At 69.6% G+C, this 56260-nt stretch carries 52 protein-coding genes and 1 riboswitch (1 of these 53 cut by a window edge); of the genes, 30 read left to right on the plus strand and 22 right to left on the minus strand.

Annotated features, from left to right (window positions below; all coding sequences use genetic code 11):
• Positions 1-427 precede the first annotated feature (427 nt).
• Positions 428-814: a cell division protein SepF gene (locus tag Pph01_RS40025; RefSeq protein ID WP_204078488.1), complete on the plus strand. Its 387-nt coding sequence runs from the start codon at positions 428-430 to the stop codon at positions 812-814.
• An 86-nt stretch (positions 815-900) separates the two neighbouring features.
• On the opposite strand, the gene Pph01_RS40030 is transcribed toward Pph01_RS40025, so the two are convergent.
• From Pph01_RS40030 to Pph01_RS40045, 4 genes are all read right to left on the minus strand, one after another.
• Complete coding sequence (locus Pph01_RS40030) at positions 901-2214, minus strand: hypothetical protein (RefSeq protein WP_239117374.1); 1314 nt, start codon at positions 2212-2214, stop codon at positions 901-903.
• Positions 2215-2361: 147 nt separating this feature from the next.
• Positions 2362-4080 carry an arginine--tRNA ligase gene (argS, locus tag Pph01_RS40035; protein ID WP_204078489.1) on the minus strand — a complete coding sequence of 573 codons (1719 nt, stop codon included), beginning with the start codon at positions 4078-4080 and terminating at the stop codon, positions 2362-2364.
• Between the two features lie 41 nt (positions 4081-4121).
• Positions 4122-5108 carry a phosphate acyltransferase PlsX gene (gene plsX, locus Pph01_RS40040; protein WP_239117375.1) on the minus strand — a complete coding sequence of 329 codons (987 nt, stop codon included), beginning with the start codon at positions 5106-5108 and terminating at the stop codon, positions 4122-4124.
• A gap of 106 nt (positions 5109-5214) precedes the next feature.
• A complete protein-coding gene (locus Pph01_RS40045; protein WP_204078490.1) occupies positions 5215-5781 on the minus strand; it encodes a DUF1707 SHOCT-like domain-containing protein in 567 nt (188 codons plus the stop codon).
• Between the two features lie 180 nt (positions 5782-5961).
• Here Pph01_RS40045 and Pph01_RS40050 point away from each other — a divergent pair, with 180 nt between their 5' ends.
• Together Pph01_RS40050 and Pph01_RS40055 are read left to right on the plus strand one after the other, a co-directional pair.
• Entirely contained in the window at positions 5962-7290 is a 1329-nt protein-coding gene (locus Pph01_RS40050; protein ID WP_373315710.1) for a KamA family radical SAM protein, read from the plus strand.
• Between the two features lie 297 nt (positions 7291-7587).
• Entirely contained in the window at positions 7588-8553 is a 966-nt protein-coding gene (locus Pph01_RS40055) for a hypothetical protein (protein ID WP_204078491.1), read from the plus strand.
• 77 nt (positions 8554-8630) lie between these two features.
• Here Pph01_RS40055 and Pph01_RS40060 read toward each other — a convergent pair whose 3' ends face one another.
• The 4 genes from Pph01_RS40060 to Pph01_RS40075 all read right to left on the minus strand — a co-directional run bounded on the left by Pph01_RS40060 (position 8631) and on the right by Pph01_RS40075 (position 11107).
• Positions 8631-8792 carry a hypothetical protein gene (locus Pph01_RS40060; protein ID WP_239117366.1) on the minus strand — a complete coding sequence of 54 codons (162 nt, stop codon included), beginning with the start codon at positions 8790-8792 and terminating at the stop codon, positions 8631-8633.
• 63 nt (positions 8793-8855) lie between these two features.
• Complete coding sequence (locus Pph01_RS40065; protein ID WP_204078493.1) at positions 8856-9392, minus strand: YbhB/YbcL family Raf kinase inhibitor-like protein; 537 nt, start codon at positions 9390-9392, stop codon at positions 8856-8858.
• Positions 9393-9414: 22 nt separating this feature from the next.
• Entirely contained in the window at positions 9415-10197 is a 783-nt protein-coding gene (locus Pph01_RS40070; RefSeq protein ID WP_204078540.1) for an ABC transporter ATP-binding protein, read from the minus strand.
• A 4-nt stretch (positions 10198-10201) separates the two neighbouring features.
• Positions 10202-11107 (minus strand): ABC transporter permease, encoded by a 906-nt coding sequence (locus tag Pph01_RS40075; protein ID WP_204078494.1) that lies wholly within the window; start codon positions 11105-11107, stop codon positions 10202-10204.
• 443 nt (positions 11108-11550) lie between these two features.
• Between Pph01_RS40075 and Pph01_RS40080 the strand changes: the two genes are divergently transcribed.
• The 5 genes from Pph01_RS40080 to Pph01_RS40100 all read left to right on the plus strand — a co-directional run bounded on the left by Pph01_RS40080 (position 11551) and on the right by Pph01_RS40100 (position 17275).
• On the plus strand, positions 11551-13230 hold the full coding sequence (locus Pph01_RS40080) for a peptide ABC transporter substrate-binding protein (RefSeq protein ID WP_204078495.1): 1680 nt from the start codon (positions 11551-11553) through the stop codon (positions 13228-13230).
• A 133-nt stretch (positions 13231-13363) separates the two neighbouring features.
• Positions 13364-14290 carry an ABC transporter permease gene (locus tag Pph01_RS40085; protein WP_204078496.1) on the plus strand — a complete coding sequence of 309 codons (927 nt, stop codon included), beginning with the start codon at positions 13364-13366 and terminating at the stop codon, positions 14288-14290.
• Positions 14283-15230 (plus strand): ABC transporter permease, encoded by a 948-nt coding sequence (locus tag Pph01_RS40090; RefSeq protein ID WP_204078497.1) that lies wholly within the window; start codon positions 14283-14285, stop codon positions 15228-15230. The genes Pph01_RS40085 and Pph01_RS40090 overlap by 8 nt, the downstream gene beginning before the upstream one ends.
• Before the next feature lie 13 nt (positions 15231-15243).
• The gene (locus Pph01_RS40095) at positions 15244-16272 is read left to right on the plus strand and encodes an ABC transporter ATP-binding protein (protein WP_204078498.1); all 1029 of its coding nucleotides are present in this window, start codon (positions 15244-15246) and stop codon (positions 16270-16272) included.
• Positions 16259-17275 carry an ABC transporter ATP-binding protein gene (locus tag Pph01_RS40100; RefSeq protein ID WP_275412934.1) on the plus strand — a complete coding sequence of 339 codons (1017 nt, stop codon included), beginning with the start codon at positions 16259-16261 and terminating at the stop codon, positions 17273-17275. Before Pph01_RS40095 ends, Pph01_RS40100 begins: the two co-directional genes overlap by 14 nt.
• Before the next feature lie 37 nt (positions 17276-17312).
• On the opposite strand, the gene Pph01_RS40105 is transcribed toward Pph01_RS40100, so the two are convergent.
• Positions 17313-18128 (minus strand): SAM hydrolase/SAM-dependent halogenase family protein, encoded by an 816-nt coding sequence (locus Pph01_RS40105; protein WP_239117367.1) that lies wholly within the window; start codon positions 18126-18128, stop codon positions 17313-17315.
• 95 nt (positions 18129-18223) lie between these two features.
• On the opposite strand from Pph01_RS40105, the gene Pph01_RS40110 reads away from it, so the two are divergent.
• Both Pph01_RS40110 and otsB read left to right on the plus strand, forming a co-directional pair.
• Positions 18224-18505, plus strand: a complete 282-nt coding sequence (locus Pph01_RS40110; RefSeq protein ID WP_204078541.1) for a DUF3263 domain-containing protein — start codon at positions 18224-18226, stop codon at positions 18503-18505.
• Complete coding sequence (otsB, locus tag Pph01_RS40115) at positions 18502-19305, plus strand: trehalose-phosphatase (RefSeq protein WP_204078501.1); 804 nt, start codon at positions 18502-18504, stop codon at positions 19303-19305. Before Pph01_RS40110 ends, otsB begins: the two co-directional genes overlap by 4 nt.
• A gap of 45 nt (positions 19306-19350) precedes the next feature.
• On the opposite strand, the gene Pph01_RS40120 is transcribed toward otsB, so the two are convergent.
• Together Pph01_RS40120 and Pph01_RS40125 are read right to left on the minus strand one after the other, a co-directional pair.
• Entirely contained in the window at positions 19351-20667 is a 1317-nt protein-coding gene (locus Pph01_RS40120) for an MFS transporter (protein ID WP_308441946.1), read from the minus strand.
• Entirely contained in the window at positions 20591-22021 is a 1431-nt protein-coding gene (locus Pph01_RS40125; protein WP_204078503.1) for an alpha,alpha-trehalose-phosphate synthase (UDP-forming), read from the minus strand. Before Pph01_RS40125 ends, Pph01_RS40120 begins: the two co-directional genes overlap by 77 nt.
• A gap of 69 nt (positions 22022-22090) precedes the next feature.
• Between Pph01_RS40125 and Pph01_RS40130 the strand changes: the two genes are divergently transcribed.
• The 5 genes from Pph01_RS40130 (at position 22091) to groL (ending at position 26817) form a co-directional block, all read left to right on the plus strand.
• Positions 22091-22642, plus strand: coding sequence for an RNA polymerase sigma factor (locus Pph01_RS40130; RefSeq protein WP_204078504.1), 552 nt, complete (start codon positions 22091-22093; stop codon positions 22640-22642).
• Positions 22643-22747: 105 nt separating this feature from the next.
• A riboswitch (SAM riboswitch) is annotated at positions 22748-22886 on the plus strand.
• Between the two features lie 14 nt (positions 22887-22900).
• Positions 22901-24151, plus strand: coding sequence for a threonine synthase (gene thrC / locus Pph01_RS40135; protein WP_239117369.1), 1251 nt, complete (start codon positions 22901-22903; stop codon positions 24149-24151).
• Between the two features lie 44 nt (positions 24152-24195).
• Positions 24196-24471, plus strand: coding sequence for a MoaD/ThiS family protein (locus Pph01_RS40140; RefSeq protein ID WP_204078506.1), 276 nt, complete (start codon positions 24196-24198; stop codon positions 24469-24471).
• 253 nt (positions 24472-24724) lie between these two features.
• Positions 24725-24925 carry a cold-shock protein gene (locus Pph01_RS40145; protein ID WP_066373698.1) on the plus strand — a complete coding sequence of 67 codons (201 nt, stop codon included), beginning with the start codon at positions 24725-24727 and terminating at the stop codon, positions 24923-24925.
• A 266-nt stretch (positions 24926-25191) separates the two neighbouring features.
• Positions 25192-26817 carry a chaperonin GroEL gene (gene groL, locus Pph01_RS40150; RefSeq protein ID WP_203884639.1) on the plus strand — a complete coding sequence of 542 codons (1626 nt, stop codon included), beginning with the start codon at positions 25192-25194 and terminating at the stop codon, positions 26815-26817.
• 79 nt (positions 26818-26896) lie between these two features.
• On the opposite strand, the gene Pph01_RS40155 is transcribed toward groL, so the two are convergent.
• Both Pph01_RS40155 and Pph01_RS40160 read right to left on the minus strand, forming a co-directional pair.
• Positions 26897-27532 (minus strand): DUF4190 domain-containing protein, encoded by a 636-nt coding sequence (locus tag Pph01_RS40155; RefSeq protein ID WP_204078507.1) that lies wholly within the window; start codon positions 27530-27532, stop codon positions 26897-26899.
• Positions 27533-27650: 118 nt separating this feature from the next.
• Positions 27651-29630 (minus strand): HelD family protein, encoded by a 1980-nt coding sequence (locus Pph01_RS40160; protein WP_204078508.1) that lies wholly within the window; start codon positions 29628-29630, stop codon positions 27651-27653.
• 147 nt (positions 29631-29777) lie between these two features.
• Between Pph01_RS40160 and Pph01_RS40165 the strand changes: the two genes are divergently transcribed.
• Positions 29778-30047: a hypothetical protein gene (locus tag Pph01_RS40165; RefSeq protein ID WP_204078509.1), complete on the plus strand. Its 270-nt coding sequence runs from the start codon at positions 29778-29780 to the stop codon at positions 30045-30047.
• Positions 30048-30224: 177 nt separating this feature from the next.
• On the opposite strand, the gene Pph01_RS40170 is transcribed toward Pph01_RS40165, so the two are convergent.
• Both Pph01_RS40170 and Pph01_RS40175 read right to left on the minus strand, forming a co-directional pair.
• Positions 30225-31880 carry a DNA repair helicase XPB gene (locus Pph01_RS40170; protein WP_204078510.1) on the minus strand — a complete coding sequence of 552 codons (1656 nt, stop codon included), beginning with the start codon at positions 31878-31880 and terminating at the stop codon, positions 30225-30227.
• 49 nt (positions 31881-31929) lie between these two features.
• Positions 31930-34299 (minus strand): helicase-associated domain-containing protein, encoded by a 2370-nt coding sequence (locus Pph01_RS40175; protein WP_204078511.1) that lies wholly within the window; start codon positions 34297-34299, stop codon positions 31930-31932.
• Between the two features lie 72 nt (positions 34300-34371).
• On the opposite strand from Pph01_RS40175, the gene Pph01_RS40180 reads away from it, so the two are divergent.
• Positions 34372-35280: a hypothetical protein gene (locus Pph01_RS40180; RefSeq protein WP_204078512.1), complete on the plus strand. Its 909-nt coding sequence runs from the start codon at positions 34372-34374 to the stop codon at positions 35278-35280.
• 123 nt (positions 35281-35403) lie between these two features.
• Positions 35404-35802 (plus strand): cold-shock protein, encoded by a 399-nt coding sequence (locus Pph01_RS40185; protein ID WP_204078513.1) that lies wholly within the window; start codon positions 35404-35406, stop codon positions 35800-35802.
• Between the two features lie 17 nt (positions 35803-35819).
• Here Pph01_RS40185 and Pph01_RS40190 read toward each other — a convergent pair whose 3' ends face one another.
• On the minus strand, positions 35820-37115 hold the full coding sequence (locus Pph01_RS40190) for an MFS transporter (protein WP_239117370.1): 1296 nt from the start codon (positions 37113-37115) through the stop codon (positions 35820-35822).
• A gap of 107 nt (positions 37116-37222) precedes the next feature.
• Here Pph01_RS40190 and Pph01_RS40195 point away from each other — a divergent pair, with 107 nt between their 5' ends.
• Both Pph01_RS40195 and Pph01_RS40200 read left to right on the plus strand, forming a co-directional pair.
• On the plus strand, positions 37223-38023 hold the full coding sequence (locus Pph01_RS40195; RefSeq protein ID WP_204078515.1) for a DUF3027 domain-containing protein: 801 nt from the start codon (positions 37223-37225) through the stop codon (positions 38021-38023).
• Between the two features lies 1 nt (position 38024).
• Positions 38025-40973, plus strand: a complete 2949-nt coding sequence (locus Pph01_RS40200) for a sacsin N-terminal ATP-binding-like domain-containing protein (protein ID WP_204078516.1) — start codon at positions 38025-38027, stop codon at positions 40971-40973.
• A gap of 72 nt (positions 40974-41045) precedes the next feature.
• On the opposite strand, the gene Pph01_RS40205 is transcribed toward Pph01_RS40200, so the two are convergent.
• Positions 41046-41258 (minus strand): DUF2530 domain-containing protein, encoded by a 213-nt coding sequence (locus Pph01_RS40205; protein WP_204078517.1) that lies wholly within the window; start codon positions 41256-41258, stop codon positions 41046-41048.
• 109 nt (positions 41259-41367) lie between these two features.
• Between Pph01_RS40205 and Pph01_RS40210 the strand changes: the two genes are divergently transcribed.
• The gene (locus tag Pph01_RS40210; RefSeq protein WP_204078518.1) at positions 41368-42831 is read left to right on the plus strand and encodes an NCS2 family permease; all 1464 of its coding nucleotides are present in this window, start codon (positions 41368-41370) and stop codon (positions 42829-42831) included.
• A gap of 109 nt (positions 42832-42940) precedes the next feature.
• Here the strand turns inward: Pph01_RS40210 and Pph01_RS40215 are convergent, their stop codons facing one another.
• Positions 42941-43411, minus strand: a complete 471-nt coding sequence (locus tag Pph01_RS40215; RefSeq protein WP_204078519.1) for a hypothetical protein — start codon at positions 43409-43411, stop codon at positions 42941-42943.
• Positions 43412-43443: 32 nt separating this feature from the next.
• The gene (locus tag Pph01_RS40220; RefSeq protein ID WP_204078520.1) at positions 43444-44007 is read right to left on the minus strand and encodes a TetR/AcrR family transcriptional regulator; all 564 of its coding nucleotides are present in this window, start codon (positions 44005-44007) and stop codon (positions 43444-43446) included.
• A 200-nt stretch (positions 44008-44207) separates the two neighbouring features.
• Here Pph01_RS40220 and Pph01_RS40225 point away from each other — a divergent pair, with 200 nt between their 5' ends.
• From Pph01_RS40225 to thpR, 3 genes are read left to right on the plus strand one after another with little or no spacing between them, the layout of a single operon-like run.
• Positions 44208-44651 carry a MarR family winged helix-turn-helix transcriptional regulator gene (locus Pph01_RS40225; protein ID WP_203953264.1) on the plus strand — a complete coding sequence of 148 codons (444 nt, stop codon included), beginning with the start codon at positions 44208-44210 and terminating at the stop codon, positions 44649-44651.
• A 5-nt stretch (positions 44652-44656) separates the two neighbouring features.
• Complete coding sequence (locus tag Pph01_RS40230) at positions 44657-45907, plus strand: MFS transporter (protein ID WP_204078521.1); 1251 nt, start codon at positions 44657-44659, stop codon at positions 45905-45907.
• Positions 45873-46427, plus strand: coding sequence for an RNA 2',3'-cyclic phosphodiesterase (gene thpR / locus Pph01_RS40235; RefSeq protein ID WP_204078522.1), 555 nt, complete (start codon positions 45873-45875; stop codon positions 46425-46427). The genes Pph01_RS40230 and thpR overlap by 35 nt, the downstream gene beginning before the upstream one ends.
• Positions 46428-46541: 114 nt before the next feature.
• Here the strand turns inward: thpR and Pph01_RS40240 are convergent, their stop codons facing one another.
• Positions 46542-47513, minus strand: coding sequence for an aldo/keto reductase (locus Pph01_RS40240; protein ID WP_204078523.1), 972 nt, complete (start codon positions 47511-47513; stop codon positions 46542-46544).
• 55 nt (positions 47514-47568) lie between these two features.
• On the opposite strand from Pph01_RS40240, the gene Pph01_RS40245 reads away from it, so the two are divergent.
• Positions 47569-48660, plus strand: coding sequence for a hypothetical protein (locus Pph01_RS40245; protein WP_204078524.1), 1092 nt, complete (start codon positions 47569-47571; stop codon positions 48658-48660).
• Between the two features lie 32 nt (positions 48661-48692).
• On the opposite strand, the gene Pph01_RS40250 is transcribed toward Pph01_RS40245, so the two are convergent.
• Positions 48693-49082, minus strand: a complete 390-nt coding sequence (locus tag Pph01_RS40250; RefSeq protein ID WP_204078525.1) for a hypothetical protein — start codon at positions 49080-49082, stop codon at positions 48693-48695.
• 118 nt (positions 49083-49200) lie between these two features.
• On the opposite strand from Pph01_RS40250, the gene lhgD reads away from it, so the two are divergent.
• The 3 genes from lhgD to Pph01_RS40265 are packed head-to-tail and all read left to right on the plus strand — an operon-like array spanning position 49201 to position 52668.
• A complete protein-coding gene (gene lhgD, locus Pph01_RS40255) occupies positions 49201-50391 on the plus strand; it encodes an L-2-hydroxyglutarate dehydrogenase (protein WP_204078526.1) in 1191 nt (396 codons plus the stop codon).
• Positions 50392-50404: 13 nt separating this feature from the next.
• Positions 50405-51115: a response regulator transcription factor gene (locus Pph01_RS40260; RefSeq protein ID WP_204078527.1), complete on the plus strand. Its 711-nt coding sequence runs from the start codon at positions 50405-50407 to the stop codon at positions 51113-51115.
• Positions 51116-51120: 5 nt separating this feature from the next.
• Positions 51121-52668, plus strand: a complete 1548-nt coding sequence (locus Pph01_RS40265) for a HAMP domain-containing sensor histidine kinase (protein WP_239117372.1) — start codon at positions 51121-51123, stop codon at positions 52666-52668.
• Between the two features lie 22 nt (positions 52669-52690).
• Here the strand turns inward: Pph01_RS40265 and Pph01_RS40270 are convergent, their stop codons facing one another.
• Entirely contained in the window at positions 52691-54571 is a 1881-nt protein-coding gene (locus tag Pph01_RS40270; RefSeq protein WP_204078528.1) for an efflux RND transporter periplasmic adaptor subunit, read from the minus strand.
• A gap of 132 nt (positions 54572-54703) precedes the next feature.
• Between Pph01_RS40270 and Pph01_RS40275 the strand changes: the two genes are divergently transcribed.
• Positions 54704-55888: an efflux RND transporter periplasmic adaptor subunit gene (locus Pph01_RS40275; RefSeq protein ID WP_204078529.1), complete on the plus strand. Its 1185-nt coding sequence runs from the start codon at positions 54704-54706 to the stop codon at positions 55886-55888.
• A protein-coding gene (locus Pph01_RS40280) for an ABC transporter ATP-binding protein (RefSeq protein ID WP_204078530.1) crosses the window boundary here: on the plus strand, positions 55885-56260 show its 5' portion. Its footprint extends 365 nt past the window's final position; only the first 376 of its 741 coding nucleotides appear in the window; the start codon lies at positions 55885-55887; its stop codon lies off the right edge, out of view. The genes Pph01_RS40275 and Pph01_RS40280 overlap by 4 nt, the downstream gene beginning before the upstream one ends.

Genomic DNA, 56260 nt, shown 5'->3' on the forward strand with positions numbered 1-56260 from the left:
CTTTCAAAAAGTGGGGCTGCCCTGATCAGGGGCGGCCCCATTTTTGTTTTAACGACTTTTTGTTTTCACGACCGATTCTCGAATCACAAAGGGCTGACCCGTCGAGCCGGGCTGACGCTCGCCCGAACTCGCGAAAAGCCGGCGCCTGACGGTCGTGCTGAGCGCCCTCAGGCTCACCTGCCGGGAACAGTGATCTTGCTCGTCAGCCCCGTCTGGAGCGGCGTCGCCGCACCCGGGGATCTTCGTTCGGGTGTCCGGCGGTGATCGCCGGGGTATGCCCTTCCCTGGCTCATGCTCACTCGCGACATTCTCAAGCCAAATTCAATTAAATGCCTGGGCGTGTCGGCGGGGTGCCCCTGACCCGTCGGTTAGCGTCCCACGTATCGGGACAAGCCCGGAAAAGGACAAGCCGGAAAAGGACACGCCGATGGGGGCAGTGCGCAAGGTGGCGAGCTACCTTGGCCTGGGCAGTGCGCAGCAGTACGACGAGGCCTACGGTGGCGACGAAGACTATGGGGATGATGACTGGATGCCGGCGTCCGAGCGGGCCGCTAAGCGTTGGCAGCCGACCGGCGAGCCGGCGCGCATCGTCATGGTGCGACCACAGAAGTACGACGACGCGCTGACCATGGGTCGTCATTTCCGTGAGGGGCACACGGTCGTGATGGACGTGGCGAGCATGTCGACCACTGAGGCGACCCGGATGGTGGATTTCGCCGCCGGCCTCGCATACGGCTGTGAGGGCCGGATCGAGCGCATCGCCGACAAGGTCTTCCTGCTGACCCCCGCGAACGTCGAGGTCTCCACGGCCTGACGGGCGGCGGCATCGCGGCAGTCCACGAGCCGGTGGTGTCGAATTCTCCCTGAGAGCCCGCTCAGCGGGTTCCGCACACAGCGGCTTCAGGCGGCGCGGGGACCACGGCGGAGCACGCGGCAGAGCTCGGCCAGGTCCTCGGCGGCGGTCTCCGAGCGGGCGGCGGCCTCCTTGCCGTATTCGCGCAGCGTCCGAACCCCACGTTCCGCGGCGTCGGACAACTCGCCGACCCTGGCCTGAACACGGCGGAGGTCGGCCTGCTCTCGCATCCTGTGGCGCCAGACGAGGTATCCGCTCCAACCGCCGAGAGCGGCCCCGGCGACCGTGAGCAGGAACGAGACGACGAATCCGACGACGAACACCACTGCCGCCACGGCGCCGACCAGATAGCCGGGCCACGGCGTCGATCCCTGTGTGACGCAGTCGGTCACGATCCGCTGCTCGGCGGAGGTCATCGACAGCTGATCGGGCCCGTCGGCGCTGAGCGTGATCGGGTAACCCAGGATCGGCACGGTCACCGAGCCGGGCGGCGGCGCCTGAATGGTCTCGACGAGGGACTCGGCCGCGGCCTTCACCGCGGGAGCCGCCACGTGGAGGGCGAGCGCCGCGAGATGCGGGTCGGCCACCGGCCGGACATCGTGGAGCAGGTGCCCGCTGAGCGAACTCAACGGTCCTTCCGTGGTCTCCTGCCCGGCGAGGGATCTGAGCACGGCGAGCGGCTCGTCATCCGTCCAGACCGTGCCGGAGACGACCTTGGACACCTCGGCGGGGCGGGGTGCGGAAGTGATCTCGGAGCAGCGCTCTCGCAGCCGGCGGAGCCGGGCCACGGCCTGGGCCGAGGTGGCGATCTCGGGGACCGCCGCCAGCTCGGGGAAGCCGTCGAGGGATGTCGGCACCACCGGAGTGGGCTCGTCGGGGACGAGGGCCTTGAGCCACAGCTCGTCCTCGGGCGGGACGACCACGGCGTCGAGCTTCCGCAGGACGAAGATCTTCCCCACCGGACCGTAGGCGCCGCGAGCCGCTGCCAGCCACAGTGCCCGCTGGCCGGAGGTCACCGGCCGGTCGTTCGAGAGCTCGCCGAAGGCGGTACCGAGCCATGAGGCGTGGATCCGGTCGCCGAGGCCGCATACGGCCAGAGACAGGCAGAGGAACAGCGACGTGCGCTGCTCGTCGAGCTCGGCGGCCAGCGCGAGGGGCTCCAGCGCGTCCTGCCCGGAGATGATGAGCCCGAGAGCCTCGACGGCCGGCGCGAGCCAGTAGCCGGGCACGTCCGTGACGCCTGGCGGCAGGCTCGGTGCGTTCCCGTCGGCGCTCAGGCTGACGAGAAGCGCCTCCGCGTAACGGTGCAGCTCCGTCGCGTCGGCCTTACTTCCAGGGTCCGGACTCGTGGTCAGGTCCATGCTCACGCGTACGCTCCCCGAGGGATTGGCTGGCACTCCCTTGACCCGCGCCAGACTAGACGCCTGGTCGGGTGGGAGGGGTTGAGGCGCGCCGGACGGTGAACGGGAGTTGACCTGATCGGGCCGACCCCGTTCACCGATGTCCGGTCACATACGCTCGGGTACCTCGATGCCGAGCAGGTCGAGCCCCTGGACCAGCACCCGCAGCGTCAGCGCCGACAGGGCGAGACGCGACGTCCGAACCGGCTCCTCGGCCTTGAGCACAGGGCAGCTCTCGTAGAACGAGGTGAACGACTGAGCCAGGTCGAAGAGGTAGTTGCAGAGCCGGTGCGGTTCGGAGGTCTCGGCCACGGTCTCGACGACCGCGCCGAACCCGAGCAGTTGCAGCGCGAGCGCACGCTCCGAGGGCTCGCCGAGGGTGATGGGGCCGGGGAAGCCGGCAGGGTCGAGCTCCCCCCGGCGGAAGATCGACCGGATCCGGGCCGTGGCGTACTGCAGGTACGGGCCGGTGTTGCCGGTGAGCGCGAGCATGCGGTCGAAGTCGAAGACGTACTCGCTGTCGTGGCTGACCGACAGATCGGCATACTTCACGCCGCCGATGCCGACCTTGCGAGCGATCTCCTTACGCAGCGCCGGGTCGTCGTACCGCTCGGCGATGACCGTCTCCGCCCGGCCCACTGCCTCGTCGAGCAGCTCGGTCAGCTTGATCGAGGCGCCGCTCCGCGTCTTGAACATCTTGCCGTCGGCGCCAAGGACGCTGCCGATCTGGACGTGTTCGGCCTTCACGTCGTCGTGCAGCCACCCCGCCATGCGGGCCGCCGCGAAGACCATCTGGAAGTGCAGCGACTGGGTGGCGCCGACGACGTAGAGGATCCGGTCGGCCTTGAGGTCGCGCACCCGGTACCGGATCGCGGCCAGGTCCGTGGTGGCATAGCCGTACCCGCCGTCGCTCTTGCGGATGATGAGCGGCAGCGGCGTGCCGTCGCGGCCGGTGAAGCCGGGCGGGAAGACGCACAGCGCGCCCTCGCTGATCTGGGCCACGCCCGAGGACTCGAGCTCGTCGCAGACGTCGGCGAGCATCGTGTTGTACATGCTCTCGCCCGCGATGTGGTCGTCGGTGAGCGTGACGCCGAGCACGCTGTAGACGTGGTTGAAGTAGCGCTTGGTGTACTCGATGAACTCCCGCCACAGGCGCAGGGTGGCAGGATCACCGCCCTGAAGCTGCGGAACCCGGCTCCGCGAACGCTCCTCGAACGTGCGGTCGTCGTCGAACTTGTGCCGGGCCTCCTGGTAGAAGGCGTTGCCGTCGCCGGAGGCGAGCCGCGTGAGGGCCTCGTCCTCGCCGATGTCGATCAGATGCTCGATCAGCATTCCGAACGGCGTGCCCCAGTCACCGAGGTGGTTCTGCCGGGTGACGTCATGTCCGACGTGCTCGTGGACGCGGGCCAGCGTGTCACCGACGATCGTGGTCCGCAGGTGCCCGACGTGCATCTCCTTGGCGGCGTTGGGCGCCGAGTAGTCGACCACGATGCTCTTCGGCGCGGACTGCGGCACGCCCAGCCGGTCGTCGGCCAGCTGCCGTACGGCCTGGGCGGCGATCCAGTCGTCGCCCAGGGTCATGTTGAGGAAGCCGGGCCCGCTGATCTCGACCGTGATGTCGGTGAGGTCCATGGCGTCCACCACGGCCTGGGCGACCTCCCGCGGCGCTCGTCGGAGCCGCTTGGCCAGGCTCAGCGCGACGTTCGCCTGGTAGTCGGCGAACTGTGAGGGCCTGATCAGCGGATCTTCGGAGGCGTACTCCTGGCCGAAGGCCGTGCCCAGCGCCTGCTGGACCCGTCCGGCGAGGATGATCTGCGGGTCGGTCATGCACAAAGCTTAATGGCGGTGGTATGCGTGAACGCGAATGGTTAGCGGCGGCGGTGCGACTTGTTCGCCGCGGCGATCCGCTCCCCGATGCGGGCGACGATCCCCTGGGCGGACAGGTGCGCCGCCAGCTCGCACGCCGCCGCGATTCCCTTGGCTCTGGACGATCCGTGCGCGATGACCACGGTCCCGTTGAGCCCCAGCAGTACGGCGCCGCCGTGCGCCTCGGGGTCGAACCGGGCGGCCAGCTCTCTCAGCTTCGCCCGCTGGAGCAGGCCGCCGACCTTGGCCAGGCGGCTCTCGCTGATCGTCTCCCTGAGCTGGCCGAAGGTGTAGCGGACGCTGCCCTCGAGGGCCTTCAGTGTGACGTTGCCGGTGAAGCCGTCGGTGACGACGACGTCGACCTTCCCGGTGAGCAGGTCGTCGCCTTCGATGTTGCCGGTGAAGTCGATGCCCGAGGTGCCCGAGAGCAGCTCGTGTGCGCGTTTCACGAGCTTGCTGCCCTTCTCGGGCTCGGCGCCGATGGTGAGCAGGCCCACCCGCGGCCGGACGAGGCCGAGCGCGGTCTCGGCGTAGGCCACGCCGAGATGGGCGAACTGCACGAGCATCTCCGGCTTGGCGTCGGCGTTGGCTCCGGCGTCGAGCAGAACGGTCGGGTACGGCCTGGTGGGCAGCGGCACCGTGATCGCGGGCCGCATCACGCCCTGCTGTCCGCGCAGGCGCAACCGGCCCGTCGCGACGACCCCGGCGGTCGACCCCGCGGACACCACGGCGGCCGCGTCGCCTCGCCGTACGAGATGGCAGGCGATGGCGATGCTGGAGCGTGGGCGGCGCAGGCTCGCCAGCGCGCCCTCGTCCATCGCGAGCGCCTCCTCGGCCCGCACGACGGGGATCTCGGAGACGGCGTCGTGCGCGGCGAGGATCGGATGGAGGGCTCGCGGATGCCCGACGAGCACGACGGGAACGTCGCGCTCACGAACCGCCTGGACGGCTCCCGCGACGATCTCGTCCGGCGCGTTGTCACCGCCCATGGCGTCGAGGGCCACGGGCAGCGTATGGCTACGGGGCGAATGGGGCGTGACGCCGTTCACCCTGGTCACTTCACCCGCATCTGGAACATGCCCGAATGGTAGGCCCTCAGGGTGACGGCTTCCTGTACACCACGATCTTCCCGAATGTCGCGCGTCCCGTGACACGGATCAGCGGGCCGTCGCCGTCCTTGCCGGCGGTGACCGCGCGCTTGGAGAACACGGCGAGTCCCTCGTCGATGACGTGGGCCTCGTGGGGCACGGTCACGATCAGCTTGCCGCAGAACGAGTTGAGCTCGAGGGTGACCTCCCGGCCCGGGATGACGGCGTCCGAGAGATCGACGATCAGGGCGCCGAAGGTCGAACGCAGCTCGGTGTGGCGACCGGCGACCCAGCGGCCGCGCCGGATGACCTTGCTGAAGACCGCCATGATCTTCTGCTTGTCCGCCACGGTGCTGGCAGAGGGTGCGCTCGTGGCCGGAAGGTCGGTGGTGAGGGGAACGAGGTCGCCGACGGTGACGGCCGCGTAGGCGGCGTCGAGCCGGTCGGCGTGTTCTGCCGTGGTGAGGCGGCCGGTGGCCAGCGCCTCTCCGAGGATGCCCGCGACCCGATCGCGGTCCGCGTCGGAGGCGCGCTGAGCGGGGTCGTCGCCCGCGAACGGAGTCAAGGAAGTCACGGATTCAGCGTAGCCCTTAACGCGATATGTCGCGATAACCCGGAACTCTTCACTGTGAAGTTTCGCTGGAGTGGAACCAACTGTGGGCGGGTCGCGTCCGAATAGGTGAGAACCACCGACGCGTGGCGAGGGCGGTTGGTTTACCGGAGATCCTGAAATCTACCAAGAAAGGAAGGTCGAGTGATCTCTTCCCAGGGCACGCGCGGCTTCCGGGCCTACACGGCCAAGCATCTCGACGAGTTGCTCGGCCGCGCCGGCTTCGACGGAGATACGAGGCTGCGTGTGCGCGCCGTGGCGACGGTGCTGCCATTCCGGACGAACGCATACGTCGTGGACGAGTTGATCGATTGGTCGGCCATCCCCGACGACCCCATCTATCGCCTGGTCTTCCCCCAGGAGGACATGCTGCCGGAGGCCGACGTGTCCCGGTTGGCGGACCTCCTGCGCCAGGGCGCACCCGCGGCGCAGCTCAATGCGGCCGCCAACGAGATCCGGATGCGGCTCAATCCCCACCCCGCAGGGCAGCTGGAGCTCAACGTCCCCCGCGTCGGCCTGGAGACCGTCCAGGGGCTGCAGCACAAGTATCCGGAGACCGTGCTCTTCTTCCCGAAACAAGGGCAGACGTGCCATGCCTACTGCACCTACTGCTTCCGCTGGGCGCAGTTCATCGGCGAGCCCGACCTCAAGATGGCCTCCGACGACATCGGGCGCCTGGTCTCCTACATCGGCGACCACCCCGAGGTCACCAGCGTGCTGCTCACCGGCGGCGACCCGATGATCATGGGGGAGTCCGTGCTCCGGCGCTACGTGGAGCCGCTCCTGCAGGTCGAGCAGATCGAGTCGATCCGCATCGGCACGAAGTCCCTGGCGTACTGGCCGGCCAGGTTCGTCACCGACCCCGACGCCGACGCGACCCTCGAACTGTTCGCCGAGGTGGTGAGGGCGGGTAAGAACCTCGCCTTCATGGCGCACTTCTCGCACCCCCGCGAGCTGGAGTCGCCGATCGTCGAGGAGGCGGTCCGCCGCATCCGGGACACCGGGGCCGTGATCCGGACGCAGGCGCCGATCATCCGGTCGATCAACGACTCCGCCCAGACCTGGGCGGGCATGTGGCGGCGCCAGAGCACGCTCGGCATGATCCCCTACTACATGTTCGTCGAGCGCGACACCGGCCCCCAGGATTACTTCGCGGTTCCCCTCGTGGACGCCTACGAGATCTTCCGCGACGCCTACGCCCAGGTCTCCGGCGTGTGCCGCACCGTGAGGGGGCCGTCGATGTCCGCGACCCCCGGCAAGGTGTGCGTCGACGGCGTGACCGAGATCGCCGGGCAGCAGGTGATCATGCTCCACTTCATCCAGGCCCGCGACCCCGAACTGGTCGGGCGGCCGTTCTTCGCCCGATACGACCCCGACGCCGTCTGGCTCTCGGATCTCCGACCGGCCTTCGCCGACCGTTTCCCCTTCGAACAGGGCCTCGAGGCGACGCCTCTTGCCCGCCTGAGCGCCTGACACCACGCCCGTTAATAAAAGTGACCGGAAAAATCTGTCCCCCGGCCTGGGCGGCATGTTTACCGTGCCTTTCTCCCGGGCCGGGGTTGGCCTGACCGTAGAGTCGACGGCCACCTGCCTATGTCCGCACTTTTCTGGTCTTGTCCCTGGTCAGAGCCCCGTGGACGAGGGGAATTCCCGCAGTGCGCGGGGTGATAGAAATGCCGACGTCTTGGTCGGCAAGCACGCCGACGCACGGGGGTTCTTGGGTTCGTCATTCCCACTCTCGTGAAAAGGGATATGAACCGGGGGCAAGTAATGAAACGAGTCGTTAGGACAGCCGTAGTCGCATTCACGGTCGGCGTCGCCGGTCTGATGGCCGCGCCGGCACAGGCCGACGTCTGCAACAACGTGTGCACCTCGCGGGTCACGGCGGTGGCGAACCTCCTGGCCGACCTCCAGAGCCACGCGGTCGTCGCGGCCACCGCGGGAGTCGCCGCCCAGGCCAACGTCGTGGCGAGCCTGAGCGCCAACGTCGTCGCCGATCTCCAGGCCGACCTCGTCGCGGTCGCCAACCTGGCCGGCACCACCACCGCCGGCCTCACCGCCCAGGCGAACGCTCAGATCGACGCGGTCGCCGTCCTGGCGGCCAACGTCTCGGCCGACATCACCGCCAACCTCACGGCCAACGTCGTCGCGAACCTGCAGGCCAACCTCACGGCGGTGCTCAACGCGACCGCGAACATCACGGCCAACGTCGACGCCGCCGTCCTGGCCAACGTGAACGCCGGTGCGGTGGCGGTCGCGGAGGCGGGCAGGCCGGCTCTCGCCGCCACGGGGCAGGCTCCGGCCGTCGCCGCGGGCACCGCTCCGACCGTCGCCGCCACGGTGAACGCGGCGGCCAACCTGGGGCTCGTCGCCAACCTCACGGCCCTCCTCGACCTCGACGCCGCCGTCGGGGTGGCTGGAACGGTCTCAGGAGGGCTTCTCGCGCTGATTCCGTGCGAGACGCCGGCCACCGCCGCCCAGGTCGCGGCGACGACCACGGCGCGGACGACCGCGACCCAGGTCCGGCAGGGTGTGGGTACCACGGTCACGAAGGCCAACCACCAGACGGTGGTCCCCGCCGGCTCGACCGCCGCGACCGCCGGCACGTCGCTGGTCACGTCCACGGCCACCACGGCGGACGCGACCGGGGCCACCGCGGTGACGGGCATCCCCCGCACCGTCAGGGAGACCCTGCCCAAGCACAAGCCCGGGTACGTCCACGGCAACGGCAACTGACCGTAGACGCCCACGCGAGAATCGAACGGCCGGTGTCCCCCGAGGGGACACCGGCCGTTCCGTTCGTAGTCGAGGGGTCAGTTGACGGGAACGCGCACACACGTGCGCCGGGCGATCTGAGCTTGTAGCCGAGCCATCTGCCAGTGCAGATCGATCAGTTGCTCGGCGAGCATGCCGGCCGGCAACTCCATGGGATCCTCGGCGGCCAAATGGTCGATCGCCATCGCCAGGTCGCTCATGCCACCCCTTCCCTTAGATCGAACCTCCGTTCGAATCATAATGGAACAGGGGGCACAGCCGCATCAGGTTTCGTACACCGGTGCGATATAACCGCGCGCGAGCGTGTTGGCGGTGATGTTGAACCCGACGACCGCGGGGGAGGTGTCGCTGTCCACCCCGAGTTTCTCGACGCCGAGCGCGTGCACCGCGAACAGGTACCGGTGCGGATACCCGGGAGGCGGTGCGGCGCCGTCGTACTCCTTGGCGTTGAAGTCGTTGCGCGCGTGCACCGCCCCTTCCGGCAGGCCCTTGAAGTCGGGGGCCGTGCCGGCTCCGGTCGGAAGCTCGGTGACGCCGGCGGGGATGTCGAACAACACCCAGTGCCAGAAACCGCTTCCAGTGGGCGCGTCCGGGTCATAGCAGGTCACCGCGTAGCTCTTGGTGCCCTCGGGTGCTCCGGACCACCGGAGGTGCGGGGAGAGGTTCTGCCCCGTCATCCCCCAGTCGTTGTACACGTGGGCTTCCGACTTGCGCTCGCCGTCGCGGACGTCGTCGCTGACGACAGTCAGCGTGGCGACCTCCGGCAGGTGGTCGTAAGGAATCGGTGGCGGTGTGGGCATCGGTTCACCCTCCCATGAGTGGTCAAACCCGGTTGTAGGCCTCCAGGACCTCCTGCGGATCGCCGATCATCTTGATCTTGCCCTTGTGCAGCCAGATGACTCGGTTGCAGGTCTCCTCGATCACGTCGAGGTTGTGGGCGACGAGGAAGACGGTGCCGGCGGACTCGCGCATCTGCATGATGCGGTCCTTGCTCTTCTTCTTGAACTCGCGGTCGCCGGTGGCGAGGGCCTCGTCGATCAGCAGGACGTCGTGGGTCTTGGCGGAAGAGATCGCGAAGCGGAGTCGCGCGCCCATTCCGGAGGAGTAGGTCGACATGGGGAACTGGATGAAGTCCCCGATGCCGGAGAAGTCGACGATCTCGTCGTACTTCTCGCGCGTCTCGGCCGGAGACATGCCCATGGCGTAGCAGCCGAGCACGATGTTGCGCTCGCCCGTGAGCTCCTTCATCAGCGCCGCGTTGACGCCGAGCAGGGACGGCTGGCCGTTGGTGTAGACGGCGCCCTTGTGGGCCGGCAGGAGGCCCGCGATGGCCCGGAGCAGCGTCGACTTGCCCGAGCCGTTGCGGCCGATGATGCCGATGGCCTCACCGTGGTTGGCGACGAAGGAGACGCCGCGGACGGCGTGGACCTCCTTCATCTCCGGGCGTCCCTGGCGGCGGACGATGCGGCCCAGAGCGTTGGCGGCGTTGCCCTTGCTCTTGCTGGCCGCGCCGTAGACCTTGTAGACGATGTGCAGGTCGTCGACGATCACGGTCGGCGTTCCCACTGTCATTTTCGACAGCTCCTCGCTCAGCGGCTCCTGCATCACATCAGCCACGGCCGTATCTCTCCTCAGCTCGCCAGAAGTACCAGAAGCCTCCGATCGCCGCGAAAACGGCCCAGAAGATGCACGTGACCCATGCCCAGCGCTCCGGGAACCGCTGATAGATCAGCAGGTCGCGCATGAACTCGATATAGGCGGCCGCGGGGTTGAACTCCAGCGCCCAGCGCAGAGCGCTCGGCAGCCCTCGGGTCTTGTCGCTGATCATGTAGAACACGCCGGAGGCGTACAGCCAGGTGCGCAGGATGAACGGCAGCAGCTGGCTGATGTCGCGGACGAACGCGCCGATGCGGGCCATGAACAGGCTCGCCCCGAGGTTGAAGACGAACTGGAAGATCAGCGCGACCGGGATCAGCAGCCAGAGCCAGCTGATCGGCTCTCCGGTGATCAGCACCAGCACGATGAGCACGCCCATCGACCAGCCGAGGATCTGCAGCTCCTGGATCGCGTACGCCAGGGGAAGCGTCGCCCGGGGGAAGTGCAATGCTCGGATGAGGGACAGGTTGCCCGAGATCGACTTGGCGCCGCCTGTCACCGTCCGCTGGGTGAAGGTGAAGACCATGACCCCGGTGATGAGGAAGGCGGGGTAGTTCTCGATCGACTTGCTCTGGGCGAGGATGACGCCGAACATCAGCCAGTACACCGCCGCGTTGAGCAGCGGGGTGAGCACCTGCCACAACTGGCCGAGTGCTGACTCTGAGTAGTTGGAGACGTTCTTCGATGTGGCGTACGTCACAATGAAGTGCCGTCGGTCCCACAGTTGGCGCAGATAGGCGGGGAGTGTGGGGCGTGCGATGGCACGCCGCAACCCGTAACGCTCGGCGAGTGCGGCCAGCGACTCCTGGGCCGGGCCGCCCGCCTGGGCGTCCGCGACCGCGGACTCCGGCTGGCTCATGGCAAGGACTCTATTGGATGGTGGTCGATGAGAAGTCGGCGACGTTGGTCGGCCGAATCCTCCCTGGAGTGGGGTACATCTGTCGCGTCGGACGCCGCTGCGACTGGTCAAAGGTAGCCCAAGACGTCGTGACGCGACGACAACGCCACGGACCTTACGACATCCCCGCTCCCATGGGGAGGCGTAGAAGTGGTATATCTACCGTAGTTGAGCGCTTTATACCCGAGATACCTATTTGGGGTTGGCTCGCTGGTATGCGTGTGACGCCCTACTGACGCACGTGTGACCGAACTGCAACGCGGCAGAGACTCCTCTGCTGCGTCGGGTGAGGGATGCTCGCGGACGACTGACAGGGCGTCAGCTGGTTTGACCACGCCCGGAAAACCGGGGACCTTACCAGCGCGAACGCCCATCCTTAGAGGGAGGATCAATCCACTATGCGCGTGACTAAGGGCGCGAAGATCGCCGCAGGCTCCGCGCTGCTAGCGCTCGGGGTCGCCGCGTGCGGCGGTGGCAGCGGCAGCTCCAGTGACGGCGGGAACCCCCGCACCGCCACGGGCACCGTCTACATCCGCGGTTGTGAGCCGCAGACCGGTTTCGTGCCGGGCAACATCAACGAGACCTGCGGTGGCACGGTCAACGACTTCGTGTACAGCAAGCTCGTGAAGTACAACCCCGACACGGCCGCCCCTGAGCTCGACCAGGCCGCCTCGATCGACACGACCGACAACAAGGTCTGGACGATCAAGCTCAAGCCGGGCCTCAAGTGGAGCGACGGCACCCCGGTTACCGCGAAGAACTACGTCGACGCGTGGAACTACACGGCGTACTCGCCGAACGCGCAGATCGGCAGCTCGTGGTTCGCGGACGTCGAGGGCTTCGACAAGGTCAACAAGGCCGACCCCGACGGACCTGACGGACCCAAGCAGGCTCCCACGCCGGAGACCGACAAGCTGTCCGGCCTCGAGGTCGTCGACGACACCACCTTCAAGGTGACGCTCAACGCGCCCACCGCGGTGTTCCGCACCAAGCTGGGCTACATCACCTTCGCGCCGCTGCCCGAGGCCTTCTTCAAGGACCCCAAGGCGTTCGCGTCGAACCCGGTCACGAACGGCCCCTTCAAGTTCGTGAAGTGGGACCACAACTCGCAGATCGTGGTCTCCGCCAACCCCGACTACGCGGGCGCGGAGAAGCCGAAGGTCAAGCAGATCGTCTACAAGATGTACAAGGACGACGACGCGGCCTACGCGGACCTGGTGTCCAACAACCTCGACTTCACCGAGCTGATCCCGCCGTCGGCCCTGGCCGGCGACAAGTGGAAGACCGACCTCGGTGACCGCGCGATCGAGGGTCAGCAGGGCGTCATCCAGACGGTGTCGTTCCCGCTGTACGACAAGGAGTTCGGCGGCAACGCCGACTTCCGCAAGGCGATCTCGCTGGCGGTCGACCGGAAGACGATCACCGACAAGATCTTCAACAAGGGCCGTGTGCCGCTCGACAGCTGGGTCTCCCCGATCGTCGAGGGCTACAAGGCCGGTTCCTGCGGCGAGTGGTGCACCTACGACCCGACCAAGGCCAAGGACTACCTGAACAAGGCCAAGCAGGAGGGTTACACCCCGCCGAAGGAATTCCCGATCTGGTACAACGGCGACTCCGCGCACAAGGAGTGGGTGGACGCCATGGCCAACAGCATCAACCAGGCCCTGGGCGCCGACGCCGGCTTCACCGTGGTGGGCCGGTCCATGCCGACGTTCGACGAGTTCCGCAGCGTCATCACGGAGCACAAGATCAAGGGCATGTTCCGCACCGGCTGGCAGATGGACTACCCGCACATCGAGGACTTCCTGAACCCGCTGGTCAAGACCGGCGCGTCCTCGAACGACGGTCTGTACAGCAACAAGGCGCTGGACGAGAAGCTGCACGAGGCCGACGTCGCCACGGACCAGAACCAGTCCGTGACCCTGTACCAAGAGGCCGAGGCTATGCTGGCCAATGACCTGCCGACGATTCCGCTGTGGTCGTACGGTCTGCAGGCCGGCACTTCGAAGTGGGTGACCGGAGTCAAGGTCACGCCGTTCGGTGAGCTCGACCCGCTCTCCATCTCGATCAAGGCAGCTGCCTGAGCCTCCGGCTAGCCGCTCGTCGTCGAGGCCGGTCCCAGACCGGGGCCGGCCTCGGTCGCTGTCCCAATAACGCCCGCCCCTGTGTTGACCTACGGGGGACGCTGTACGACCTAGCGTCAGACAGGAGGTGCGCATGGGCCGATACACCATCAGGCGCCTGCTGCAACTCATACCCGTGCTGCTTGGCACGACATTCCTCATCAACTACATGGTGTGGCAGCTTCCTGGCGACCCCTTCGCCGGCCGATGCGGCCAGCGTCCCTGCCCGGACAGCTACGTCTCCGCGATGAGGTCGCAGTTCGGCCTGGATCAGCCGATCCTGGTGCAGTACTGGCAGTTCCTGAAGAACATGCTCACCGGCAATCTCGGTGTCGACTTCAACCAGGTCCCCGTGGCGACCCAGTTGGGCGACGCCTGGCCCATCACCATCCGCCTGGCGCTCCTCGCGGTCGCCATCGAGGCCGTCATCGGCATCAGCGCCGGCGTCCTGTCCGGCCTCAAGCGCGGCGGCTTCATCGACAACGTGGTCACCATCTCCACGCTGTTCCTGCTGTCGCTCCCCGTCTTCGTCACCGGCTTCCTCCTCCAGTGGCTGCTCGGCGTGCAGTTCCAGGTCATCACCCCGACGGTGTCCGACGAGGCGCCGATCATGGAGCTGATCGTCCCGGCCTTCGTGCTCGCCAGCCTCAACATGGCGTTCACCGCCCGTCTCACGCGGACGAGCATCGTGGAGAACCGCCGCTCCGACTACGTCCGCACGGCCATCGCCAAGGGTCTGACCAACCGGCGAGTGGTCGGCGTCCATCTCCTGCGCAACTCGCTGATCCCCGTGTTGACCTTCCTCGGCACCGAGGTGGGTTCGCTGATGTCCGGCGCCATCATCACCGAGGGCATCTTCAACATCCACGGCATCGGCGGTCTGCTCTACCGGGCGATCACGGGCCAGGACTACACGATCGTCGTCCCGATCGCCTCGCTGCTCGTCCTCGTGTACCTGGTCTCAAACCTGCTCGTCGACCTCCTCTACGGCGTGCTCGACCCGAGGATCCGCTATGAGTGACCCCTCTGTAACGCAGGACCTGATTCACGGCGGCGAGGGGCCCGCGGCATCGGTCGTGTCGGCTTCGAACAAGCCCCGCAGCCTGTGGCAGGACACCTGGGACATTCTGCGGCACAGGAAGATCTTCTGGATCTCCCTGATCATGCTGATCCTGTTCCTGCTCATGGCGGCCTTCCCGTCGCTGTTCACGCACAAGAACCCCGACTACGCGACTCTGGCCAAGAGCATGGAGCCGCCGAGCGGGGAGGCGTGGTTCGGCTACGACCTGCAGGGGCGCGACGTCTTCGCCCGCACGATCTACGGCGCCCGCACCTCGATCATCGTGGGTGTGCTCGCCACACTCCTGACTGTGGTCCTCGGCGGCATCGCCGGCGTGCTGGCGGCCTACTACGCGCGCTGGGTCGACTCGGTCCTGTCCCGCATCGGTGAGATCTTCCTGGGCGTGCCGTACGTGCTGGGTGCGATCATCATCCTCGGCACGGTGGCGCCCGCGCAGAGCAGCCCCGACAGGGTGACGATCATGGCCGTGGTCATCATCGTGCTCGCCGTGCTCGGGTGGCCGATCCTCATGCGCATCGCCCGCTCGTCGGTGATCCAGGCGAAGCACCAGGACTATGTCCAGGCGGCGCGCGCCCTGGGGGCCGGGCCGTTCCGGATCATCTTCAAGCACCTGCTGCCGAACTCCCTGGCGCCGATCCTCGTGTACGCCACGATCACGATCGGCAGCTACATCGGGGCCGAGGCGACGCTCTCGCTGCTCGGCATCGGCCTGCGCGAGCCGGTCATCTCCTGGGGTATCGCGATCGCCGACCACACCAGCTACATCAGGACCGGCGCGCACGCGATGTTGTTCCCCGCGGCGTTCCTGTCCCTGTGCGTGCTGACCTTCGTCATGCTGGGCGAAGCCGTGCGCGACGCCCTCGACCCCAAGCTTCGCTGAGGAGGCACAGCAAGTGGTAGAAGTGCTTTCCGAGCCCGCGGGCAGAGGCTCCTACAGCGGCGCCCTCCTGGAGGTCGAGGACCTCCACGTGGAGTTCCACACCCGGCAGGGTGTGGCGAAGGCCGTCAACGGCGTCACCTACAGCGTGAATCCCGGCGAGACCCTGGCGGTGCTGGGCGAGTCGGGGTCGGGCAAGAGCGTGACCGCTCAGACGATCATGGGCATCCTCGACATGCCGCCCGGCCGGATAGCCGGCGGGCAGATCCGGTTCCGCGGAGTCGACATCCTCAAGCTCCCCGAGGACCAGCGCAGGAGGATCCGCGGCGAGGGCATCGCCATGGTGTTCCAGGACGCACTCTCGGCCCTGAACCCCGTCTTCCCCGTGGGCTGGCAGATCGCGGAGATGTTCCGGATCCACCGGGGCAGCTCGCGGTCCGACGCCAAGAAGAAGGCCGTCGAGCTGATGGACCGGGTCCGCATCCCCGGGGCCAGGGATCGGGTCAACGACTTCCCGCACCAGTTCTCCGGCGGTATGCGCCAGCGCATCATGATCGCCATGGCGATCGCGCTCGACCCGGAGATCCTGATCGCCGACGAGCCGACGACCGCGCTCGACGTGACCGTCCAGGCCCAGATCATGGGGCTGCTCGCGGAACTCCAGCGTGACAGCAACATGGGCCTCATCCTGATCACCCATGACCTCGGCGTCGTCGCCGACGTGGCCGACAAGATCGCCGTCATGTACGGCGGCCGCATCGTCGAGACCGCGCCGGTTCACGACCTGTACGCGAACCCGGCCCACCCCTACTCCAAGGGTCTGCTCGAGTCGATCCCCCGGGTCGACCTCAAGGGCCAGGAACTGTACGCGATCAAGGGCATGCCGCCGAACCTGCTCGATATGCCGTCGGGTTGCGCCTTCCACCCCCGCTGCCCCTACCGGCGAGAGGACTGCGCCACCGCCGTCCCCCCGCTGTACCCGATCAGTGGCTCCCGTGGCAGCGCCTGCCACTACTGGAGGGAGGTTGTCGATGGCTCCCGCTGAGCCCATCCTTCAAGTCCGTGACCTGGTCAAGCACTTCCCACTGACTCAGGGCATTCTCTTCAAGCGGCAGATCGGCGCCATCAAGGCCGTCGACGGGGTGTCCTTCGACCTTCATCGCGGTGAGACGCTGGGCGTCGTGGGCGAGTCCGGCTGCGGCAAGTCCACGCTCGCCAAGGTGATGATGGCGCTGGAGCGGCCCACGTCCGGCTCGGTGATGGTCAACGGCAAGGACATCACCAAGGCCAAGGGCGCCGAGCTCAAGCGCATGCGGCGCAACATCCAGATGGTGATGCAGGACCCGTACACGTCGCTGAACCCCCGGATGACCGTCGGCGACATCATCGGCGAGCCGTTCGAGATCCACTCGGAGGTCGTCCCGAAGGGCGACCGCCGCAAGCGGGTGCAGGAACTGCTGGACGTGGTCGGCCTCAACCCCGACCACATCAACCGGTACCCGCACCAGTTCTCCGGCGGCCAGCGGCAGCGCATCGGCATCGCCCGCGGCCTGGCGCTGCAGCCCGAGATCATCATCTGTGACGAGCCGGTCTCCGCGCTCGACGTGTCGATCCAGGCCCAGGTCATGAACCTGCTGGACCGGCTCCAGAAAGAGTTCAACCTGGCGTACATCTTCATCGCCCACGACCTGTCGGTGGTGCGCCACATCTCCGACCGTGTGGCCGTGATGTACCTCGGCAAGATCGTCGAACTGGGCGGCGACAACCAGATCTACGAACGGCCGAGCCACCCTTACACGCAGGCGCTGCTCTCGGCGGTGCCGGTGCCCAACCCTGAGGGCCGCGAGGCCCGGCAGCGGATCATCCTCCAGGGCGACCCGCCGTCACCGGCGAACCCGCCCTCCGGCTGCCGGTTCCGTACCCGTTGCTGGAAGGCGCAGGACATCTGCGCCAAGGAGGAGCCCCTCCTCCAGATCCGGCCGGGCACCGACCACCCCAGCGCGTGCCACTTCGCCGAGGCTCTCGACGTGGTCCACTCCCAGTCGTAGCCCCCGCGTCAACCCCCACGTACGGCTCTCGCCCGAGTCACGCCTGCTGGCGGATCGGCGAGAGCCGTACGTGTGCTCCGGGCGGAAGTCCGAGCCGCTCCGCCGCGTCGCCGAAGTTGATCGCCATGGCCACGAGGCCGGCGGAGTCGGTGAATGCGACGAGGTCGCCGGGCGGAACGGCCGTGAACGTGTCCCGGAACGGAACGGTGATCTGTCTCCGTCCCAGCCAGACGGTCAGCATGTCGCCGGCGCGGACGCCGAGGGACGAAACGTCGCCCCCGGTGATCGACAGCTGGACGTTGCCGTGTCGGTCGACGCAGAGCACCTCGCCCTCGGCGGCGCCGTCCCGGATCCGGCACATCGGCGCGGGCAGCAGGACCAGGCTGTCGGCCGGGATCGGCGGTCCCACGTCGGCGGGGCTGCTCCCCGCGCACAGGTGCGCGGCCACGGGCGCGAAGACGTCCCGGCCGTGGAACGTGGGCGAGACCGGCCGCAGGAACAGGTCCTCGTTGGCGATCTCGTAGGCCGTCTCGGCACCGCCGGCGGCCTGGACGGCCCACGACAGGACGCCGTTGTCCGGCCCGACGAACACCCGGCCGCCGGCCTGCACCGCGACCGCGCGTCCCGCGCCGCAGGCGGTCGGGTCGACGACGGCCAGATGGACGCCGGCGGGCAGGTATGGCGTGGTCTGCGCGAGGATGGCCGCGCCGCGCCTCACGTCCCCGGTGGGGATGAGGTGGCCGACGTCGATGATCCTCGCCTCTGGCGCTATACCGATGATGACTCCGTGGCAGGCGGCGACGCAGCCGTCCTCGAGCCCGTAGTCGGTCAGAAGCGTGATTACTGAGGTCACACTTGGTGACATTACGACTGCCCTTCCGGCCTGAACACCCCGGGATTCCCTACTACGATGATGGCGGGCGCCGCGAGCCCATCGAGGAGGAGCCGATGGAAACCGAACCGGCCGACGGCGATGGGCTTGCCATCTCGGATCGAGACCGCCAGATCCTCGCGTTCGAGCGCCAGTGGTGGCGGTACGCGGGAGCGAAGGAACAGGCCATCCGCGAGGCCTTCGACATCTCGGCGACGCGCTACTACCAGCTCCTCGGTGAGCTGATCGACCGGCCGGAGGCCCTGGAGCACGACCCGATGCTGGTCAAACGTTTACGCCGGATGCGGGCCGGCCGCAGGCGTGACCGCGCGGCCCGATGTTTCGGTCTGAACCCATGACGATTCCCCGGCACGCCGGGCTCGAGGCCCTCCTGGCCGATCCGCAGGGCGCGGTGATCGGGCTCGACTACGACGGCACCCTCGCCCCCATCGTGGCGGACCCCGCAGCCGCCCGGATCCATCCCGACGCCCCGGAAGTGCTCGCCGAGCTGGCGGAGCAGGTCGGCGGCATCGTGATCGTCACCGGCCGCCCCCCTGGTACGGCTCTCGCGCTCGGGACGAGCGACTCCGGGCCGTCCCTCGCCGACGTTCCCGGCCTCGTCATCCTCGGTCATTACGGGCTGGAGCGCTGGGAGGCCGGCCGGATCACCGCTCCGCCCGCGTCCCGGGGGCTCGAGCAGGTGCGGGAGCGTCTGCCGCTCATCGTGCACGGTCTCGACGGCGTCCTGATCGAGGACAAGGGGCAGGCGATCGCCGTCCACACCCGGACGAGTCCCGATCCCGAGGCCGCGCTGGAGGCTCTGCGTGAGCCGGTCGCCGAGCTCGCGGTGGAGACGGGGCTGGTGGTCGAGCCGGGGCGGCTGGTGCTGGAGCTGCGGCCGGCGGGCGTGGACAAGGGCCGGGCGTTGTCGAGGTTCCTCGCCGAGCGGAAGGCGCGTTCCGTCATGTTCGTCGGAGACGATCTGGGCGACATCGCCGCGTTCGACGCGGTGGTGGCCGCGCCGATCCCCGGCGTCCGGGTGTGCAGCGGCTCTACCGAGGTGACCGCGCTGGCCGAGCGGGCGGACGTCGTCGTCGACGGCCCGGCAGGTGTGGTGGAGCTGCTCCGGACGATCAGCCGGCGCGTAGGCGAGAACTGACTCCGGAGGATCAGCCGGCGGGCTGGGGGGAGCTGCTCAGGACCTTCAGCCGGCGAGTGGGCGGGAGCTGAGGAGGCCGAGCGCGGCGAGCCCGATGAGCACGGGCGCGAGCAGGAACGCCGCGTGCGTGCCGAACCCGTCTCCCAGCACGCCGAGAACGAACGGCCCGCCGCCCGACCCCACCGACGCCCAGATCGACGCGGTGCCCGACGCCTGGTCGGGCCTGCCTCCCGAGGCGTCGATGATCCTGGTCAGCGCGAGCGGGAAGTGCAGGGAGATGCCGAGTCCGCTGAGGGCCAGCCCCGCGTAACCGGCCGGTTGCGACGTGCTGAGCCAGAACAGCGCCCATCCCAGCAGGGTCACGGCGAGCGCGCCGAGGAGCAGCGGGGCCGGGCGGAAGCGCAGGGCCAGCCGTGCTCCGCCGAACCGGCCGACCGCCATCCCCGCGAGCATCGCGGTCAGTCCCTTCGCCGCGGCCGCCGCCGTCAGGCCGGTCTGCTGGGCGAACAACTCGGCCGCCCACAGGTTGAAGGTGAACTCGAGCCCGACGCAGCACAGCAGCACGGCGCCCGCGATGTGGAAACGCCTGCCGTACGGGATCCTGCGGGTGGGGGACGTCTCCGGCGCCGGCGGATCCGTGGTGAGGCGCGCGGGGATCCACACCCGGCCCATGGTCACGGCGAGCAGGGCCGTGGCCAGGATCGGGACGCACAGGGCGGCCCGCCAGCCGACCGCGGAGCCCGCGACCACGCTGAACAGGTAGGAGACCGCGATCCCCGCGATGACCGCCACCGCGTTGGCCTCGCTGATGGCGGCGGGGCCTGCAGAACCCTGGTGGTCGCTGAGCGCGGCCATCACGACGTACAGCGTGACCGAGCCCGCCGTCCCGGCAACCGCGAACCCGGTCAGGGTGAGGGGAAGCGCGTGCCCGAGGAGCACGATGAGGATGCCGGCGTCCATCACGACGAGTCCGGTCCAGACCGTGGCACGGCGGCCGAGCCTGGCGCTGAGCAGCGGAAGCGTGAGACCCGCGATCACGCCGCCGACGGCCATGGCTGTGCCGTGCAACCCTCCGACGGCCTGGGAGACGCCCAGTTCGGCGCGGAGCGTGGGCAATGCGGCCGACAAACCGTAGAGATATGTCGCGAAAGTGGCAAGGACCAAATAGATGAACCAGGTGGGACGATCCCTAGTGAAATGAGCTGCCTGCACGGTCGTGGCAGAGTCCACCCAGTCCCCCGTATCACGCTTCAAATGGAGGGAAAGGCTAACATCCGTGCTGTTATCAGCCCAGAGCGGCGAGTTGGTCCTCGAACCAGCGGTGAGGCGGCATCGCCGTCGCCGCCTCGCGCAACCGGACACCGCGCTTGACCCGCTCGTCCTCGGGCAGGATCAGCGCCTCGTGGAGGGCCGCGGCCGTGCCCGACACGTCGAACGGGTTGACGAGCAGGGAGTCCGGCCCCAGTTCGGCCGCCGCCCCCGCCTCGCGGGACAACACCAGGGCGCATCGCTCGGACAGGATCGGCCCCTCCTTGGCGACCAGGTTCATGCCGTCGCGGATCGGGTTCACCAGCAGCACGTCGGCCAGGCGGTAGGCAGCGAGCGAGCGGGCGTAGTCGTCGTGGACGTTGAGGATCAGCGGATCCCAGTCGTCGGTGGCGAACTCGTCCTCGATCTCCTTGGCGCACCGCTGCACGGCGGCCGTGTACTCCCGGTATTCGGGCAGGTCGTGGCGGGACGGATAGGCGAAGGCCAGATGCACGACCTTGCCGTGCCATTCGGGATGCCGGCCGAGGAACTCCCGGTAGGCGGCGAGGCCGCGCACGATGTTCTTGGACAGCTCCGTCCGGTCGATGCGGACGATCAGCCTGCGGTCGCCGACCAGGTCCCGGATGGCCGTCATGTGCGACTCGACGTCGGGCTCGGCCGCCCGCGCCCGGAGCGCCTCTCCGTTGACGCCCAGGGCGTGGACCCCGATCCGGGTGGTCCTGCCCTCGTGGGTCACCGTACGGGCGGCTCGGTCGATCCGGGCCCCGAGGAAGGCCTCACAGCAGTCCATGAACGCGCTGGCCCATCGGGCGGTGAGGAAACCGGCGTGGTCGGCCCCCAGGATGCCCGAGAGCACCTCGGCGGCCACGTCGTCGGGGAGCAGGGAGAAGTACTCCGGAGGAGCCCACGGCGTGTGCGAGAAGTGGCTGATGCGCAGATCGGGCCGCTCGATCCGGAGCATCGCGGGCGTCAACGTCAGGTGGTAGTCCTGCACCATCACCTTGGCGTCGTGCGCCGCCTCCTCGGCCAGCGCGAGCGCGAAGGCGCCGTTGTACTCGCGGTAGGACTCCCACTCCCGCCTGAAGCGCGTGTCGAACTGCGGGGCGGTGGGGGTGTTGTAGAGCAGGTGGTTCACGAACCACAGGGTCGAGTTGGCCACCGCGTTGTAGGCCCGGTGAAAGATCGGCGGAGGGATGTCCAGCATGCGGACCGGCCCGGTGTCGTTGCCCGCCTGGTCGAGCCGCCCGCCGGGCGCCTGCCGTACGGCGCCGCGGTCGCCGTCGGACAGCGCCGCGCAGACCCACAGCACGTCGGTGTCCCTGACCACCTCCGACAGGCCGGAGACCAGGCCGCCGCCGCCCCTGCGCATGGTCAGCGCCCCGTTGTCCGACAGGGTGAAGGCCACCGGTCCCCGGTTGGAGGCGATCAAGACTGAGTGGGCACGCATGGACGAAGATTAATCAAAGCTGACAGCGATCAATAGGATGTCGGTCATTCGCGGAAAGGCTTGATCCGTATGGCACTGGACGAGGCGGTCGACGAGCTGGCCAGGACGGCCGCGCAAGGCGATCATCGATCGCTCGGCGAACTGCTCCGCAGGATCGAGCCCGACGTCATCCGGCACTGTGAGCGGCTTCTGCCGTACCGGCAGGACGCGGAGGAGGCGGCGCAGGACACGCTGCTGGCTGTCGCCCGCAACATCAGCAGGTTCGAGGGCCGCTCCCGCTTCGGTACCTGGCTGCACATCGTGACGGTGAACTGCGCCAGGACGACCTACCGGTCGCTCAAGCGCCGCTCGTCGGAGCAGGCGGAGGAACTGCCCGAGCAGCGGCCCGACCCCCGGCGGGTCAGCGTCATCGCCGGGTCGCGCCTGGACCTGCTCGACGCCATGGAGGCGCTGGAGGCCGACAAGCCCGACCTGGCGCACGCCCTGGTGTTACGCGACATCTGCGAGCTCGACTACGCGGAGATCGCCGACCAGCTCGGCATCCCCGTCGGCACCGCCAAGTCGCGCATCCACCAGGCGCGCAAGTACGTCCAGGCGGTGCTCGGCGACGCCTACCGCTGAACGGCGGCGGACGCCCGCATCCCGGATCGTGAGACGACGGAACGGACATGCGGGACGTCGGGGTACAGTGCTAGAGACCTGCTCGGCGGGTCTACAACTGAACATTGCTCATCCAGAGGGGTGGAGGGACCGGCCCTGCGAAGCCCCGGCAACCTTCCCGGCGTCCGACTCGTGACCACGAGGCCGGCCGGGACAGGTGCCAATTCCGGCTCGTGATCAGGGTGGTCGCGAGCGAAGATGAGGGAAAGGCCTCGCTTCATGGCGCTTACAGATGCTCCCCAGTTCGGCCCCGCTACCGGTCTGTCGTGTCGCGAATGCGGCACCGTCTACGACCTCGGGCCGATCTTCGCCTGTGCCGAGTGTTTCGGGCCACTCGAGGTGGCGTACGACTTCGGCGATGTCCGCCGGGAGGACATCGAATCCGGCCCGACCAACATCTGGCGCTACCGGGCGCTGCTCCCCGTCCCCGCGAACGTGGCCACCAAGCCCAACCTCCAGCCCGGCTGGACGAAGCTGGTCAAGGCCGACAACCTCGCAGCCGAGCTGGGCCTTCGCTCCCTCCACGTGAAGGACGACTCCGGCAACCCCACCCACTCGTTCAAGGACCGGGTCGTGTCCATCGCCCTCGAGGCGGCCAGGGCCTTCGGCTTCCACACGCTCTCCTGCTCCTCCACGGGCAACCTCGCCGGAGCGGTCGGCGCGGCCGCCGCCCGCGCCGGGCTCGACTCCTGCGTCTTCATCCCCGCGAACCTCGAAGAGGCCAAGATCACCATGGCCGCCGTCTACGGGGGCCGCCTGGTCGCCATCGACGGCACCTACGACGAGGTGAACCGCTTCTGCTCCGAGCTGATCGGCGACGAGCTGGGGGAGAAGTGGGGCTTCGTCAACGTCAACCTCCGGCCGTTCTACGCGGAGGGCTCCAAGACGCTGGCCTACGAGATCGCCGAGCAGCTCGGCTGGCGGCTGCCCGACCAGATCGTCATCCCGATCGCCTCGGGATCCCAGCTCACGAAGATCGACAAGGGCTTCCGCGAGCTCATCAAGCTCGGGCTCGTCGAGGACAAGCCGTACCGGATCTTCGGCGCCCAGGCCGAGGGCTGCTCGCCGGTCTCCGCGGCGTTCAAGGCGGGGCACGACGTGGTTCAGCCGGTCAGGCCGAACACGATCGCCAAGTCCCTCGCCATCGGCAACCCCGCGGACGGGCCGTACGTGCTCGACATCGCCAGGCGGACCGGCGGTGCGGTTGAGGACGTCAACGACCACGAGGTGGTCGAGGCGATCCGTCTGCTGGCCCGGACGGAGGGGGTCTTCGCGGAGACGGCGGGCGGCGTGACCGTCGGCGTCCTGCACAAGCTGGTCAGGAACGGCGTGCTCGACCCGGACGCGGAGACCGTCGTGCTCAACACGGGAGACGGGCTCAAGACGCTCGACGCGGTCGCCGCCGACGCGCGGCCCACCGCCGTCATCCGCCCCTCCCTCGACGCATTCCGTACGGCATTCGCCAACTGAAGCCGTTTCTCCAAGCCCAACTGAAGCTAGAAAGCGAGCGAAAAATGAGTGTTTCAGTGCGGATTCCGACGATTCTGCGCACATACACCAGCGGAGCCGCGGAGGTATCCAGCGACGGCGGAACGCTCCGGGAAGTCCTGCAGAAGCTGGACGCCGACTATCCGGGCATCGGAGGTCGAATCCTGGATGAAACGGGCAAGATCCGGCGTTTTGTCAACGTTTATGTGGGCGAAGAGGATGTCCGATTCACTGAGGGACTCGACACACCCACGCCCGTCGGCAGCCAGATCTCCGTCATCCCGGCCGTGGCCGGCGGCTGAACGATCCGGAAGCGCATGCGCCTGACATGCGCTTCTATCATTATCGAAGTCAAACGCCACACTAGAATGGTGTAACAATCAACTATCCGGCCCCTAACTTAATATTCGCCGTTTCCTGCTTTGAGCGAACGCCATGAAGTGGTTTGCGGATTGACTCTGTTGTGCCACGGCTTGACACGGGTATGGTCGAGGACGATCGACGTAATCGGGGGCTTCTTGGCGTGGTCCCCAGCCCAGCAAGAGGAGTCGGAAAGTGGCGCAGGGCACCGTCAAATGGTTTAACGCGGACAAGGGCTACGGCTTCATCGCGGTAGACGGTGGTAAGGACGTATTCGTCCATTACTCGGCAATCATGATGGACGGGTACAAGGCCCTCGAGCAGGGCCAGCGAGTCGAGTTCGACATCACGCAGGGCCAGAAGGGCCCGCAGGCGGAAGGCGTCCGGACCGTCTGATCTGTACAGCACCCCTACGCAAGGCCCGGTTCGTCCCACGAGCCGGGCCTTACTCGTGGCCGGACTTACCTGTACAAGCTGGTCAGGCTGGCTTCCGCTTGCACTCGCAGGGGTAGAGTGCTAAACACGTGTTTGGCACTCTGAGGTCGAGAGTGACAACTCACGGGATCGAGGCGATGGGGCCTGCGAAAGGAAAGCGGGCCCGTGCCGTCGCGGGCGTCGGCTCGGTCCGTTAAAACCACCCTGCTACTGGGAGGTCTAGCCTTATGGCAGCCAAGATGATCGCGTTTGACGAGGACGCCCGGCGCGGTCTCGAGCGCGGCATGAACCAGCTCGCCGACGCCGTCAAGGTGACCCTCGGCCCCAAGGGCCGCAACGTCGTGCTGGAGAAGAAGTGGGGCGCCCCCACCATCACCAACGACGGTGTCTCCATCGCCAAGGAGATCGAGCTCGAGGACCCGTGGGAGAAGATCGGGGCCGAGCTCGTCAAGGAAGTCGCCAAGAAGACCGACGACGTCGCGGGTGACGGCACCACCACGGCCACCGTGCTCGCCCAGGCGCTGGTGCGTGAGGGTCTGCGCAACGTCGCGGCCGGCGCCAACCCGATGTCCCTGAAGAAGGGCATCGAGGCGGCCGTCGAGCGCGTCAGCGAGGAGCTGTCCAAGCTCGCCAAGGACGTCGAGACCAAGGCGCAGATCGCCTCCACGGCGTCGATCTCCGCCGGCGACCCCCAGATCGGCGAGATGATCGCCGAGGCGATGGACAAGGTCGGCAAGGAAGGCGTCATCACCGTCGAGGAGAGCAACACCTTCGGCCTCGAGCTCGAGCTCACCGAGGGCATGCGCTTCGACAAGGGCCTCATCTCGATGTACTTCGTGACGGACCCGGAGCGCATGGAGGCCGTCCTCGAGGACCCGTACATCCTGATCGCGAACCAGAAGATCTCCGCGAACAAGGACCTGCTGCCCCTGCTCGACAAGGTCGTCCAGGCCGGCAAGCCGCTGCTGATCATCGCTGAGGACGTCGAGGGCGAGGCCCTGGCGACCCTGGTGGTCAACAAGATCCGTGGCCTGTTCCGCTCGGTGGCCGTCAAGGCTCCGGGCTTCGGCGACCGCCGCAAGGCCATGCTGGGCGACATCGCGACCCTCGCCGGTGGCCAGGTCATCAGCGAGGAGCTGGGCCTCAAGCTGGAGAACGCGGGCCTCGAACTGCTGGGCCGCGCCCGCAAGGTCGTCGTGACCAAGGACGAGACCACCATCGTCGACGGCGCCGGTGACGCCGAGCAGATCGCGGGCCGGGTCAACCAGATCCGCGCCGAGATCGACAGCACCGACTCCGACTACGACCGTGAGAAGCTCCAGGAGCGTCTGGCCAAGCTGGCCGGCGGCGTGGCGGTCATCAAGGCCGGCGCGGCGACCGAGGTCGAGCTCAAGGAGCGCAAGCACCGCATCGAGGACGCCGTCCGCAACGCGAAGGCGGCCGTCGAGGAGGGCATCGTCCCCGGCGGTGGCGTGGCCCTGCTGCAGGCCGGCGCCAACGCGTTCGACAAGCTCGAGGTCAACGGTGACGAGGCCACCGGCGCGTCGATCGTCCGCAAGGCGCTCGAGGAGCCGCTGAAGCAGATCGCCGTGAACGCCGGCCTCGAGGGCGGCGTCGTGGTGGAGAAGGTCCGCAACCTGCCCGCGGGTGAGGGCCTCAACGCCGCCACCGGCGAGTACGTCAACATGTTCGAGTCGGGCATCATCGACCCGGCCAAGGTGACGCGCTCCGCTCTGCAGAACGCGTCGTCGATCGCGGCCCTGTTCCTCACGACCGAGGCCGTCATCGCCGAGAAGCCCGAGAAGACCCCGGCCGCTCCCGCCATGCCCGGCGGCGGCGACATGGACTTCTAAGTCTTCGCTGCACGCGAGAAGGGGCGGTTCCCGACCGGGAACCGCCCCTTTTTCGTGTCTCGGTCCGCCGCCTCGGTGATCAGGGACGCGCCGAGCCGGTCAGCTTGCCCGCCTGTCCGTCGACCACCAGGCAGGTGACCGCACGGCCCTGGTGAGCCGGAAGGGTGATCTTGACGATGACCTCGGCGTCGTGCGGTTGGGCGCAGGGCAGAGCGGTCAGCCGGGTGACCACCTTGCCGTCGGCCACGCCGTTCACGCAGTCGCCCTCATGCAGGCTGGTGCTCGACACCTGGCCGCCCCCGGTGACGGCGCCCGTCTCGTCGCGTTGTGCGACGCTCAGGCTTGCGATGGCCATGAGCAGAGCGAACATGGCGATCCACAACCCCGAGACGATCAGGCCCGCGATCGCGAGGCCCTTGCCCTTGTCGCCCCGCTTCCTGATCTGCACCAGCGCCACGATGCCGAAGATGATCGAGAACAGGACGCCGCCGAGAATCGCCAGGACGAGGGTCGCGATCGCGAAGCCGTTCGTCCGCGCGGCGGGCGGCGGCGGGGGCGGATATCCGTACGGCGGGGGATACGGGGCTCCGAGCGGGCCTGGCGGCGGGATGGTCGGCGCCCCATGGATGCCGGGCGGTGGGGGGTAGGGGGATCCGTAGGAGCCGGGCGGCGGTGGCGCCGCCGGCTGGGTGCCCCCGGAATAAGGTTCACTCACGGCACCAAATAATGCCGTGTCATGATTTATTACGACAAATAGGTAAAAGTAATTTCCGGGCGCCCGAAGTCGACGCCCAAAGTCGACGGCCGAAGAGGTCATCGCCTCGCGGGCCGTTTCAGAGCAGTTCGGCGGGAAGCTCCGCGCTGTGGAGCACGCTCAGGGTCGTGACGGCACGGGTCAGCACGACGTAGAGCCGGGCCAGGCCGCGCTTTTCCGCCGCCACGATGTCGGCGGGCTCCACCACGACGACGTGGTCGTACTCGAGGCCCTTGGCGAGGCCGGCGGGCACGACGAGCACCCGTTCCTCGCCGGTGGAGTCGGCGCCGAGCACGCCGTGCGCGATGCCGTCCAGAGCCGCGGAGACGGCCTGGACCGAGTCGTCCGCCGCGATGACCCCGATCGACCCCTCGCTCTGGAGTGCCTGCCGTACCGCGTCGGGAACGGCGGCGACGGCGTCGGGCGAGCGCCGTACGGACAGGGAGCCGGCGCCGGGACGGAGCGAGCGGGGGGCCGCGAGGTCGGGTGCGACCGACGGGAGCAGCCGGGCGGCGTAGTCGAGGACCTCACGCGGCACGCGGAAGCCGAGGGTCAGCTCGGTCACCTCCCCGGACGGCTGGCCGAGGTGCTCGAGCACGGTCTTCCACGACCGCGCCGACCACGGAGTCGTGCCCTGCGCGATGTCGCCCAGGACCGTCGCCGATCCAGTACGGCAGCGCCGTCCCAGAGCGCGCAGCTGCATGGCGGACAGGTCCTGCGCCTCGTCCACCACGACGTGCCCGTGGGAGGCGGTCCGCTCGATCAGGTCGGCCAGCTCGTCGAGCAGGGCCGCGTCGGCGGCCGACCACTTCGCGGACTTGTGCGACTTGGCGGGCTTGCTCCACAGGACGGCCTGCTGCTCCTCCGGCGACAGGTCGGACCTGGCGGCCCTGGCCAGGAACTCCGCGTCCGACAACAGCCGGAAGAGCACCTGCTCGGGAGTGAGCTTCGGCCAGGCCGTGTCGAGGATCTGCCTGACGGGCTTGGAGCGGGCGACGGCGTCCTGCACCCGATCGTCCGGCGACTCGCCGCGCCGCTCCATCTGGACGAGCACGGCGTGGGCGAGCCGCTGGGCGAGCGTCGCGCGGCCGGGGGCGTACCGGATCGTGCCGCGGAGCGAGGCGACGATCTCGCGCACCTCGTGATCGGCCACGCGGTAGCGGTTGATCCCCTTGGTGTAGAGCACGCCCTCCTCGGGCTTGGTGACGTGCAGCCAGAGGGCGCGCTCGACCACCGCGGCCATCCGGGCGTCGCCCTTGATCGCGGCCGTGACCGGATCCTCGGGGAAGGAGTGGTCGCCCAGGATCCCCGCGACGGTGGTCTGGTCGACCTTGACCTCGCCGAGCGCGGGCAGGACTGAGGAGATGTACGACAGGAAGGCCCGGTTGGGGCCGACGATCATGACGCCGTTCCTGGACAGCCGCTCGCGGTGCGTGAAGAGCAGGTAGGCGGCCCGGTGCAGGCCGACCGCCGTCTTCCCGGTGCCCGGGGCACCCTGGACGCAGACGGTCACGGTCAGGTCGGACCTGACGATCTCGTCCTGGTCGGGTTGGATGGTCGCGACGATGTCGCGCATCGGGCCGGTGCGGGGGCGCTCGATCTCCTCGGCCAGCAGCCTGCTCTGCGCGAGCTCCCTGCCGTCCATGGGCTCGTCCTCGTAGGCCGTCAGCTCGCCGCCGTGGTATCCGAACCTGCGGCGAAGCGTGACGCCCATCGGGTCGGCCGGGCTGGCCTGGTAGAACGCGCGGGACACCGGGGCCCGCCAGTCGATCACCAGGGCGCGCCTGTCGTCGTCGTGGACGTGCCGCCGGCCGACGTAGATCGTGCCGGGGATGTCGCCGCCGGCGGACAGTTCGAGCCGGCCGAAAAATAGCGGCGTGTCCTTGTGGTCGGCCAGAGCGGCGACCCGCTGGTCGAGCAGGCCCTGGAGGATCTGCTGCGAGACCCAGTCGCCGGCGGCGTCCGCGGACAACGACTGCGCATGCTCGCGCATCGACGTGAGAGCGGCCCGAGACACCGCGAGGTGGGCGCGCTCGGCTTCGAGGACGTTTTCCGGCATGCCGAACTCCTTCAGGACGCGGGAAAGACAGGAGCTTACCGATGGCCGTCCAGCGAACCAAAATGGTTTTTTTGTGCGTGTTGCACCTTCTGCCCGGGTACCTGTACCGAGGTGACGCGGACCTGGATGCCTCCCGCTATTCCTGCCATGGCGAGTCTGTTGCTCGCCGTCCTCTGGGCGTTGTCGGTCTTCGGGGGCTGGGGCGTCGAGGCCTTCTGCCCGGCCGCGGAGTCGCCCGGTGCGTGCGCCGACCGGATCGCCTCCGCCGCCAGATTCTCCGGCGCCGTCGCGCTTTTCGCCGCCGCCTCGACGGGGGTCGCCTGGTTCACCAAGAGGCAGGGTCTGCTCGGTGTCGCGGTGTTCGCGTGGGTGGCGGCGGTCGGCGTGCTCTTCGTCGGCGGAGTGATCGCCCAGTAATCACCCCAATACGCTGTGATTTCTACCAAATTGGCATAGCTCGCATAGGGCGAATTGCGTGATTTGCCACAAAGATGGGGTATGGGCGTTCCTGCTGTTCTGGTGTGGGGGGGTGATGCGGTTGTCTGGGGCCAAGGGGATTTCCTGGACCTGACCTGGCACCCGCGCCCGGCGAGATCACCTCGCCGGGTTCTCCTCGCCCACGTCGTCGGCGTCCACGATGCGATAGGCGTATCCCTGCTCGGCGAGGAAGCGCTGCCTGTGCGCGGCGAACTCCTGATCCACCGTGTCGCGGCTCACGATGGAGTAGAAGCGCGCGCCCCCGCCGTCCGCCTTGGGACGCAGCACGCGGCCGAGCCGCTGCGCCTCCTCCTGCCGTGAGCCGAAGGTGCCCGACACCTGGATCGCGATGGACGCCTCGGGCAGGTCGATCGAGAAGTTCGCGACCTTCGACACCACCAGGACCTGGATCTCCTTGTCCCGGAACGCCTGGAACAGCCGCTCCCGCTCGCGTACCCGCGTCTCCCCCTTGATCACCGGGGCGTCGAGGTGCTCGCCCAGCTCGTCGAGCTGGTCGATGTACTGGCCGATCACCAGGACCTGCTCGCCGGCGTGACGGCGCACCAGGGCCTCGGTCACCCGCGTCTTCGACGGCGTCGTCGAGCAGAACCGGTACCGCTCCTCGGCCTCGGACATCGCGTAGGCCAGCCGCTCCTCGTCGCTGAGGGTCACCCGCACCTCGACGCAGTCGGCGGGCGCGATCCAGCCCTGCGTCTCCATCTCCTTCCACGGCGCGTCGTAGCGCTTGGGCCCGATGAGGGAGAACACGTCGCCCTCGCGGCCGTCCTCGCGGATCAGCGTCGCGGTCAGGCCCATCCGGCGGCGGGCCTGCAGGTCGGCCGTCATGCGGAAGATCGGCGCGGGCAGCAGGTGCACCTCGTCGTAGATCACGAGGCCCCAGTCGCGGGCGTCGAAAAGCTCCAGGTGCCGGTAGACGCCCTGCCGCCTGGTCGTCATGACCTGGTAGGTCGCGATCGTGACCGGGCGGATCTCCTTCTTGGTCCCGGTGTACTCGCCGATCTCGTCCTCCGTGAGGGAGGTGCGCCTGATCAGCTCCTGCTTCCACTGGTGCGCGGAGACGGTGTTGGTCACCAGGATCAGCGTCGTCGCCTCGGCGTGCGCCATGGCGGCGGCGCCCACGATGGTCTTGCCCGCGCCGCAGGGGAGCACCACCACGCCGGACCCGCCGTGCCAGAACGCGTCCGCCGCCTCCTTCTGGTACGGCCGCAGCGCCCAGCCGTCCTCGGCCAGCGCGATCGAGTGGTGCTCGCCGTCGACGTAGCCGGCGAGGTCCTCGGCGGGCCAGCCGATCTTGAGCAGCAGCTGCTTGATGTTGCCCCGCTCCGACGGGTGCACCGCGACGGCGTCGGCCCCGATCCGCTCGCCGAGCAGCGGCTGGATCTTCTTGGACCGCAGCACCTCCTCCAGGACGGCCCGGTCCGTGGAGGTGAGGGTGAGCCCGTGGATGGGGTCCTTCTCCAGGCGGAGCCTGCCGTAGCGGGACATGGTCTCCGCGACGTCCACGAGCAGCGCGTGCGGCACCGGATAGCGGCTGTACTCGATCAGCGCGTCGACGACCTGCTCGGCGTCGTGGCCCGCGGCCCGCGCGTTCCACAACGCCAGAGGGGTGACCCGGTAGGTGTGCACGTGCTCGGGAGCGCGCTCGAGCTCGGCGAACGGCGCGATCGCCTTGCGGCACTCGTCGGCTCGTTCGTGATCGACCTCGAGCAGCAGTGTCTTGTCCGACTGAACGATCAGGGGCCCGTCATTCAAAGTCCGCTCCCTTGTCCGGATGACCGCATAACAAACTACCGAGCCGGAATCAGCTCACGTCCGCGATGCCGGTTATCCGGTGCAGGGCGAACCGGTGGACGGCAGCGCGGGTCTCGTCATATGCGGTGAGGTAGCCACCCTCCATCCGGGCGGGTTCGAGGATGCGGCTGGTGGCGTGACCCTGTGCGTCAAGGTATCCGATCCAGACCCGTGACCCTTGCCTGATGGCCTCCTGGAGGGCCTGGATGGTCGCCGTCGCGGGCGACCGGGGCACGTGCCCGTCGGGGCCGTGCGACGGGCGGCGACGGCTGCGATGAGCCTCGTCCCCGGCCCGCATGGCGCGGATGGCGGCCGCCGCGACATCGGGCTCCGGCCCGGCCGGGGCGGAGCCGCGCGCGACCGGCGGGCCGTCGGTCCGCCGGCTGTCGGCCCTGGAGACCAGCACGTCGCCCTCCAGCGACTCGGCGACCGGCGCGTATCCCATCGCGCGGAGCGAGTCGAGCAGGGTGGCCCGGGACGTCTTGGACGCCAGGACGGTGGGCGCGAGCCGCCGAAGCCGCAGGAGCCCGGCCCGCTTGTCCGCGAGCACCTCGTCCAGCACGGAGGGGTCGTCGCACCGGACGTAGGCGGACGCCGTCCCGACGCGGATGCGCCCGTGGCGGCGGGCCACGTCGGTGATCAGGTAGCCCAGTGGCTGGGGGACGGCGGTGGTGGAGTGGCGCTCGAGCATCCCGGCCAGGTCGTCGGCCGACTGCCCGGCGTCGAGCGCCCGCCGGATCGAGCGTTCGCTGAAGCGGTAGACGGTCGCGCCCCCCTTCGACTCGACATCGGCGGCCAGAGCGAGCCACCGGCCGAGGTCGCTGGTGAGCGGACCGGGGGCGACCGCGGTCAGGTCCGCCTGCAGCAGCACGTGGTCCACCGGTTCGGGGAGCAGCGGCGCGAGCAGCCCGGCGGCGGTGCCGTCCCCGCGCACGATCCCGCGGCCGTGCTCCGAGAGGACGCCCAGCCCGGTGACGCCCACCTGTTCGGCCTCCCGCAGGGCGAACTCGGCGAGCCGGTCGCGCTGGGCGCCCCTGCGCCTGGGCTGCTCCCAGGCGAGCCTGGCCAGGACGGACGCGGCCGTGGGGGCGAGGCCGGGACCCGCGGAGGCGAGCACGGCCAGAGTCTGGGCGCGCACCTGGGCCGCGGCGGGCCTGCGGAGGTCGGGATGGAGCGCGTTCAGCGGCCGGTCGCGGTCGTCACGCTCCCCGATGAGCCCGGGGACACGGTCCATGGCGGCCCAGGCGGAGGCGAGCAGGGCCCATCGGTCCTCGGTCGCCTTGACCCGCCAGCCGTCGTAGGCCGAGGTGGGAAGCCACTCGCCGTCGACCGATCCGCCGGACGCCACGAGCCCCGCGGCGTAGGCGATCTCCACGACCAGCCCGGCCGCCCATTCCGGCAGATCGAGCAGCTGCGCCGTCCTCTTCAGGTCCCTGATGGCGAGACCGCCCGTGCGCAGGACCCCGGGAGCGTCGACGCTCCAGTGCTCGCACAGCTCCTCCACCGTCCGTACCAGCGTGAACGCCTGGCCCGCCGCGGTCCTGTCGGCGAGCGTCTGCTTCCGCACGGCGCCCTCGAGCGCAGGCGGGCGGGGGGACAGGTCGCGGTGGAGGCGACCGTCGCGGAGGAAGAGCGCCACCTCGCGGGGCAGGGCCACGGTCTCCTCGCCGGTCGCCCCGAGCAGGCCGCGCGCGAGGAGCTGCTCGATCGGAGACTGCGCGGTGGCGGTCCTGATCTCTCTGCGGGCGTTGGGCAGCCGTCCGCTCGCCGGTCCCCAGGACAGCTCGTCGAGGGCGGCCCGCGCCTGCGGCGAGACCTCGGCCACCAGGCGTCCCACCGTCGTGGGATCGGCGAGGAGCTCGGCCAGCCTCTCGCGGGGAGATCCGTCACGCCGCGGCGCCCCGATGTCGTTCAGCAGGACCTCGAGCGCCTCCGGCGAATGATGCCGGAACACCTCCGCCGCGGGCGGTCCGAGCCCGGCCGGAGGGTCGAGGGCCTCGGCGACTCCCGGGGCGGGCAGCAGCGCGTCGTCGGACCCGAAGACGAGGCCTCTGGTCATGAGCCGGTCGAGCGCCTCGTCGAGCGCCGCGTCCAGTTCCCTCTTGCCCGCCGTGCCGGCCGCGGCCTTCTCCAGCGCCGACCCGAGCGCCTTACGCGTGACGGGGCCGGGCTGGAGGGACAGGGTCTCGACCACGGCGAGGGTGAACCTGTCGAGCCGGTCGAGGGCCCGGCCGAGCGCGGAAGGGCTGGCGGCGCGGGCGGCGAGCCCCTCGACGTGAGCGGGAACGGGCGTGATGAGCTCAGGCCGCGCCGTCACGAGGGCGCGCAGCTGCTCGTCCGTCCGGCCACGCAGCCACTCGGTGAACTCAGTGCTCGTCATCCGTTCCATCGTAGGGCCGCATTTTTCGAGCATCACTCGACCGGGGGCGGGGGGTGAGGCAGTATGACGAGCATGATCGAGCGTGCGGACCAGCTCGTTCTCGAGTTCGTCAGCAGGGTGGCCGACGCGGCGCACGGCAGGCTGCGCCCTGAACAGCGGCTCGACTTCGTCCAGCGGCTGCGCGCCGGCGTCGAGCGGGAGCGCGGTGGCAGCGAGGACGCCAGGTACGTCGCGAAGGTCATCGCCGGGTTCGGGACGCCGGCAGACCTGATCGACCGGGAGGTCCGCAGGCTCGCGGCCGCCCAGCAGGCCGCTCAGCAGGCCGCGGACCCGGCCTCCCGCCAGGACGCCCGGCCGGTCGGGGCGGGGGACACGGCGGTCTTCCCCGTGGTCGCCGACGACGCGGAACCGCACCACGGAGCCCACCCCGAGGACGGCGACAGGCGGCTGCCCCCCGGCGTGATCTACGGCCGGCGGATCGCGACGGAGCGGATCACCCGCCGGGCCGATCGGCCGGCCCCGCTGCTGCGGTTGCGCCGCGCGGCGATGGCGGGGGGAAACCCGATGGCCACCGGGGGGAGGGACGCCCGGACGATCTTCCTGAACAACCGCCGCGAGACGATGGCGCTCGCCCTGCTCGTCGTGGCGGGTCTGCTCGTCCCGTTCCGCCTGCCGACCCTGGCCATCTTCCCGATACCCGCGATCGTGTGGGCCGCTGCGGCCCTGACCCTGCTCGCCTGCCAGGGCTGGTCGTTCTCCGACCGGCTGATCGGTCTGACCGTTCCGGTCCTCGCCTACGCGGTCGGCGGGGTCCTGCTGGGAGCGGCGCGTTCGGAGGGCGGGACCGTTCAGGCGTTCATGGTGTCGTTCCACAACGTGAGCGGTGTGCTCTTCATTCTCGGAACCGCCGCGGCGGTGTCGTGGCTGGCCTTTCGGCTGCTCGATCCACCCCACGGAGAAAACGGAAACAATCGCCGATAAACCACTCGCGCGTCGATCTCGTGATGTGCAGGCTTACTTCCCAGAGTGGGGGTCCGCAGGGGCCCTCTCAGGGCATAACCTACTTGCAATCACCTTCACGACAGTCTGAACGAGGTCACCCCTGTGCCGAGTGGCAAGGTCAAGTGGTATGACGCCGACAAGGGTTTCGGCTTTCTCACGCGCGATGACGGCGGTGAGGTATTCGTACATTCTTCGGCGCTTCCCAAGGGCGCGGAGGCGCTGAAGCCTGGGCAGCGGGTCGAGTTCGGTGTGGCCGAGGGCCGTCGCGGTCAGCAGGCCCTTTCGGTCCGGGTCCTGGAGCAGCCGCCGACGCTGGCGAAGGCCGCCAAGCCGAAGGGCAAGCGGAAGAGCCCGGACGAGATGGTGGTCATCGTCGAGGATCTGATCAAGCTGCTCGACGACATCTCGAACTCCTACCAGCGGGGCAAGCACCCCGACGTGGTCCATGCCAAAAAGGTGGCGACGGTTCTGCGGGCGGTGGCCGACGACATCGACGGGTGACGCGGCGGGTGGCGTGGTCAGTGGGCCGGTTCGGGGGTGACGGTCGCCAGCCGCCTGCGCCGGTGGGTGAGAAGCCACACGAAGGAGAAGGCGAGCCCCGCGGAGACCACCGCGAGTCCCGTGGGGCCGGGCGTGAACAACGACATGACCAGGCCGAGGAGGCCGCCGAACACCCAGGCGATCTGGAGCAGCGTCTCCACGACGCCGAAGGTCGACGACCGGACCTCCTCGCCGATCTCCCGCTGGACGATCGCGTCGAGCGCGAGCTTGCCGAGGCTCTGGGCGAAGGCGCCCACGAGGGCCACCACGAGGGCCGTCCACAGGGAGAAGAAGAACGCCGCCGCGACCGTGGTGACGGTCGTCACGGCGAGCGTGACCAGCACCGTCAGGAGCGGTGAGCGGGATCGGACCCACGAGGCGACCGCCGCGCCGGCCAGCCCGCCGCCGCCCGCGGCGATGGCCAGCAGGGTCAGGGCGGCCTCGGGGGCGAGGCCGTGGAGATGGTGGTCCTGCACCAGGAAGAGCAGGAAGAACACCAGGAACCCGGCCTGCACGCGGATGGCGGCGTTCGCGGTCATCGCCTCGCCGACCACCTGGCCCACGCTGAGGATGGTCCGCCATCTCGACGGCCGGGACGGCGCCGCCTCGGCCTCGGCGTCCGCTTCGGCGTCCATCTCGACGTCGGGTGAGTCGACGTGCCGCGGGAGCCGTACGGCGACGACGCCGGCGGCGATGAATAGCGGCATCGTGGCGCGCAGCACCCATTCGGGCCCCGCCAGGGCGGCCACCCCGGTCGAGAGGGCGGCGCCGACCCCCGCGGAGACCAGGGCGAACAGGGAGACGCGTGCGTTCGCCGTGACCAGAGGGATGTCGGCGGGCAGCACGCTCGGCATGATCGCCGCCCGGGACACGTTGTACGCCTTGGACAACACGAGCACCGCCAGGGCGGAGGGGAAGAGCGTGAGCGCGTCGGAGGAGTGGACGGCGCCCGCCATGCCCCAGCACAGCAGCCCGCGCGCGAACAGCGTCCCGGCCATGATGTAGCGCCGCCCGGAGCGGAAGCGGTCGAGCACGGGACCCACGAAGGGCGCCACGACGGCGAAGGGAACCATCGTGATCAACAGGTAGAGCGCCACCTGGCCGCGCGCCTGTCCGACGGGCAGCCGGAAGAGCAGCGCGCCCGCCAGGGAGACCGTGATCAACGCGTCGCCCGCCGAGTGGGCGGCGGTCAGTTCGATCAGCCGGCCGAGACCGGTCCGATCAGCGCCGTTGGCGTGCGTGAGCCGCCGGGTCGCCCGTCCTGGCGCTCCCACAGCACGCACAACTTTCGGCCAAAAATCCACCATAGGCACCGACATCCCTTCCAGTGTTACCCCATAGAGCCGGTGCGGTCCGCTCTCGGCGTGGGTGAAAATGGAGTGTGAGTCGTACCCGAATCCGAAGCACTCCAGTCGACCAGGCGTGTGCCGATGCCGTCGACCTGGCCCGAGCAGTTGCCGAGGAGATGGCCCGTCCGGGTGAGGTGGGGGCGCATCTGGGCTTCGAGAGCGAGGGCGACCGGCTCGTCACCCACTTCTTCGAGTGCCTGGAGCGGGCGTACTCAGGCTGGCGATGGGCGGTCACGGTCACCCGGGCTTCCCGCGCGCGCAACGTCACCGTGAGCGAGAGTGTGCTGCTGCCCGGGACGGGCGCGCTGCTCGCCCCCCAGTGGGTGCCCTGGAACGAGCGACTGCTGCCCGGCGACCTCGGCGTGGGCGACCTGCTGCCGACGGAGGCCGACGACGACCGCCTCACCCCGGGCTACACCGCCACCGGCGACGATCTCGACGAGCAGATGATCTTCGAGTACGGCCTCGGCCGTGCCCGCGTGCTTTCGCCGGTCGGCCGGGACCTGGCCGTGCAGCGCTGGCACTCCGGCGAGGCGGGCCCGCACACCCCGCTGGCGCACGCGGCCCCCGCCCAATGCTCGACCTGCGGGTTCTACTGGCCCCTGTCGGGCACGCTGCGGCTCGGCTTCGGCGTCTGCGCCAACGAGTACGCCCCCGACGACGGCCGCGTGGTCGCCGCCGACCACGGGTGCGGCGCCCACTCCGAGGCGACGACGGTCCCCTCGATGGTCGTGGAGGCCCAGCCTCCGATCCTCGACGACCTGGGATACGACGACCTCATGGAAGCCGGCTCGGTCGACGCGGCCGACTCCGAGCCGCTCGGTCACTCCTGACATGTTCGACACCCGCAGACTGCGTGAGACGGTCCTCGCCGCCTGGACGGCGTCGCCCGCACGATTCCGCGAGGACGCCAACGCGGAGGAGGACTTCGCGCTCGGCGGCTACCGCGACCGGCTGGTCGTTGAGTTGGCCCAGAACGCGGCGGACGCCGCCCTGCGCGCCGGTGTGCCGGGGCGCCTGAGGCTGTCGCTGCGCGACGGCGTGCTCCTGGCCGCCAACACCGGCGCCCCGCTGGACGAGGCGGGCGTCGAGGGCCTGTCCACGCTGCGCGTCTCCGGGAAGAGAGGCGAGGCGGGCGCCGCCGGCCGGTTCGGCGTCGGCTTCGCGGCCGTCGTGTCGGTCTGCGACGAGCCCTCGATCTTCTCCCGGGAGACCGGAGGGGTCCGCTGGTCGCGTGCGGAGACGAGCGCCCTCGTGAGCTCCCGTCCCGAGCTCGCCGCCGAGCTGGCCGGCCGCGACGGCCACGTGCCGCTGCTGCGCCTGCCGTTCCCCGCGGAGCACACCGAGGTCCCCGAGGGGTTCGACACGCTGGTACGGCTCCCGCTCCGTGACGAGGCGGCCGGGCAGGCCGTGCGGCGGATGCTGGAGGAGGCCGGGCCGGCGCTGCCCCTGGCGATGCCCGCGCTCGAGACCGTCGAGATCGAGATCGACGGGCAGGTGCGCACGATCTCGACCGACGGCTGGCGGATCGTGACGGAGTCGGGGGTGTTCACGCCCGGACAGGTCGCCGAGCTGTTCGCCGGACGGCCCACCGAAGAGCGGGCCCGGCCGTACTGGGAGATCCGCTGGGCGGTGCACCCGGAGGTCCGCACCCCGCGGGTCGTGCACGCGCCGACGCCGAGCGACGAGCCCCTCGACCTCCCGGCCCTGCTGATCGCCACGTTCCCGCTGACCACCGACCGGCGGCACGTCGCGCCCGGACCGCTCACCGACCTCCTGGTCGCCCGCGCGGCCGAGGCCTACGTCCGGCTGCTCCAGGACCTGCCCGCCACTCCGGCCCTGCTCGACCTCGTGCCGGGGATGATGGGCAGGGGAGAGCTCGACGCCGTCATCCGCAGAGAGATCATCAGACTGCTGCCGGGCACGCCGCTGCTCCCCGCGATCTCCGGGATCCTGCCGGGTGACCAGACGCGGGCCGTCGAGGGGTCGCAGGAGTTCCTCGACAAGATCGCGGACATGGTCCCCGGGCTGCTGCCCGCGGGCTGGGCCTCGCGCAACCCCGCCCTCACCACCCTCGGCGTCAGGCGGGTGGAGCTCGCCGACGTCGTGGACATGTTGTCCGGCGACGCCGTACAGGACAAGGACCCGTCGTGGTGGCGGTCGTTGTACGCGGTGCTGCCCGCGGACGATCTCGAGGCCATCGGGGCGATCCCGGTGCCGCTCGCCGACGGCCGGCTGGTCCGTGGCCCGCGCGGCACGCTGGTGCTCTCCGCCGGCCTGGACCACGATCTCGGCGACCGCCCGTCGCTCGATCCGGCCCTGCTGGGCCCGCTGGGGCTGCGGATCGTTCATCCCGACGCCGTTCATCAGCTGCTGCTCAGGTTGGGCGCCGCCGAGGCCACGCCGAGGACGGTCCTCGAGGACCCGCTCACCCATGCCGCCGTGGCCGAGTCGCTCAACAGCGCCGATCCCGAGCCGGTGTCCCAGGCCGTGCTCGCGTTGGTCGACGCGGCGGGGCTCACGGCCGGTGAGGCCCCGTGGTTGTCCGAGCTGGCGTTGCGGGGCGCCGACGGCGAGCTCTACGCGGCGGGCGACCTGCTCCTCGAGGGCGGCTCGCTGGCCGGGCTGATCGACGGGGACGTGCCGTTCGGCGTCGCCGCGGCCGACCTGGTCGAGAAGTACGGCTCGCACGTGCTGGCGGCGACCGGCGTGCTCGACGGGTTCGCCGTGGTCAACGACTCCGACGTCCTGCTCGACCTGTCCGAATGCGACCACGATCTCGATCTCGAGGACGAGTGGATCGAGGCCGTCCTCGATCTGCTGCCCGACTTCGACGTGCCGCCGGTGGCCAGGGAGTTCACCGCCGTCCGCGACCTGGAGTACGTCGCCGACTGGACCGCCGCGCTCGGCCTGCTCTCCCGGCCGCCGCTGCGTGCCGCCCTGCGGCCGCTACGCGTGCTCGTGGCGGGCGAGACGGTCGAGGTCCCGTCGTACACGTCGTGGTGGTTGTCGCGTCATCCGGTGCTCGGCGGCCGCGTTCCCACGACGCTCCGGCTTCCCTCGGGCGACCCCCTGCTGTTCGGCCTGTACGGCGACGCACCGGCGGGGATCGACGAGAGCGCGCTGAAGATGATCGGCGTCAGGTCCTCACTCGAGGAGTTGCTGGCCTCGCACGGCGGGCCGGAGGAACTGCTCGACCAGCTCGCCGACTCCTCGGCCGAGGTCGACCGGGCGCAACTGCGTTCTCTCTGGACGGCCCTGGCGGGCGTGGACCCCTCGCGTGTGAGCCCGCCGGACGCGGTCAGGGCGGTGCTGAAGGGGGCGATCGTGGTGGCGGAGGCCGAGGAGGGCCCCGTCGTCGTGGAGGCGCCCGACCTGCTGCCCCTGGTGGAGGACCGGCCGCTCGTGCTGGCGCCGTTCGATCTCGCGGAGGCGTTGTCGGAGGTGCTGGACCTGCCCCTGGTCGGGGAGGTCGTCACGGGCGCGGTGACGTCGTCGGGAGTGGAGCGTCCGGTGCCGCCGCAGGTGCGCTCGCTGCTGCCCTCCGCGCCGCTGAGCTATGTCGAGCACGACGATCTGCTGGTCGACGGCAGGCCGGTGCCGTGGCGTTTCTACGAGGGCATGGTCCACGCTTCGGGCGTCGAGGGCCTGGCCAGGGGCCTCGCGTGGGCGGCCGGGCAGTGGGGTGACCGGCTCGCGGTGGCCGCGCTCCTGCGGGATCCCGGCAGGGTTCCGCTGCTGCTGGCCGAGGCCGACCTCGATCCGGTGACCGCTCTGAGCTGAGTGCCTGGTCGCTTCGCCCGCGCGGCCGCTCTGGGCTGAGTGCCTGGCCGCGTCGGCCGGGCGGCCGCCGTCTCAGCGGCGCCGGGAGTCGCGGCGGTGGACGTAGTAGACGCCGAACAGGCCCAGGCCGATTCCCACCACGCAGGTCCAGATCGACCAGGTGTGCACCGGCCGGATGATCAGCAGCACGACCAGGGCGATCGCCCACAGCCCCGTTCCCACGAGGAAGGTCGTGGTGTCGTTGGTCTTGATCGGTTGGGGATCCGGTCGGCGCGGCTGGTTCACCCCGCAAGCTTAAGAGATCGTGCGACCAGGATGACCTCGGATGACAGATTAGTCACAAAAGGACAACTGCGTCTTTTCGTAAAAGGCGTGATCCTGTCACTCTGCGCGCGTGAACCAGACCAGCAGTTCCACTGCACTTGATCGCTATTTTTTCATCTCAGCGCGCGGCTCCACCGTGGGTCAGGAGATCCGCGGCGGCGTCGCCACCTTTTTCACGATGGCCTACATCGTGGTTCTCAATCCCCTCATCATCGGAACGGCCGCGGACAAGACCGGGCAGTTTCTCGGTGACGGCAGTGCCTCGAATCTCCCGCTGGTCGCCGCGGCGACGGCGTTCGTGGCCGGAATCGTCACGATCGCGATGGGCGTGTTCGGCCGGGTGCCGTTCGCTCTGGCCACAGGGCTCGGCCTGAACGCCTTCCTCGCCTTCGGCGTCGCCAGCCAGATGTCCTGGGAAGACGCCATGGGCCTGGTGGTGCTGGAGGGCATCGTGATCGCCATCCTGGTGGTCACGGGCTTCAGGGTCGCGGTGTTCAACGCCATCCCCGCCCAGCTCAAGACCGCGATCAGCGTCGGGATCGGGCTGTTCATCACGCTCATCGGCTTCGTCGACGCGGGTTTCGTGCGGCGTATCCCCGACGCCGCGCACACCACCGTGCCCGTGCAACTCGGCTCGCTCGGCAACGGATCGCTGACCGGCTGGCCGACGCTGGTCTTCGTCGTGGGCCTGATCGTGACGGCGTTCCTGGTGGCGCGGAAGGCGAAGGGCGCGATCCTCGTCGGCATCGTCGCGACGACGATCTTCGCGTTCGTGGTGGAGCTGATCGGCGACCTCGGCAGCCAGCCCGGGAAGCCGAACGGGTGGAGCCTCAACATCCCCCAGTGGCCGGGCAAGATCATTGACGTCCCCGACCTGTCGCTGCTCGGCCAGTTCAGCCTGTTCGGCGCGTTCGCGCAGATCGGCGGGCTCGCGGCCGTCCTGCTGGTCTTCACGCTGATGCTGGCCGACTTCTTCGACACCATGGGCACGATCGTCGGCGTCGGCCGCCAGGCCGGTCTCGTCCGCGCCGACGGCACGATGGAGCGGACCCGCGAGATCCTGCTGGTCGACTCCATCGCCGCGGCGGCGGGCGGCGCGGCGAGCGTCTCGTCGAACACCACGTACATCGAGTCCGCGTCCGGCGTCGGGGAGGGCGCCCGTACGGGACTCGCGAGCGTGGTCACCGGCCTGCTCTTCCTGCTCGCGATGTTCTTCGCGCCGCTGACCGACATCGTCCCCTTCGAGGCGGCGACGCCCGCGCTGGTGATCGTCGGCTTCCTGATGATGACCCAGATCAAGGAGATCGACTTCAGCGACTTCGAGGTCGCGATCCCGGCGTTCCTGACGATCGTGCTGATGCCGTTCACCTACTCGATCACCGCGGGGATCGGCGCCGGCTTCGTCAGCTACATCGTGATCAAGGCCCTGCGCGGCAAGGCCAAGGAGGTGCACCCGCTGCTCTGGCTCGTGGGGATCCTCTTCGTCGTCTACTTCGCGCTGGAACCGATCAAGAGCCTTCTCGGGGTCGGCTGACGTACGAGGCCGTCGTGGCGGTGGCCGGAGCGGGCCACCACCATGACGGCCTGGTCGTGCCGTACGGCCCGGCCGTCCTGGGTGGACGCCGGGCCGCCCGAGGGGCGCGTCACACCGTGCCGGCGGCGGCGAACGTGCAGATCGCGGCGGCGAAGAAGAGCGCGTGCAGGATCATGTGCTCGAGATTCGGGCGCGGGCGGCCCTTCCGGCCGGGGAGCACGATGATGGTCTTCGCGTAGGTCCGCGCGTGCAGTCCGGCCCAGGTCTCCCCGGTGCCCGCGGCCGCCCAGGGGACCGTCACGCCGACCAGGTACGGCAGCCACCACACGGCCAGACCGCTGAGGAGGATGAGCAGTTCGAGGCCCCCTCCGGCGTAGGCGAGGACCGGCAGTCCGGTGAGGCCGGCAATGACGAGTAGCACGGCAGGGACGAGCATGACCGGCCCGTTGAGGGACACCTCGGTGATCTGTTCCGACCTCTTCGCCTCCCGCACGTTGTTGAACGGGAAGACGTCGACGAGCGTGTTGAAGACGAAGTAGGCGTCGGCCAGGAGCAGCAGGACGAGCGCGACGGCGAACATGGGGGGAGTCCTTTCGTTTTTGGGGAGCGGGCTCAGGCGCCGTGACGCGCCTGGACTCCGGCGAGGAACGTGGACAGGGCGATGTCGAACCAGGTGTCGTAGTACGCCTGGGGTGCTGCGGGCGGCTCGGGAGCCTCGCCGAACTCGGCGAGGGCGTGGCCCGTCACGAGGATGAACAGCGACTGCACCAGGAACAGCGCCTCCTCGTCGGTGAGGCGCAGGCCCGAGTGCATCGAGGCCAGCACCAGGGGGACCGCCGGCTCGAACACCTCGGGCGACACGTTCCGCACGGCGACGACCGCGGCGGCGCCCGGATGGGCGCTCAGGGTCTCCCGCAGGGAGCGCGCCATTCCGGTCATCAGCTCACGCCACCCCAGTCCCGGGGTGATCGCCCCGATCACCTGCCCTGCGACGCGGTCCGACACCAGTTGGAGGAGTGCGGCCTTGTTCGGCACGTGGTAGTAGAGCGACGCCGCCTTCGCGTCGAGCCGCGTGGCCAGCGTGCGCATCGAGAGCGCGGCGAAACCCTCCTGGTCGAGGAGGTCGAACACCGCGCGGAGGATCGATTCGGTGTCTAGACGTGCCGCCGGGCTCATGGACGGCCCCTTTCTAACGTCGTTAGGCAGAAACTAACAGCGTTAGAATGAGCGCGCAAGGGTCGGCTTGAGAATCCGGGATGGGGGGCGGTGTTCCCGTGGATGCGTCACATGGGAGGCCGCTGCGCACCCGCGAGGCTCTGAGCTCGCGAATTGCGGAATATCGACAGGCGACATAAAGTTAGCAAAGGTAATGAGACATGCTAACAAAGACAGAGAACCTCCGCAGCGACGCCGGCCTCGCGTCCGCGTTGCGCGTTTCGCTCGCGCGGCTGAACCGCCGGCTGCGCAAGCAGGGCGCGCATCACTCGCTGACCCCCACGCAGCTCGCGACGCTGGCCGCCGTCGAGAGCCACACCGAGATGACCCCCGGAGAACTGGCGGAGCACGAGAAGGTGCAGCCGCCCTCGATGACACGAGTGATCGCCAAGCTCGAGGAGCGGGGTCTGCTGGCACGCAAACCCCATCCGACGGACCGGAGGCAGGTCACCGTCCGCCTGACGGAGGCGGGGACGGCGCTGCTCAAGGAGGAGCGTCGGATGAAAGAGGCCTGGCTGGCGCGGCAGCTCAAGGAGCTGACGCCGGAGGAGCGGGCGGCGCTGCGGGTGGCCGCGCCGATTCTGGCGAGGCTCTCCCAGATGTAGGGGGGATGTTCCGCTCGCTGCGCAACTACAACTACCGGCTGTTCGCGGTCGGTGGAGTGGTGTCCAACATCGGCACCTGGATGCAGCGGACGGCGCAGGACTGGCTGGTCCTCGACCTCACTGGCGGCAGCGGCTCCGCGCTCGGCGTGACCGTCGCGCTGCAGTTCCTGCCGGTGATGTTGTTCGGCCTGTGGGGCGGAATGCTCGCGGACCGCTACCCCAAGCGGCGCGTGCTGGTCGTGGCCCAGACGTTGATGGGCCTGCTCGCGCTCAGCATGGGCGTCCTCGTCCTGACCGGTTCCGTGCAGGTGTGGCACGTCTACGTGATGGCCTTCACCCTCGGGCTGGTGTCCTGTGTCGAGGTCCCGACACGGCAGTCGTTCGTCGTGGAGATGGTGGGCCGCAAGGACCTGCCGAACGCGATCGCGCTCAACAGTTCGACGTTCAACCTGGCCAGGGTGGTCGGCCCGGCCGCCGCGGGTGTCTTCATCTACTGGATGGGCACCGGCCCGATCTTCCTGCTGAACGCGGCCTCGTTCGCCGCCGTGATCATCGGGCTGATCCTGATGCGGGGTTCGGAGCTGCGCAGCCCCGAGCCGGTTCCGCGGGCCAGGGGCCAGCTCCGTGAGGGACTGCGGTACGTCTTGGACCGTCCGGACATCCTGTTGCCGCTGCTCATCGTCGGCTTCATGGCGATCTTCGCGCAGAGCTTCACGACCAGCATCGCCCTCATGGCCCGGCAGGTGTACGGCGCGGGCGCGTCGTCCTTCGGCATCGCGTCCAGCGCGTTCGCCGTGGGGGCCCTCGGCGGGGCGTTGCTGGCGGCGCGGCGGGTCAAGCAGAGCCGCCGGTTCCTGCTCGTCGGATCCGTGTGCTTCGGGGCCTTCCAGATCGCCGCCGGGATCGCCCCCGACTACCCGGCCTTCCTGCTCCTGCTGATCCCGGCCGGAATGGCCATGATCACGGTCAACACCACCGCGAACACCATGGTGCAGCTCGGATCGTCGCCGGACATGCGCGGCCGGGTCATGGGCATCTACGTGCTCGTGTTCACGGCGGGGGCGCCCGTGGGGTCGCCGCTCGTGGGATGGCTGTCCGAGTCGGCCGGCCCGCGTGCCGCCGTCGTGACCGCCGGCATGCTGAGCGTGGTGGGCACCGGCCTCGCCGTACTGCTGACCAGGGTCGTCGCGGCCCGCATGGCCGCCGGGGAACAATCAGCCCGTGAGGTTGTTCCTAGCGCTGCTACCGCCGTCTGAGGCGCTGGCGGAGGTCGACGCGGCGATCGGCCCCGTCCGGGCCGAATGGCCGGGTCTGCGCTGGATCGACCCGGCCCTGTGGCACGTGACCCTCGTCTTCCTCGGCGAGGTCCCCGACCGGGTGCTGCCCGACCTGCACGTACGGCTGGCCAGGGCCGCCTCGCGCCACCGGCCGGCGACGTTGTCCTTCGCCGGGTCAGGGGCCTTCCCGTCTCCTGCTCACGGGAGGGTCTTCTGGACCGGCCTCGGCGACGGCCCGTCCCTGAAGGGGCTGGCGGACTCGCTCGCGGCGGGAGCCCGGCGGGCCGGGGCGATGAAGAAGGACCCCACGCGGTTCCATCCCCATCTCACCCTGGCCCGCTCACGGGACGGAGTCGATCTGTGGCCTCTCGTCCGGGCCACGAGCACGTTCAGCGGGCGCTCGTGGGAGGCGAAAGCCGTACATCTGATGCGAAGCCACCTGGGGCCGCACGTTCGTTACGAGCCCGTCGAGGCGTATTCACTCGGTCGTCGCGACTAGGCTCCTTGGCGTGGATCGTCCTCGTCGCTGGTTGTTGCCCACGGTGCTCGCGCTGCTCGTGCTCATCGTGGTGATCGGAACACTGCTGGGATGAGGCCATAGGCGGGGCCGCCCCTACCAGGCGTACGCCTCGGGGGCGGCGTGACCGGGACCGGGGAAGATCTCGTCGAGACGGGCGAGCGCGTCTTCGTCGATCCCCGTGTGCATGACCTGGTTCGCGCCCTCGAGCTGCGCCATCGTCCGCGGCCCGACGATCGGAGCGGCGACCGCCGGCTGGCAGAGCAGCCAGGCGAGGGCCACGACGGTGGGATCCGCGCCGATCTCCGCACAGAACGCCTCGTACTCCTCGATCTTGCTCCGGTGCTTCTCCACCTCGGCGAGCATGGTGTCGGTGCCGGAACGCCCCCTCTCGAGCTTCTTGAGCACGCCGGAGAGCAGTCCGCCCGCGAGGGGGCTCCACGGGATCACGCTGATGCCGTAGTCGTCCGCGGCCGGCAGGAGCTCGAGTTCGGGCAGGCGGTTGAGCAGGTTGTAGTGCGCCTGCTCGCTGACCAGGCCGAGGAAGTTGCGGCGCCTGGCGGCCTCCTGGGCCTTGGCGAGGTGCCAACCGGCGAAGTTCGACGAGCCGACGTACAGGATCTTGCCCTGCTGCCGCAGGACCTCCATGGCCTCCCAGAACTCGTCGAACGGCGTGTACCTGTCGATGTGGTGCGCCTGGTAGAGGTCGATGTAGTCGGTCTGCAGGCGCTTCAGGGAGGCGTCGGCGGCCCGCCTGATGTTCAGCGCCGACAGGCGGCGCTCGTTCGGCCAGTCGCCCATGATGCTGTAGACCTTGGTCGCCAGGACGGTGCGCTCGCGCCTGCCGCCGCCCTTCGCGAACCACCGGCCGATGATCTGCTCGGTGACGCCCTCGCCCTTCTGTCCGCCGTAGGAGTTCGCGGTGTCGAAGAAGTTGATGCCGAGCTCGTGGGCGCGATCCATGATCGCGTGGGAGTCGTCTTCGGTGGTCTGCGGGCCGAAGTTCATCGTGCCGAGGCAGAGCCTGCTGACCTGGAGGCCGGTACGCCCAAGTTGTTGATATTCCACTCGGCCCAGACTAGGCACCGGCGCGGGCGAGCCGTGCATCGGGAATGATTGCCGCATGGGGATCTCGCCGGGGGTTGTGAATCGGGTCAAGAGGGCACTCCGGCCGGCGGCCTGTCTCCTCGCCGTCTCCGCCGTCGTCGCCCTCGCCGTCCCGCCTTTGCCGAGCGCCCATGCCGACGACGACAAACCCCTGTTCGCCGACGACGACAAACCTCTCTTCACGATCAGGGACAAGCGCATCGGCGAGTCCAGCGGGCTGGCGTTCTCGCCGACGCACAAGGGCGTCGTCTACACGCACAACGACAGCGGCGGCTCGCCGACGGTCTACGCCGTGGGGCTCGACGGCCGGACACGGGCGGCCTTCACCCTCGCCGGAGCGGTCGCCAGGGACTGGGAGGCGATGGCGACCTCCGTCGACCCCAAGACCGGCCGGGGCGTGTTGTGGATCGGCGACATCGGCGACAACCTGGACGGCGCGTGGTCCGACATCTCCGTGTACAAGGTCGTCGAGCCGCGGACGCTGGCGGACGCGACGCTTCGGGCGACCCGATACCGCTTCCGCTACAAGGACGGCGCCCGCAACGCCGAGGGGCTGATGGTCGACCCCCGTTCCGGCAGGCTCTACATCGTCAGCAAGGAGATCGACGGGTCGATCTATCAGGCGCCGGCCAAGCTCAGGACCGACGGGGTGAACGTGCTCCGGCGGGTCGGGTCCGCCCCCATCATGGCCACCGACGCCGCCTTCGCCCCTGACGGGTCGAGCTTTGTGATCCGGACGTACTTCTCCGCCACGGTCTTCCGCTCGCCCGATCACGAGATCGCGCACGTCACGATGCCGCCGCTGAACCAGTCGGAGTCCGTCACCTACACACCGGACGGCACCGCCCTGCTCACGGGCTCAGAAGGCGAGCGGAGCCCGGTCTACGAGGTGCCGCTCCCGGCAGAGGCCCGGGCGCGCCCCGCGGCGGCCACCCGCTCTCCGGCGGCGAACCCGGCCGCGGGCGACTCCGCCAAGCGGGGTTCGGCCGCAGGCTCCGAGCAGGCCGGCGACTCCGGAGTGCCGACCACGATGATCGTCTTATGGGTGGCGGTCGCGGCCGGGGCGATCGGCGTGATCCTCGTGATCGCCTGGCGGACCGCCCGCTGAGGCGAGCGTCACAACACGCGTCACAGCGCGTGTCACAGGGGGCGCCTGTGGCTGTCGGGGCGGATTCTCTCGGTGAACCGCTCGCCCCGCAGGGCCCGCTCGACGAGGTCGATGGCCTGCGCGAGCCGTACGAGCCGGGGCCCTTCGCTGCGATAGGCCTTGAGCACCGCCTCCACGGCGTGCGGCGGCAGGTGATCCTTCAGATCCACGGCGGCGCTGCGATAGCCCTCCCGTGCGGCCTGGACCGACGCGCGCACGTGATGTCCGGCCATCCTCGCCAGCGCGATCGGGTGGCGGCGCAGCACTTCGTAGGCGCGGTAGTCCGGCGGCACCGCGTCGAGCAGCCACGCCGAGGCCGACGTCTCCCAGTCGGGACTGTCGGGCGGGCGGACCTCCTGCGGCCATCCCGGCGGCACGTACATGGACACCAGTCTACCGAACGCCAGTTCGATCTCGATTGAGTGGCAGACGAGTCCGAGAGGGCTGGTGGACAATGGCGGGCGTGGTGCCCTTATTCAGCCGTTTGTCCGCCGGAGCGACATGAAGCTTGGAATCATCGGTGCGGGAATCCTCGGCCTGGCCGTCGCCAGGGAGATGGCGCGTTCGGGCGCCGAGGTGACCGTGCTGGACAAGGAAGCCGACGTCGCGGCCCACCAGACCGGGCGCAACAGCGGTGTCGTCCACGCCGGGATCTACTACACCCCGGGTTCCCTGAAGGCGACCCTCTGCCGGGACGGCATGGCGATGCTCAGGGAGTACTGCGCGGAGCACAGGTTGCCGTACGACGAGGTCGGCAAGCTCGTCGTCGCGTCCACCCGCTCCGAGATGGCGGGACTGCGCAGGATCGCCGACCGCGCCAGGGAGAACCAGGTGCCGGGCATCGCGGAGGTCGACGCGCTCGGGCTGCGGGAGATCGAACCGGACGCCGTGGGCGTGGGCGCCGTCCACTCGCCGCACACCGCGATCACCGACTTCCCGGCCATCGCGCGCCGCCTCGCCGCCGACGTGACGGAGATGGGCGGCGCCGTACGGCTCTCGCACCCCGTCCGGGGCATCCGGGAGACGTCCCGGGGAGTCGAGGTGGCGGCGGGGACCTCGCGGTTCACCTTCGACCGGCTCATCTCCTGCGCGGGACTCGGCACCGACCGGGTGGCGGCGATGGCCGGGGCGCCGGGAGACGTGCGGATCATCCCCTTCCGCGGTGAGTACTACAAGCTGACGGACACGGCGAAGACCATGGTGCGCGGGCTCATCTATCCCGTGCCCGACCCCCGTTACCCGTTCCTCGGCGTCCACCTCACCCGCAGGATCGACGGCGAGGTGCTGGTCGGGCCCAACGCGGTGCTGGCGATGGCGCTCGAGGGCTACTCGTGGGGTGAGATCTCCCTCGGGGACCTGCGGCGGATCGTGACCTGGCCGGGCACCCGGCGGATGGCGGCGACGCACTGGCGCACCGGGGTGCGGGAGGTGTACGGATCGCTCGCGAAGCGGTCGTTCCTGTCCGCGGCGCGGCGTTACGTGCCCGCGCTCACCCTGGGCGACATCGTCAAGACGCGAGGGGGAGTCCGGGCCCAGGCCGTGGCGAGGGACGGCGCCCTGCTCGACGACTTCGCCATCGACGTGCACGGGCGGATCGTCCTGGTCAGGAATGCTCCGTCGCCCGCCGCGACGTCGAGTCTGGCCATTGCCCGGCATATCGCCTTAACGGCTCGCTTAACTTCGAACTCCTAGAGTGCTTGATGCCATGGTCAATGCATCTCCCGAAGCACAGCTGCTCGTCGTCGAGGACGAGCCGAACATCCTGGAACTGCTGGCCGCGAGCCTGCGGTTCGCGGGTTTCGAGGTCAACACCGCCTCCAGCGGAGGCGAGGCGGTGGCGGCCGTCCAGCGTCACCGGCCGGACCTGATCGTTCTCGACGTCATGCTGCCCGACATGGATGGTTTCGACATCGTGCGCCGTCTGCGCGGCGGTGGCACGCACACCCCGGTCGTCTTCCTCACCGCGAGGGACGCGACGGAGGACAAGGTCCGCGGCCTCACCCTCGGCGGCGACGACTACGTGACCAAGCCCTTCAGCCTCGAAGAGGTGGTCGCCAGGATCCGGGCCGTGCTCCGCCGTACGAGCGGCGACCCCATGGCGGTGCCCCCCCGGCTGACCTTCGCCGACATCGAGCTCGACGAGGAGTCGCACGAGGTGTGGCGCGCGGGCTCCGCCGTCCCGCTCTCGCCGACCGAGTTCAAGCTGCTGCGGTACTTCATGGCCAACGCCGGCCGGGTGTTGTCCAAGGCGCAGATCCTGGACCACGTGTGGGACTACGACTTCCGCGGTGACGCGGGAATCGTCGAGTCCTACGTCTCGGTGTTGCGCCGCAAGCTCGACAACGCCCATCCGCGGCTCATCCACACCCTCAGGGGAGTCGGATACGTGATGCGGACACCGCCGTCCGCCGCCTGAGCGTCGTGTCGGGACGCACGCCGCTGCGGATCCGGCTGAGTGCGGCCATGCTGGCGCTCGTCGCCGTGGCCATGGCCGTCATCGGAGTGGGCAGCGTCTCCGCCCTCCGCCACTACCTCGTCTCCCGCGTGGACCTCCAGCTCGCGATGGTCACCCAGGACGTGGTCGTGCGCCTGGAACGCGAGCCGATGCTCCTGGCCAGGCTCAGGGTCCCGCCGGAGGGCCGCGTCGAGGTCCGCGACGCCACGGGCAAGCTGATCGCCGCGCAGGCGGGCATGGCCGTCGAGACCCTTCCCGGCCCGGTCGCCGTCACCTCGCAGGCCCCGCAGACCGTCCCCGCCGTGTCGGGCGACGGACTGTGGCGCGCTCGCGTGGTCCCCGTCACCGGACTCGGCAGCGTGGTCGTCGCCGTCGACTTCGCTTCCGTGCGCCAGATCACCGGGCGGCTCGCACTCATCGAACTGCTGGTCGGCGGCGTCGTGATGGTCGTGCTCGCCGTCGTCGGCGTCGTGATCGTACGGCGGAGCCTGCGCCCGCTTACGGAGATCGAGCGGACGGCGGAGGACATCGCCCAGGGGAACCTCAGCAGCCGGATCCCGGACCGCGACCCCCGCACCGAGGTAGGGCGGCTGGCCCGTTCGCTGAACGGCATGCTCGCCCAGATCGAGACGGCCTTCGAGGCCCGCGCGGCGTCGGAGGCGTCCGCACGCGAGTCCGAGGCCAGGATGCGGCGCTTCGTCGCGGACGCCTCTCACGAGTTGCGCACGCCGCTCACGTCCATCAGGGGGTTCGCCGAGTTCCACCGCCAGGTTCCGGACGCCGACACCACCCGGCTGATGGGGCGGATCGAGAGCGAGGCCGCCCGCATGGGCCTGCTCGTCGAGGACCTGCTGCTGCTCGCCCGGCTGGACCAGCAGCGCCCACTCCAGTCGGAGCCCGTCGACCTGCTCGCGGTGGCCGCGGACGCCGTACACGACGCCAGGATCCTGTGCCCCGACAGGGAGATCACCCTCGACGTCGAGAGTGACGTGGCGCTCATCGTCATGGGAGACGAGGTGCGGCTGCGGCAGGTCGTCGGGAACCTGATGAGCAACGCGACCATCCACACTCCCGGCGGGACCTCCATCGCGGTCCGGCTCGGGGCGACGGGCGTGAAGGCCTTCGTGGAGGTCGCCGACCAGGGGCCCGGGCTCACCACGGAGCAGGCCGAGCGGGTCTTCGAGCGTTTCTACCGCGCGGATCCGTCGAGGACGAGGCCCTCCGGGGGCAGCGGCCTCGGGCTGGCCATCGTCGACTCGCTCGTCCGGGCGCACGGGGGCGAGGTCGGCGTCCGCACGGCGCCGGGTGAGGGCGCGGCCTTCCGCATCGTCCTCCCGCTCGCGCCCGAGGCCCTGGACTACGACGACGACTCCGCGGACGCCGACCTCGCCGAGGCCCTGTCCGCTGAAGAGTTGTCCGCCGAGGCCGAGGAGGCCGTCGCGGTCTCCGGCGAGGCGGAGAGGCTCCGGCACGAGCCGGAAGCGGTCCCCGCCGCTCCCGACGCGCTCCGTTGACACCTGCCGAGCAGGGGCGGTCTCAGCTCGCCCCGGGGAAGCCCTCGTCGGGGAAGCCTCCGCCCGCGGATCCGGTCGGCAGGACCACCTGGTCCCCGTCGGCGAGCCCGTCGACGATCTCCACGTACTGGTCGCCGCGGATGCCGGTCTTCACGGTCCGCGGCACCTGGCCGCCGCCCTGCCGGACCGTCACCGTCGCCGTTCCGTCCGGGAGAGTCCGTACTGCCTGAGCCGGCACATACAGGGCGTCGTCGGCCGTGCCGGTGGTCACCTGTGCGGTCGCGCTCTGCCCGAGCAGCAGGTTGTCCGGCCGGTTCTCGAAGGAGATCGTCACTCCGTAGCGGACGAGCCTGCCGCTCGTCGTCGCCGTGGGATCGATGTGGGCGACGACGCCGTCGTACTCCTCGCCCGGATGGGTGGCCAGCGTGATCGTGGCCTTCTGGCCCACCTTGAGCGACTGGATGTCCGACTGGGTGAACATCGCCTGCATCTGGAGGTCGCCGAGGTCGCCGAGGGTGATGAAGTCGCCGGAGGTGTACTGCGTGCCGACGGTTCCCGCGATCGAAAGGATCGTGCCGTCGGAGGGAGCCGTGATCTTCACTCCCGCGAGCGCCTGCCTGGCGTCGGCGAGATCGGACGTCGCCTTGCTGACGGCCGCCTCGGCCTCCGCCTCGGTCATCGGCGTGCCGCCGCCGCGGCCACCCGAGCCGCCGAAACCGCCTCCACCCCGGCCGATACCGCCGCCGCCCCGGCCGGAGCCCCCGCCCTGACCGCTGCCCGGGCCGCCCGGGCCTCCGCCCTGGCCGCCCCCGCCCTGCCCGGGCGTTCCGCCTCCGGGAGGACAGGTCGGCGAGGGCGTCGCGCTCGGCGGCGCGGAGTGCGTGGGGGTCGGCGACGGAGTCGCATGCGTGGGAGTCGGGGTGGGAGTGGGCGTGGGTGTACGCGTGGGCGTCACGGTCGGTGTGACGGTCGGGGTGGGCGAGGGCGAGGGGCTGGGGTGCTTGGTCCAGGTCTGCCGTGCCCCGCCGGCCGAGGTGGTGTTCGCGGACGCCGCGCCGGTGTGCGCTCCGCTGCCCGACGTGCCGCCGGGGTTCGCCGCTCCGGAACCGCTCGCCGCCGTGTGACCCGTCCCGGCGTCGTGCGTACGGCCGGCGGAGCCCTGTGTGGGCGTGTGAACCGGTGTGGAGGGGGACGAGAGCGGCGGGCGCTCCCGCCGCTGACCGGAGTCGAACGACACCAGGGACACGTTGAGGGCGAGCCAGCCGTGGCTGGTCGCCACGTCCGCGGAGGCGGAGGCGGACGCGGGCCGGGTCCCGCAGGACGGCACCGTGCCGCCCGAGCCGGAGCCGCCCGAGCCGGTGCCCCCGGAGCCTGCCCCACCGGAGCCTGCCCCACCGGATGCCCCCGCACCGCCGGATCCCCCGGAGGACGAGCCGGAGGAGCCGTGCCCCGCCGACGAGGTGCCGGCGGTCGCGCGGGCCATGGCGGGGATGACCGCGGCGCCGCCCGAAGCCGCCGCGGAGGTCACCGACGTGCCGCTCTGGACCTTGTCGAGGGTGTCCTGCGCGGCGGCGAGCGCCGCCGTGGCGGCGTCGTAGTCCTCGCGGGCGATGGTGTCGTCGATGCGGGCCAGCACGCGGCCCTTCTTCACCTTGTCCCCGACCTTGACGTTGAGCTTCCGCACCGTGCCCGCCGCCCCGAACGCCAGATCGCTCACTCCGTCGTTGACGGTGTTGCCCGCGGCGGAGACGTACGCGGACACGGTGCCGCGCTTGGCCGCGGCGAGCGAGATCTGCCCGGCCGCGGGGGAGCCGCCGTCGCCCACACGGAGGACGGCGAAGCTCGCGATGGCGACCCCGGCGAGGGCCAGTCCCCCGACGCGGATCGGAATGCTCGGTGTCATGGCGGCCATCCTCGTGACGCCACGTCATCGCTCGCTTGGCCCTGCCTGAGAGTTATCTGAAAATGCGACTTCCAGGAAACTGTCAGCATCGGCCGAGGTTGCCCGAAGCGGGATCCGCCAGGGTTCAGCGTCGTGAAGCTGTCGACGAAGCGCAGAGCGCTGATCATCAACGGCGTCCTGGGAGTGTTGCTGCTCGGTGGAGTCGGCGTGGCCTACGCCTCCCTCGGGAACGGCTCATCGAATGAGGCGGCGCCTCTGACCACGCGTGTGACGCGCGCGAATGTGTCGTCCTCGGTGTCGGCCTCCGGTTCCGTCGCGAGCTCCCGGACGAGATCTCTCGATTTCGGTACGAGCGGCACGGTCGAGTCGATCGCGGTCGAGTCGGGCGACAAGGTGAAGAAGGGCCGCGTGCTGGCACGCCTCGACGACACCGCGGCGCAGGAGAGCCTCGACGCGGCCAAGGCCGCCCTGGACGCCGCGAACGCGGGCGACACCTCGACCCCGTCGGGCTACTCGCAGTACATCAGTGCGCGCAACTCCTACCGGGCGGCCGAGCGGGCCGTCGCGGGGACGGAGATCAAGGCGCCGTTCGCCGGGACCATCGTGGCGGTGAACGGCTCGGAGGGCGGTTCGTCGGGCGGTTCGGGAGGCGGCGCCTCGTCCAGCGGTTCCTCGGGCGGTTCCGGAGCCGGCGCGGGCGGTTCCGGCGGCGCCTCAGGCGGTGGATCGTCGAGCGCCGCCGGCACGTCGAGCACGGGCACCGGGTTCATCGAGATCGCCGACCCGACGCGCCTGCAGATCGTCGGCCAGTTCACCGAGGCCGACGTGACCAAGCTCAAGGTCGGCCAGCCGGCGACCGTCACCTTCGACGCGCTGACCGGGGTGACCGCGAACGGCAAGGTGAGCGTCATCGACCCGCAACCGCAGACCACCAACAACGTCGTCCAGTACGCCGTGACGATCTCGCTGAGCGATGTTCCGAAGACCGTGCGGCTCGGCCAGACCGCCGGCGTCCAGGTCACCGTCGCCTCGGTCGACAACGCGCTGGCCGTGGCGAACGCCGCGGTCACCACCGCGGGCGGCCGCAGCACCGTCAGGGTCCTCGAGAACGGCAGGCAGGTCGTGAAGCCGGTCGAGATCGGCGTGAAGGGCGACACCCTCACTGAGATCAAGTCCGGGCTCCAGGAGGGCGACCAGGTCGTCAGGACCCTCCCCACGACGACGGGCACCGGCGGGGGCTTCCAGTTCCCCGGCGGCGGCGGCGGGTTCGGCGGCGGGGGCGGTGGCGCCTTCGGCGGCCGGGGAGGCCGGGGATGACCGGGCAGGCGGCGCCGGTCCTGGACATTCGGGCCGTGGCCAAGGTGTACGGCGAGGGTGAGACCGCGGTGCACGCCCTTCGGGGCGTCTCGCTGAAGGTCGAGCGGGGCGACTACGTGGCGATCATGGGTGCCTCCGGGTCGGGCAAGTCGACGCTGATGAACATCATCGGCTGCCTCGACGTCCCGTCGTCCGGGAGCTACCTGCTCGACGGCACCAATGTGGGCGTGCTCGACGAGGTGCGGCTGGCGATCGTCCGCAACCGCAAGATCGGCTTCGTCTTCCAGTCGTTCAACCTGATTCCGCGGATGAGCGCGCTGGCCAATGTGGAGCTGCCGCTGGCGTACGGCGGGGTGAAGGCGGCGGAGCGGC

Source organism: Planotetraspora phitsanulokensis (assembly GCF_016863295.1).
Classification (GTDB): domain Bacteria; phylum Actinomycetota; class Actinomycetes; order Streptosporangiales; family Streptosporangiaceae; genus Planotetraspora; species Planotetraspora phitsanulokensis.

Coding starts and splice junctions, on each gene's coding strand:
- Pph01_RS40270 (WP_204078528.1), bottom strand. CDS start 54,571: ATGACACCGAGCATTCCGATCCGCGTCGGGGGACTGGCCCTCGCCGGG.
- Pph01_RS40060 (WP_239117366.1), bottom strand. CDS start 8,792: ATGAGCGACCTGGCGATGGCGATCGACCATTTGGCCGCCGAGGATCCC.
- Pph01_RS40215 (WP_204078519.1), bottom strand. CDS start 43,411: ATGTTCGCCGTCGCGCTCGTCCTGCTGCTCCTGGCCGACGCCTACTTC.
- Pph01_RS40070 (WP_204078540.1), bottom strand. CDS start 10,197: ATGCAGGAGCCGCTGAGCGAGGAGCTGTCGAAAATGACAGTGGGAACG.
- Pph01_RS40225 (WP_203953264.1), top strand. CDS start 44,208: ATGCTAACAAAGACAGAGAACCTCCGCAGCGACGCCGGCCTCGCGTCC.
- Pph01_RS40175 (WP_204078511.1), bottom strand. CDS start 34,299: ATGACGAGCACTGAGTTCACCGAGTGGCTGCGTGGCCGGACGGACGAG.
- thrC (WP_239117369.1), top strand. CDS start 22,901: ATGGCGCTTACAGATGCTCCCCAGTTCGGCCCCGCTACCGGTCTGTCG.
- Pph01_RS40075 (WP_204078494.1), bottom strand. CDS start 11,107: ATGAGCCAGCCGGAGTCCGCGGTCGCGGACGCCCAGGCGGGCGGCCCG.
- Pph01_RS40025 (WP_204078488.1), top strand. CDS start 428: ATGGGGGCAGTGCGCAAGGTGGCGAGCTACCTTGGCCTGGGCAGTGCG.
- Pph01_RS40180 (WP_204078512.1), top strand. CDS start 34,372: ATGATCGAGCGTGCGGACCAGCTCGTTCTCGAGTTCGTCAGCAGGGTG.
- Pph01_RS40250 (WP_204078525.1), bottom strand. CDS start 49,082: ATGTACGTGCCGCCGGGATGGCCGCAGGAGGTCCGCCCGCCCGACAGT.
- Pph01_RS40260 (WP_204078527.1), top strand. CDS start 50,405: ATGGTCAATGCATCTCCCGAAGCACAGCTGCTCGTCGTCGAGGACGAG.
- otsB (WP_204078501.1), top strand. CDS start 18,502: ATGACGATTCCCCGGCACGCCGGGCTCGAGGCCCTCCTGGCCGATCCG.
- Pph01_RS40230 (WP_204078521.1), top strand. CDS start 44,657: ATGTTCCGCTCGCTGCGCAACTACAACTACCGGCTGTTCGCGGTCGGT.
- Pph01_RS40125 (WP_204078503.1), bottom strand. CDS start 22,021: ATGCGTGCCCACTCAGTCTTGATCGCCTCCAACCGGGGACCGGTGGCC.
- Pph01_RS40090 (WP_204078497.1), top strand. CDS start 14,283: ATGAGTGACCCCTCTGTAACGCAGGACCTGATTCACGGCGGCGAGGGG.
- Pph01_RS40200 (WP_204078516.1), top strand. CDS start 38,025: ATGTTCGACACCCGCAGACTGCGTGAGACGGTCCTCGCCGCCTGGACG.
- Pph01_RS40160 (WP_204078508.1), bottom strand. CDS start 29,630: ATGCCGGAAAACGTCCTCGAAGCCGAGCGCGCCCACCTCGCGGTGTCT.
- Pph01_RS40140 (WP_204078506.1), top strand. CDS start 24,196: ATGAGTGTTTCAGTGCGGATTCCGACGATTCTGCGCACATACACCAGC.
- Pph01_RS40245 (WP_204078524.1), top strand. CDS start 47,569: ATGGGGATCTCGCCGGGGGTTGTGAATCGGGTCAAGAGGGCACTCCGG.
- Pph01_RS40100 (WP_275412934.1), top strand. CDS start 16,259: ATGGCTCCCGCTGAGCCCATCCTTCAAGTCCGTGACCTGGTCAAGCAC.
- plsX (WP_239117375.1), bottom strand. CDS start 5,108: ATGGGCGGTGACAACGCGCCGGACGAGATCGTCGCGGGAGCCGTCCAG.
- Pph01_RS40130 (WP_204078504.1), top strand. CDS start 22,091: ATGGCACTGGACGAGGCGGTCGACGAGCTGGCCAGGACGGCCGCGCAA.
- Pph01_RS40085 (WP_204078496.1), top strand. CDS start 13,364: ATGGGCCGATACACCATCAGGCGCCTGCTGCAACTCATACCCGTGCTG.
- Pph01_RS40220 (WP_204078520.1), bottom strand. CDS start 44,007: ATGAGCCCGGCGGCACGTCTAGACACCGAATCGATCCTCCGCGCGGTG.
- Pph01_RS40055 (WP_204078491.1), top strand. CDS start 7,588: ATGAAACGAGTCGTTAGGACAGCCGTAGTCGCATTCACGGTCGGCGTC.
- lhgD (WP_204078526.1), top strand. CDS start 49,201: ATGAAGCTTGGAATCATCGGTGCGGGAATCCTCGGCCTGGCCGTCGCC.
- Pph01_RS40165 (WP_204078509.1), top strand. CDS start 29,778: ATGGCGAGTCTGTTGCTCGCCGTCCTCTGGGCGTTGTCGGTCTTCGGG.
- Pph01_RS40030 (WP_239117374.1), bottom strand. CDS start 2,214: ATGGACCTGACCACGAGTCCGGACCCTGGAAGTAAGGCCGACGCGACG.
- groL (WP_203884639.1), top strand. CDS start 25,192: ATGGCAGCCAAGATGATCGCGTTTGACGAGGACGCCCGGCGCGGTCTC.
- Pph01_RS40065 (WP_204078493.1), bottom strand. CDS start 9,392: ATGCCCACACCGCCACCGATTCCTTACGACCACCTGCCGGAGGTCGCC.
- argS (WP_204078489.1), bottom strand. CDS start 4,080: ATGACCGACCCGCAGATCATCCTCGCCGGACGGGTCCAGCAGGCGCTG.
- Pph01_RS40110 (WP_204078541.1), top strand. CDS start 18,224: ATGGAAACCGAACCGGCCGACGGCGATGGGCTTGCCATCTCGGATCGA.